Annotated in this window: 49 protein-coding genes and 1 pseudogene (1 of these 50 cut by a window edge); 15 read left to right on the top strand and 35 right to left on the bottom strand. The window is 69.2% G+C overall.

The annotated features are described in order from the left end of the window. Together H537_RS41890 and H537_RS0108790 are read left to right on the top strand one after the other, a co-directional pair. Positions 1-230 (top strand): formate dehydrogenase accessory sulfurtransferase FdhD (locus H537_RS41890; RefSeq protein ID WP_043458438.1); only part of this gene is annotated, 230 nt, incomplete at its 5' end. Position 231: 1 nt separating this feature from the next. Beyond that, complete coding sequence (locus tag H537_RS0108790) at positions 232-456, top strand: formate dehydrogenase subunit delta (protein ID WP_028997624.1); 225 nt, start codon at positions 232-234, stop codon at positions 454-456. Here H537_RS0108790 and H537_RS0108795 read toward each other — a convergent pair. The 5 genes from H537_RS0108795 to H537_RS41895 form a co-directional block, all read right to left on the bottom strand. After that, positions 453-782: a thiosulfate oxidation carrier complex protein SoxZ gene (locus H537_RS0108795; protein ID WP_028997625.1), complete on the bottom strand. Its 330-nt coding sequence runs from the start codon at positions 780-782 to the stop codon at positions 453-455. The two genes, H537_RS0108790 and H537_RS0108795, sit on opposite strands and share 4 nt — an antisense overlap. 9 nt (positions 783-791) lie before the next feature. Beyond that, positions 792-1,271, bottom strand: coding sequence for a thiosulfate oxidation carrier protein SoxY (locus H537_RS0108800; protein WP_028997626.1), 480 nt, complete (start codon positions 1,269-1,271; stop codon positions 792-794). 16 nt (positions 1,272-1,287) lie between these two features. Continuing rightward, a complete protein-coding gene (locus H537_RS0108805; RefSeq protein WP_028997627.1) occupies positions 1,288-2,625 on the bottom strand; it encodes an NAD(P)/FAD-dependent oxidoreductase in 1,338 nt (445 codons plus the stop codon). 72 nt (positions 2,626-2,697) lie between these two features. Beyond that, positions 2,698-3,978: an NAD(P)/FAD-dependent oxidoreductase gene (locus tag H537_RS0108810; RefSeq protein WP_028997628.1), complete on the bottom strand. Its 1,281-nt coding sequence runs from the start codon at positions 3,976-3,978 to the stop codon at positions 2,698-2,700. After that, complete coding sequence (locus H537_RS41895) at positions 3,975-4,277, bottom strand: c-type cytochrome (RefSeq protein WP_156901553.1); 303 nt, start codon at positions 4,275-4,277, stop codon at positions 3,975-3,977. The genes H537_RS0108810 and H537_RS41895 overlap by 4 nt, the downstream gene beginning before the upstream one ends. Before the next feature lie 415 nt (positions 4,278-4,692). On the opposite strand from H537_RS41895, the pseudogene H537_RS55480 reads away from it, so the two are divergent. The 3 genes and pseudogenes from H537_RS55480 to H537_RS0108825 all read left to right on the top strand — a co-directional run. Continuing rightward, positions 4,693-4,874: pseudogene (locus H537_RS55480) on the top strand (hypothetical protein); the annotation flags it as partial. Positions 4,875-5,034: 160 nt separating this feature from the next. Further along, positions 5,035-5,997 carry a Bug family tripartite tricarboxylate transporter substrate binding protein gene (locus tag H537_RS0108820; RefSeq protein ID WP_028997629.1) on the top strand — a complete coding sequence of 321 codons (963 nt, stop codon included), beginning with the start codon at positions 5,035-5,037 and terminating at the stop codon, positions 5,995-5,997. A 197-nt stretch (positions 5,998-6,194) separates the two neighbouring features. Then, positions 6,195-7,841: a tannase/feruloyl esterase family alpha/beta hydrolase gene (locus H537_RS0108825; RefSeq protein WP_028997630.1), complete on the top strand. Its 1,647-nt coding sequence runs from the start codon at positions 6,195-6,197 to the stop codon at positions 7,839-7,841. A gap of 9 nt (positions 7,842-7,850) precedes the next feature. Here H537_RS0108825 and H537_RS0108830 read toward each other — a convergent pair whose 3' ends face one another. From H537_RS0108830 to H537_RS0108840, 3 genes are all read right to left on the bottom strand, one after another. Next, positions 7,851-9,101, bottom strand: a complete 1,251-nt coding sequence (locus H537_RS0108830; protein ID WP_043458439.1) for an NAD(P)/FAD-dependent oxidoreductase — start codon at positions 9,099-9,101, stop codon at positions 7,851-7,853. 2 nt (positions 9,102-9,103) lie between these two features. Next, on the bottom strand, positions 9,104-9,427 hold the full coding sequence (locus H537_RS0108835; RefSeq protein ID WP_028997632.1) for a 2Fe-2S iron-sulfur cluster-binding protein: 324 nt from the start codon (positions 9,425-9,427) through the stop codon (positions 9,104-9,106). A 293-nt stretch (positions 9,428-9,720) separates the two neighbouring features. Next, entirely contained in the window at positions 9,721-10,896 is a 1,176-nt protein-coding gene (locus tag H537_RS0108840; protein WP_028997633.1) for a cytochrome P450, read from the bottom strand. Positions 10,897-11,015: 119 nt separating this feature from the next. Here H537_RS0108840 and H537_RS0108845 point away from each other — a divergent pair, with 119 nt between their 5' ends. After that, positions 11,016-11,948 (top strand): helix-turn-helix domain-containing protein, encoded by a 933-nt coding sequence (locus tag H537_RS0108845; RefSeq protein WP_043458440.1) that lies wholly within the window; start codon positions 11,016-11,018, stop codon positions 11,946-11,948. A gap of 255 nt (positions 11,949-12,203) precedes the next feature. After that, positions 12,204-13,391 carry an OpgC domain-containing protein gene (opgC, locus tag H537_RS0108850; protein ID WP_028997635.1) on the top strand — a complete coding sequence of 396 codons (1,188 nt, stop codon included), beginning with the start codon at positions 12,204-12,206 and terminating at the stop codon, positions 13,389-13,391. A 9-nt stretch (positions 13,392-13,400) separates the two neighbouring features. On the opposite strand, the gene H537_RS0108855 is transcribed toward opgC, so the two are convergent. Further along, positions 13,401-14,867, bottom strand: coding sequence for a GH1 family beta-glucosidase (locus H537_RS0108855; protein ID WP_043458441.1), 1,467 nt, complete (start codon positions 14,865-14,867; stop codon positions 13,401-13,403). 185 nt (positions 14,868-15,052) lie between these two features. On the opposite strand from H537_RS0108855, the gene H537_RS0108860 reads away from it, so the two are divergent. Beyond that, the gene (locus H537_RS0108860) at positions 15,053-16,759 is read left to right on the top strand and encodes a tannase/feruloyl esterase family alpha/beta hydrolase (RefSeq protein WP_043458442.1); all 1,707 of its coding nucleotides are present in this window, start codon (positions 15,053-15,055) and stop codon (positions 16,757-16,759) included. Between the two features lie 357 nt (positions 16,760-17,116). Beyond that, positions 17,117-18,157: a family 16 glycosylhydrolase gene (locus tag H537_RS49000; protein WP_169516970.1), complete on the top strand. Its 1,041-nt coding sequence runs from the start codon at positions 17,117-17,119 to the stop codon at positions 18,155-18,157. A 10-nt stretch (positions 18,158-18,167) separates the two neighbouring features. Here the strand turns inward: H537_RS49000 and H537_RS41905 are convergent, their stop codons facing one another. The 12 genes from H537_RS41905 to H537_RS0108930 form a co-directional block, all read right to left on the bottom strand. Then, positions 18,168-18,938, bottom strand: a complete 771-nt coding sequence (locus H537_RS41905) for a transglutaminase-like domain-containing protein (protein WP_238446637.1) — start codon at positions 18,936-18,938, stop codon at positions 18,168-18,170. Between the two features lie 10 nt (positions 18,939-18,948). Beyond that, entirely contained in the window at positions 18,949-20,187 is a 1,239-nt protein-coding gene (locus H537_RS0108875; protein ID WP_028997638.1) for a DUF1302 family protein, read from the bottom strand. A 3-nt stretch (positions 20,188-20,190) separates the two neighbouring features. Then, positions 20,191-23,352, bottom strand: coding sequence for an outer membrane lipoprotein-sorting protein (locus tag H537_RS41910; protein ID WP_051242203.1), 3,162 nt, complete (start codon positions 23,350-23,352; stop codon positions 20,191-20,193). Next, entirely contained in the window at positions 23,342-24,442 is a 1,101-nt protein-coding gene (locus H537_RS41915) for a flavin-containing monooxygenase (RefSeq protein WP_051242204.1), read from the bottom strand. The genes H537_RS41910 and H537_RS41915 overlap by 11 nt, the downstream gene beginning before the upstream one ends. A 1-nt stretch (position 24,443) precedes the next feature. After that, positions 24,444-24,764, bottom strand: a complete 321-nt coding sequence (locus H537_RS41920; RefSeq protein ID WP_169516971.1) for an acyl carrier protein — start codon at positions 24,762-24,764, stop codon at positions 24,444-24,446. Between the two features lie 64 nt (positions 24,765-24,828). Then, entirely contained in the window at positions 24,829-26,604 is a 1,776-nt protein-coding gene (locus H537_RS41925) for a fatty acyl-AMP ligase (protein ID WP_051242207.1), read from the bottom strand. Continuing rightward, positions 26,588-27,799: a cysteine desulfurase family protein gene (locus H537_RS41930; RefSeq protein ID WP_051242208.1), complete on the bottom strand. Its 1,212-nt coding sequence runs from the start codon at positions 27,797-27,799 to the stop codon at positions 26,588-26,590. The genes H537_RS41925 and H537_RS41930 overlap by 17 nt, the downstream gene beginning before the upstream one ends. A gap of 10 nt (positions 27,800-27,809) precedes the next feature. Beyond that, positions 27,810-28,175: an iron-sulfur cluster assembly scaffold protein gene (locus H537_RS0108905; protein ID WP_028997639.1), complete on the bottom strand. Its 366-nt coding sequence runs from the start codon at positions 28,173-28,175 to the stop codon at positions 27,810-27,812. Positions 28,176-28,197: 22 nt separating this feature from the next. After that, positions 28,198-29,376, bottom strand: coding sequence for a LuxE/PaaK family acyltransferase (locus H537_RS0108910; protein ID WP_028997640.1), 1,179 nt, complete (start codon positions 29,374-29,376; stop codon positions 28,198-28,200). 838 nt (positions 29,377-30,214) lie between these two features. Beyond that, positions 30,215-30,574, bottom strand: a complete 360-nt coding sequence (gene czcI, locus H537_RS0108920; protein WP_028997642.1) for a cation efflux protein, CzcI family — start codon at positions 30,572-30,574, stop codon at positions 30,215-30,217. A 115-nt stretch (positions 30,575-30,689) separates the two neighbouring features. Continuing rightward, positions 30,690-31,328 carry a response regulator transcription factor gene (locus H537_RS41935; protein ID WP_051242209.1) on the bottom strand — a complete coding sequence of 213 codons (639 nt, stop codon included), beginning with the start codon at positions 31,326-31,328 and terminating at the stop codon, positions 30,690-30,692. Then, complete coding sequence (locus H537_RS0108930) at positions 31,310-33,058, bottom strand: sensor histidine kinase (protein WP_028997643.1); 1,749 nt, start codon at positions 33,056-33,058, stop codon at positions 31,310-31,312. The genes H537_RS41935 and H537_RS0108930 overlap by 19 nt, the downstream gene beginning before the upstream one ends. Positions 33,059-33,275: 217 nt before the next feature. On the opposite strand from H537_RS0108930, the gene H537_RS0108935 reads away from it, so the two are divergent. Then, positions 33,276-34,247, top strand: coding sequence for a Bug family tripartite tricarboxylate transporter substrate binding protein (locus H537_RS0108935; protein WP_028997644.1), 972 nt, complete (start codon positions 33,276-33,278; stop codon positions 34,245-34,247). Positions 34,248-34,251: 4 nt separating this feature from the next. On the opposite strand, the gene H537_RS49005 is transcribed toward H537_RS0108935, so the two are convergent. From H537_RS49005 to H537_RS41970, 10 genes are read right to left on the bottom strand one after another with little or no spacing between them, the layout of a single operon-like run. Beyond that, positions 34,252-37,773 (bottom strand): CHASE domain-containing hybrid sensor histidine kinase/response regulator family protein, encoded by a 3,522-nt coding sequence (locus H537_RS49005; protein WP_051242211.1) that lies wholly within the window; start codon positions 37,771-37,773, stop codon positions 34,252-34,254. Positions 37,774-37,789: 16 nt separating this feature from the next. After that, complete coding sequence (locus H537_RS41945) at positions 37,790-39,358, bottom strand: DUF3131 domain-containing protein (RefSeq protein ID WP_084150536.1); 1,569 nt, start codon at positions 39,356-39,358, stop codon at positions 37,790-37,792. A gap of 43 nt (positions 39,359-39,401) precedes the next feature. After that, complete coding sequence (locus H537_RS0108950) at positions 39,402-40,718, bottom strand: DUF3131 domain-containing protein (protein WP_028997645.1); 1,317 nt, start codon at positions 40,716-40,718, stop codon at positions 39,402-39,404. A gap of 34 nt (positions 40,719-40,752) precedes the next feature. Continuing rightward, complete coding sequence (locus tag H537_RS41950) at positions 40,753-42,651, bottom strand: glycosyltransferase (protein ID WP_051242215.1); 1,899 nt, start codon at positions 42,649-42,651, stop codon at positions 40,753-40,755. Next, the gene (locus H537_RS41955) at positions 42,648-43,154 is read right to left on the bottom strand and encodes an ATP-binding protein (RefSeq protein ID WP_084150537.1); all 507 of its coding nucleotides are present in this window, start codon (positions 43,152-43,154) and stop codon (positions 42,648-42,650) included. The genes H537_RS41950 and H537_RS41955 overlap by 4 nt, the downstream gene beginning before the upstream one ends. A gap of 29 nt (positions 43,155-43,183) precedes the next feature. After that, complete coding sequence (locus tag H537_RS0108965) at positions 43,184-43,516, bottom strand: STAS domain-containing protein (RefSeq protein ID WP_028997646.1); 333 nt, start codon at positions 43,514-43,516, stop codon at positions 43,184-43,186. An 11-nt stretch (positions 43,517-43,527) separates the two neighbouring features. Further along, positions 43,528-44,787, bottom strand: a complete 1,260-nt coding sequence (locus H537_RS0108970; protein ID WP_051242219.1) for a PP2C family protein-serine/threonine phosphatase — start codon at positions 44,785-44,787, stop codon at positions 43,528-43,530. After that, positions 44,784-45,785, bottom strand: a complete 1,002-nt coding sequence (locus H537_RS41960; protein ID WP_156901556.1) for a hypothetical protein — start codon at positions 45,783-45,785, stop codon at positions 44,784-44,786. Before H537_RS41960 ends, H537_RS0108970 begins: the two co-directional genes overlap by 4 nt. A 55-nt stretch (positions 45,786-45,840) precedes the next feature. Continuing rightward, the gene (locus H537_RS41965) at positions 45,841-46,434 is read right to left on the bottom strand and encodes a GAF domain-containing protein (protein WP_238446638.1); all 594 of its coding nucleotides are present in this window, start codon (positions 46,432-46,434) and stop codon (positions 45,841-45,843) included. An 8-nt stretch (positions 46,435-46,442) separates the two neighbouring features. Continuing rightward, on the bottom strand, positions 46,443-47,324 hold the full coding sequence (locus H537_RS41970) for a LysR family transcriptional regulator (protein ID WP_043458444.1): 882 nt from the start codon (positions 47,322-47,324) through the stop codon (positions 46,443-46,445). Positions 47,325-47,403: 79 nt separating this feature from the next. Between H537_RS41970 and H537_RS0108990 the strand changes: the two genes are divergently transcribed. Beyond that, entirely contained in the window at positions 47,404-48,864 is a 1,461-nt protein-coding gene (locus H537_RS0108990) for an MFS transporter (protein ID WP_169516972.1), read from the top strand. A 343-nt stretch (positions 48,865-49,207) separates the two neighbouring features. Here the strand turns inward: H537_RS0108990 and H537_RS0108995 are convergent, their stop codons facing one another. Further along, entirely contained in the window at positions 49,208-49,651 is a 444-nt protein-coding gene (locus tag H537_RS0108995; RefSeq protein WP_028997649.1) for a universal stress protein, read from the bottom strand. 178 nt (positions 49,652-49,829) lie between these two features. Between H537_RS0108995 and H537_RS0109000 the strand changes: the two genes are divergently transcribed. Beyond that, positions 49,830-51,293, top strand: coding sequence for an amidase (locus tag H537_RS0109000; RefSeq protein WP_051242226.1), 1,464 nt, complete (start codon positions 49,830-49,832; stop codon positions 51,291-51,293). Between the two features lie 104 nt (positions 51,294-51,397). Further along, positions 51,398-52,666, top strand: a complete 1,269-nt coding sequence (locus tag H537_RS49010; protein WP_156901558.1) for an HD-GYP domain-containing protein — start codon at positions 51,398-51,400, stop codon at positions 52,664-52,666. Between the two features lie 68 nt (positions 52,667-52,734). On the opposite strand, the gene H537_RS52475 is transcribed toward H537_RS49010, so the two are convergent. The 3 genes from H537_RS52475 to H537_RS0109020 all read right to left on the bottom strand — a co-directional run bounded on the left by H537_RS52475 (position 52,735) and on the right by H537_RS0109020 (position 55,861). Then, a complete protein-coding gene (locus H537_RS52475; RefSeq protein ID WP_156901560.1) occupies positions 52,735-52,956 on the bottom strand; it encodes a hypothetical protein in 222 nt (73 codons plus the stop codon). Between the two features lie 166 nt (positions 52,957-53,122). Then, the gene (locus H537_RS0109015) at positions 53,123-55,240 is read right to left on the bottom strand and encodes a chemotaxis protein CheB (RefSeq protein ID WP_169516973.1); all 2,118 of its coding nucleotides are present in this window, start codon (positions 55,238-55,240) and stop codon (positions 53,123-53,125) included. Positions 55,241-55,483: 243 nt separating this feature from the next. Beyond that, the gene (locus H537_RS0109020; protein ID WP_028997652.1) at positions 55,484-55,861 is read right to left on the bottom strand and encodes a hypothetical protein; all 378 of its coding nucleotides are present in this window, start codon (positions 55,859-55,861) and stop codon (positions 55,484-55,486) included. Positions 55,862-56,028: 167 nt separating this feature from the next. On the opposite strand from H537_RS0109020, the gene H537_RS41980 reads away from it, so the two are divergent. Beyond that, on the top strand, positions 56,029-56,709 hold the full coding sequence (locus tag H537_RS41980) for an alpha/beta hydrolase (RefSeq protein WP_043458445.1): 681 nt from the start codon (positions 56,029-56,031) through the stop codon (positions 56,707-56,709). Positions 56,710-56,754: 45 nt separating this feature from the next. Next, positions 56,755-56,944, top strand: partial view of a helix-turn-helix domain-containing protein gene (locus H537_RS50750; RefSeq protein ID WP_084150540.1) — the 5' portion only. The gene runs 80 nt beyond the window's last position; only the first 190 of its 270 coding nucleotides appear in the window; the start codon lies at positions 56,755-56,757; its stop codon lies beyond the right edge, outside the window.

A 56,944-nucleotide genomic window follows, 5' to 3' on the forward strand; every position in this document is an offset into this window, starting at 1 on the left:
TCTGCATCACCAGCCGCGCCAGCTTCGAGATGGTGCAGAAGTGCGCCCGCGCCGGCGTCGCGGCGCTGGCGGCGGTGTCCGCGCCGACGGCACTGGCCGTGGAGACGGCCGCCGGCTGCGGCCTGCTGCTGATGGGCTTCGTGCGCGGCGAGGACCTGGTGGCCTACACCAGCGCCGACCGGCTCGGCTTGCAAGCGGCCGACGAGATTGATCTTTCAACCAAGAACTGACATGGACGTTCACAACCTCGTGCACATGGCCAACCGCATCGGCGACTTCTTCCAGGCCATGCCCGACCGCGAAGAGGCCATCGACGGCATCGCGCAGCACCTGCACAAGTTCTGGGAGCCGCGCATGCGCCGGCTGATGCTGGAGCACGTGGACCAGACCGGCACCGCCGCGCTGCATCCGCTGGTGGCGCAGGCCCTGGAACGCCGGCGCGAGGCGCTGCGCTAGGCCAGCGTGATCGCCTTGCGCGCCTCCTGCCTCGATGCCTGCTCATCGATCCAGGCCAGCACCAGCTCGCCGCTTTCGCGCGCGATGAACGTGAACTCGATGTAGGGGTTCTGGGCGATGCTGATCCCGGGCTCCCAGGCGAACAGCAGCGCCGGACCCAGCCGGGCTTCGAACGCCTTGACGATGTTGCGCGCACGCACCTGGCCCGTGGCGGGGTCGGTGCGCAGGCCGCTTTCCATCACGTGCTCGACCTGAGCCCGCACGCGGACCAGCTCTCCCTTGGCCGGCCGGGCATTGCTGACCCAGACCCGTGGCGGTGTTGCCATGGCGACCTCCTACATGCCGCAGCCGCTGCCGGCCACGGTGACGTCCTGCCTGGCCACCAGCACCCGGCCGTCGCTCATGCGGGCCAGGGCATGGATGGCCTGCGTCTGGCTCAGGCGCACCCGCACGGCCGCTTCCGCCGTGCCCTGGGTCGGCGTGAACTTGAAGCGGCAGACCAGCGGCGACGGATTCGCTTCCGCCAGCAGGACGATCTCCTCGCAGTGATGGCTGTCCGTGATGGGCAGCGTCACCCGCGCCTTGACGGGCACCGCGCTCGGGTTGTCGGCCAACGCAGGCACGTCCAGGTGCAGCCCCTCCTCCACCGGCGTGGCCCCGCCGAGGAACTCGCTCATCGCCCGCCTGAACTCGGCGGGATTCGGGGCCAGCGGGTCGGGCGGCACCGACTGGGATTGGGCCCGAGCCCAGCCTGCTGGCAGCGCCAGGGTCGTCCCCAGCGTGGCGCCCTGCGCGACAAAATCTCGTCGTCTCATCGAATGCACAACCGCTTCAGATGGCCAGGAAATCCTGGAATTTCTGCCGCGCCCAGGCGAAATCTTCCTTGACCATGTCTTCGTTCCTCACGTCCATGTCGATCTGGGTCTGGATGACCTTGCCGGTCGGATCGACCTCGTATTCGAACTTGACCGAGATTTCCTCCTGCGGCTCGGCATTGACCATCATGTAGCACAGGTTGTCGGGCAGCCGGGCGATGACCGGCTTGCCGGCCACGCGCTCGGCGATGTTCCGCGCCACGATCCTGCCCACGTAATTGGCGACATGGCCGCTCTTGGGATAGTGGCCGAACTGGTCCGAGATCGGGCCCATCAAGTCGCCGACGAAATAGACGCTGTCGTCGCCGTTCGCCTGGAACAGGCGCGGATGCATGTCGGCCCAGCCGGTGGGCTTGCCGCTGGCGTCCTTGCCGATCAGGCCGGCATGCCAAACCATGTCCGCAGCCTGGTGCGGCGGCATCAGGATCGCGTCATCGAACTTGAATTCCCCGGCGGCCGTCTTGATGCGCTTGTTGAACGGGTCCACCTCTTGCACCCGGGCATTGGGCACGTGCGTGATGATGTCCGGATACAGCTCCTGGAACGCCAATTGGTATCCCATGCTGATCGGCGCCACCCGGGGTTTCGGGTCGAGAATCAGGATCTTGCCGGGAATCTTGTTTTTCTTGATGTGCCAGGCGATCAGGCAGGCGCGCTCATACGGCGACGGCGGACAGCGGTGCGGCGGGGGCGGCAGGGTCATGACCAGCGTCCCACCCTTGAATTCCTTGACCTTGCGCTTGAGCGCGAACATCTCGGCATTGGGAATGTAGGCCGAGGGAAAATGCATGCGCGTGTGGTCGATGGCGCGCTGGTCGTTGCCGAACCAGGCCTCGTAATCGTTGCGGATGCCGCCCGACAAGATCAGGTAGTCGTATTCGACCAAGCCGTGGGCGGTACGCACCAGCTTGCGGTCGCGCTCGAAACCGGTGACCTCCGTCTGCAGCAGCTTGTAGCCGTAGGTATTGGCCGGCCGCAGCATGTCGTGGTTCAAGAAATCGGTGTTCACGACGTCGACGAGCCATTTGTTGCTCATCGGTCCCGACCAGAAGCTGGCATTGCGCTCCAGCAGCACCACGTCGGAATTCGGAATCAGCTCGCGCAGGTAGCGCGCCGCCGTGAGGCCACCCCAGCCCCCGCCGCAAATGACGATGCGCGGCTTGCTGCCTTCACGCGGCAGGATGCGCGACTGGGGCGTGATGACCGCCGGGGCGGCCTGTGCCAGGCCCGGCAGCGCCGCGGTACCGGCGAGCGCCACGGCGGGCGGGGTGATCAGGAAATTACGGCGTTTCAAGGTTGTTGCCCTCCACGAGGCGAATCTGTATTGAGGAATTTCGTTCGGTACGTTCCGTACGCTGCGCGGCGCTCAAGCGCCCCAGACATCGGCGCTGATGGCGGCATACCAGGCCGCGCCATACCGGGCCTCCGCGGCCCGGAAGGCGGCATTCGCGTCCAACGGGCTCACGCCGCCGGAATGGGGAATCTCGGCCATTTGCCCCTGCTCGGCGCGGTACACGCCCGCCACCGAAATGCCATAGCCGGGCCCGATGAGGCTGTAGCAGGTATTGGCATAGGAAGCGGCCGGCAATGGCTGGCCCGTCAATTCCGCGGCAATGGCCGCGGCGGCCATCTTGCCCTGGGTATTGGCCGCGAAGGCAGACTTGGGCATCGGCGCCGCGATGGTCGCGTCGCCCAAGGCGTAAATGCCGGGCACGCGCCGGGTCTCGAAGCTTTCCGCCTTGACGGGCACCCAGCCGCTGGCATCGGTCACGCCGGCGCGCTCGGCAATCCAACCGGCCTTCTGCGGCGGAATCACGTTGAGCACCGCGGCCTTGAGCACACGGCCGAAATTGGTCTCCACCTCCAGCGCCTTGGCGTACACGCGGACGACCTGCCCGTCGTCGGCCAGGCCGACCCATTCGATCATGTCGCCGTACAGCGCTTTCCAGCCCTGCTGGAACAGTGCTTTCTTGGAGAAATTGTCCTTGGCGTCGAGAAGCAGGATCTTGGAGCGCGGCTTGTGGTGCTTGAAGTAGTGGGCCACCATCGCCGCCCGCTCATAAGGGCCGGGCGGGCAACGGAAAGGATTGTCCGGAATCACCATGACGAAAGTGCCGCCGTTCTCCATCGCCTCCATTTGCCGCCGCAGCAACCGGGTTTGCGCACCGGCTTTCCAGGCATGGGGCGCCATTTCGGCCGCGGCCTCGTCATAGCCCTGCAGCGCATTCCAGCGCATGTCCACGCCGGGAGACAGAACCAGACGGTCCCAGGGCAATTTATGGCCCGTGGACAGAGTGATTTCCCGCCGGCTTGCATCCACGTCCACTGCTTGGGCATGGACGATTTCAATGCCTGCCGTCCGCAGGGTGTCAAAGCCATGCCCGATGCTGTCCCAGTCCCGCAACCCGGCCAGGTACAAATTGGAAAATGGGCAGGTGTAAAACCGCTGTACGGGTTCGACCAGCGTCACCTGCACCTGCGGTGCCCGCATTTTCAGGTAACGCGCCGCGGTGGCGCCGCCAAAACCGCCGCCCACGACCACGACCCGGGCGGAAGCCGCCTGGGCCCGCACGATGGCGGGCAGGCCCAGCGCCATGCTGCCGGCCGCAGCGCGGCCCAAAATCTTCCGACGCGAGACGCCGCTCATTTCGAATCGTCCCGGGCAAACCATTTCGCCAGCGCCGCGATCTGGGCCTCGTCATAGCCCTTCATCAACCGGGGCATGACCGTCGCATCGGGCGTGCTGCCTTCGCGGAAAGCCATGAGGCGGGCACGCAGGCGTTCCTCGCCCAAGCCGCGCAAACCAGGAATCGGGCCGGAAGACCGGCCGTCCGGGCCGTGGCAATTGGCGCATGTGCCCGCCAGGACCGATATCGATTCGACCGACAGGGCCGCGGCGAAGGCAGGCCCGGCAGCGGCCCAGCCCAAGCCGGCGAACGGGATCAAGAATCGGACGAGGAAGCGTGAAATATGCACGGTACAGCCGGAACATGAAGCGGCCGGGATTGTAGTCAGGCCGCACGGCCGCGCACGGTGTTTCACGCCTGTGCCCGACGCTTTTTCATTACCGTTGCGCGGTGCGCGCCGGGGCAGTTCGGAAGGCCGCTTGATCCGGGACGAAAACACGCCTGCCCACCCAATTGGATTTCAACACCTGCGAACGTCGCTTCAAGTCGTTTGCGCCGCTTCCACGACATTTTGTCGATCACCCTATGACAAATTTTCGCGCATCCCGTCAAATACTTATGCTGACCGTTGCAAATCATTAACCAGCGGCCAGCACTCAAATACTCCCGGAGTATTCATTCATATGACCACACTCCGCACCGCAAAAGCATGACGAGACGGACGGAGATATTTCATGGACATGAACCGGAGGCAGCTCTTCCGGACCAACGGGGCGGGGCTCATGGGCTCCGCCCTGGTGGCGATGGGTTTCTCGCCCACGCTTGCTCTGGTCGAAACCCGCCACTCGAACTCGCCCGCGCCACGGAAACCCGCAATACCTGCCCGTATCGCTCGGTGGGTTGCGGCATCCTGATGTAGGCGAAGGACGTCACGCCCCGACGGTGGCCAGTCTGGCCCCGACAGCTGGGGCTACGAGCTCGACGAGCCGGCCGCGGCGCTGTCGCACTCTGGGATGACAGACCTTGCGCCGATGGCGCCCCACACTGGGCCGCATCACGACAAGGAGACAACCGCCATGCGCCGCCGCCACCTGCTCCTGAGCCTGAGCCTCAGCGCCCTCGCCCTGCCCCCGCTGGCCGCCCACGCGCAAAGCCCGCTGAAACTCGTCGTCGGCTTCCCGCCCGGCACCGGCCCGGACGTGCTGGCGCGCACGCTGGGGCAGAAGCTGGGCGAGCTGATGAAGCAGCCGCTGGTGATCGACAACCGCGCCGGCGCCGGCGGTCAGATCGCCACCCAGGCCGTGGCCAAGAGCGCGCCCGATGGCAGCACCGTGCTGCTGGGCGAGGTCGGCTCCATCGCCATCGCGCCCGCGGCCTACAGCAAGCTGCCCTACGACCCGACGCGCGAGCTCGTGCCCGTGGCGGAAGTGGTGCGTTCGGACTTCATCCTGGTCGTGCCGGCCAGCTCGGCGGTCAAGGACGTCAAGGGCTTCATCGACGCGTCCAAGGCCAAGAAGGACCGCGTCAACTTCGCCACCTTCGGCGCCGGCACGCCGGGCCACTTCGGCGCGGAGCTGCTGGCCGAGCAGGCGCAGTTCAAGATCGAACCGGTGCACTACCGCGCCACGGGCGACGCCATCACGGCGCTGGTGTCCGGGGACGTGCAGGCCGCCTTCGTCTCCACGGCGCTGGCGGTGCCGCAGGTCAAGGGCGGCAAGCTGCGCGCGCTGGCGACCACCGCCGCGACGCGCTCGCCGCTGCTGCCGGAGGTACCCACCTTCAACGAAGCCGGCTGGCCCAAGGTGGACTTCTCGGCTTGGTTCACGCTGTTCGTGCCCACCGGCACGCCCGCCAACGTCATTGACCAGCTCGGCCGCCAGGCCGTGGCCGCGGTGCAGGCGCCCGACGTGCGCCAGAAGCTCGTGGAAGCCGGCTTCACCGTCACCGGCGCCTCGCGCGCGGACGCCGAGCGCACCGTGAAGGCCGAAACCCAGCGCTGGGCCGGCATCGTCAAGGCCAGCGGCTTCAAGGCGGACTGATCTCGATTCCGCGAAGTTTCCGGACTTTCCAACGCCGTTCGGGCTGAGCTTGCCGAAGCCCCGCGGTGACCACTGAGCGCCAGCCGTTCGACAGGGCTTGTCCTGAGCTCGTCGAAGGGCTCAGGGCGCACGGGAAAGTCTTGTCCGGTGATTTCGCGGTCCGTGAGTTTCTGAAGAAGTACCGAGGAGACAAAACCATGCAAGGGAACAAGACCCTGGTCGCCGCCGCCTGCGCGGCCGTGCTGTCCGCCTGCGGCGGCGGCAACGACGCACCGGCCCCCGCCGCACCGCCCGCGGAGACGCCGCTGGCGCTGGACTGCGCCCGCATCGCCGAGCAGGCGTTGCCCGGCACGGCGCTCACGCTCACCACGGCCACCGTGGCCGCCGGCACCGTGATCAGCGCGAACACGCTGCCCGAGCACTGCGTGGTCACCGGCAAGCTGAACCCGCGCACGGGCGCGGACGGCAAGCCCTACTACATCGGCTTCGAGCTGCGCCTGCCCAAGACCTGGAACGGCCGCTTCATGTTCCAGGGCGGCGGCGGCAACGACGGCGCGATCCGCCCCGCGCTGGGTGCGCTCGCGGGCGGCAGCTCCCTCGTCGGGCTGCAGACCGGCGCGCTCGCCAAGGGCTTCGCGGTGGTCAGCACCGACGCCGGCCACCAGGGCACCGACGCCACCTTCGGCCTGGACCCGCAGGCGCGCGTGGACCACGCCTACAACAGCTACGAGAAGGTGACGGTGATCGCCAAGGAGCTGATCGCCCGCGCCTACGGCCGCGCGCCGGACCGCTCCTACTTCGTCGGCTGCTCCGGCGGCGGGCGCCAGGCCATGCTGTTCCCGCAGCGCTTCCCCAGCTACTTCGACGGCATCGCCGCCAATGCGCCGGCCATCAAGGTGTCCAAGGAGGCGACGATGGCCTCGGTGTGGAGCACCATCGGCTACCAGGCCATCGCCCCGGGCGGCATCCTCAGCCAGGCGCTGTCGGACGCGGACCTGAAGCTCGTCGCCAACGCCGTGGCGCAGCGCTGCGACGGCCTGGACGGCGCGGTGGACGGCATCGTCGGCGCCAACCCGTCGGCCTGCAATTTCGACCCCGTGGTGCTGCAGTGCAGCGGCAACGTCAAGACCGACAGCTGCCTCACGACCGAGCAGATCGGCGCGCTCAAGCGCGACTTCGGCGGCCCGCGCAACTCGGCCGGCCAGCAGCTCTACGCCACTTGGCCCTGGGACACCGGCATCGCCGGCCCGGACTGGCGCAACTGGCGCCTGGGCAGCTCCAACACCACGACGGCCAACTCGCGCAACGTCACGCTCATCGCCGCCGACGCGCTGCGGCTGGAGTTCCTCACGCCGCCCGACCCGACCTTCAACTTCATGGCGTTCAACTTTGACACCGATCCGGCGCGGCTGGATGCCTATGCGAGCATCTACAGCACCACGTCCACCGACGTGGGCGCGTACAAGGGCCGCGGCGGCAAGATGCTGATCGTGCACGGCACCAGCGACCCGATCTTCTCGGCCAACGACTCCATCGACTACTACGAGCGCCTGGCCGCAGCCAATGGCGGCGCGGCCGCCACGCAGGACTTCGCGCGGCTGTTCCTGGTGCCGGGCATGAACCACTGCGCCAACTCGGGCGGCCCGGCCACCGACCTCTACGACTCGCTCACGCCGCTGGTGGAGTGGGTGGAAAAGGGCACGGCGCCGGATCGCATCGTCGCCAAGGCTTCGGCCACCGCGCCCTGGCCCGGCCGCACCCGCCCGCTGTGCCCGTACCCGAAGATCGCCAAGTACAACGGGTCGGGCAGCGTGGAGGACGCGGCGAATTTCCGCTGCGAGTGAGGCGACGTTTCAGCGAGCCAGCAACGACGCCAGGTCGAACCCGGCGTCGGCCACCTGCTCCGGCGCCGGCGACACGCCCGCCTCCAGCAGCTTGCGCGCCAGCAGGTGCACCTTGGCGTCGTTGACCGAATCGACCGCCACCAGCCGCCCGGCGCGGTAGTGGAAGACCGAGAAGGCCGCGCCGCCCAGCTCGCCGCGCAGCGCCCAGGCGTCGGCGCCGCCGGACAGGCCCGCCATCTGCAGCTTGCGCTCGTACTGGTCGGACCAGAACCAAGGCGTGGCGGTGAAAGGCCGCTCCTGCCCCAGCAGCGCCGCGGCGGCCGACTTGGCCTGCTCCGTGGCGTTGTGCACCGACTCCAGCCGCAGCAGGCTGCCGTCGGCCAGGCGCCGCGCGGTGTTGTCGCCGGCGGCGACGATGAGCGGGTCCGAAGTGCGCGCGCAGGCGTCCACGACGATGCCCTGCTCGCACGCCAGCCCGGCCGCGCGCGCCAGTGCGTCGTTGGCGCTCACGCCCACGCCCAGCACCACCAGCCCGCAAGGCAGCCGCCGGCCATCGACCAGCTGCACCGCCACGGCCTCGCCGCCCTCGGCCACGATGTGCTCGATGCGCGACTGCAGCACCAGCTCCACGCCATGGCCGCGGTGCAGATCGGCAAACCAGTCCGACAGCATCGGCGCCAGCACGCGGCCCAGCAGCCGGGGACCGGCCTCCAGCACCGTGACCGACAAACCTTTCTTGCGCGCCGTGGCCGCCACTTCCAGCCCGATGAAGCCGCCGCCGATCACCACCACCGGCAACTGCTTCTCGGCGCAACGCGCCAGCGCGGCGGCCATGCGGCTGGCGTCGTCGCGTGAGCGCAGTGGCAGCACGTTGGAGGCGTCCGCACCCGGCAGCGCCAGCGTGCGCGGCGCCGCGCCGGTGGCCAGCACCAGGCCGGCATAGGGCAGCGAGCTGCCGTCGGCCAGCCGCACCTGCCGCGCTTCGCGGTCGATGGCGACGGCCCGCGTGCCGGTGCGCAGCGTGATGCCCTTCTTTGCCAGCATCTCCGGCACGCGCAGCATCAGCTGGGCCTCGCCGATCTCGCCCGCCAGCCAGCCCTTGGACAGCGGCGGGCGGTGGTACGGCCCATGCGGCTCGTCACCCAGCAGCGTGATCGGCCCGGCGTGGCCGCCGCTGCGCAGCGCCTCGGCCGCGAGCGTGCCGGCCTGCCCGGCGCCGATGATTACCACGGGACCGTCGGCGGCGAGGGGGGCAGCCATGCTCACTCCTGGCACTCGGGCAGCGTCACGGTGGCGCCGTCCAGCGCGGCGCTGGCCTTGATCTGGCAGGCCAGGCGGCTGTTGGCGCGGCGTTCGGCGGCGACGTTCTCCAGCATGCCGAGCTCGTTGTCCTGCGGCGGGGGCAGCAGCGACATCAGCCGGTCATCGACGTAGCAGTGGCAGGTGGCGCAGGCACAGGAGCCGCCGCACTCGCCCAGCATGCCGTCCACGCCGTTGGCGCTGGCGGCCTGCATCAGGCTCCAGCCCTCGGGCACGTCCAGCGGGACCGTGTTGCCGGAAGGTTCTACGAAGGTGATCTGGGGCATGGGGGTTCTCTTTCTGAGGGATTGATTGGTGGCCGTTGGCCGTGAGCTGGGCCGCTTCGCCGACCGATTCGTCATCCCCGCGCAGGCTGGGATCCAGGCGGTCCCACGCCAGAGCGAAGCACGGGCGCAGCGAACGAGAGCACGAGGGTTACCGGTGTGCCGCCCAATCGGCTTGCGGCCGGCTTGGGGTCCGCCCGGATTACCGCCTTCGCGGGAATGACGAAGTGGAGAGCCTGCGTCGCAGCCTCCGGACAGCACGTTGGAACGTGCCGTGCCGGCTTCGCGCAGCCGCTCTACAGCGCTGCCAGCTCCAGCACCAGCGGGCTGCGGAAGGTGGACGACGGCATCCAGGGCAGTTGCTCATGCACCCGCTTGTAGTCAGGCACGACTTTGTGGAACTCGTCGAAGGCGATCTTCACCGACAGCCGCGCGATGGCCGTGCCCAGGCACGCATGCACGCCGCCGCCGAAGCCCAGGTGGCCGCGCGGCTTGCGCGTGATGTCGTACACGTCCGGGTTGGGGTACTGGCGCTCGTCGCGGTTGCCCGAGCCGTAGGCCAGGCAGACGAAGTCGCCGGCGCGCATGGTCTGTCCGTGCAACGCCACGTCCTTGGTCAGCCGGCGCTTGAAGCGCTGCGCGGAGGTGTTGAAGCGCAGCGACTCCTCGATGGCGTCGGGCAGCAGCGACGGATCGGCCACCACGGCGCGGCGCGCCTCGCGGTGGTCGGCCAGGTTGAGCGCGAACATCATCATGAAGCCGCCCAGCGACTCCACGCCCGCCATGATCAACGTGGTGGTGGTCAGCAGCACCTCGTCCTCGGTAAGGCGGTCACCGTCGATCTCGGCCTGCGCGAAGTTGGAGATCAGGTCGTTGCGCGGCTGTGCGCGGCGCTGCGCGATCACCTCGCTGGCGTAGCGCTTCATCCACTCAAAAGCCGCCAGGTGCTGTGGCCCCTTGGTGCGCGTCACCGGGTCGCTCTGCACCATCAGCACCGCGTTCTCGCGCACCGTCTGCTCGTCCACGGTGGCCTCGTCGCCCGTGGGCAGGCCCAGCGCAGCCATCAGCACGCGCACGGTGAACTTGGCCGAGAAGTCCTTGAAGTCGAAGCTGGCCTTGCCCTGCAGCTCCTGCGCCGCCTCGCGGGCAATGGCGCGGATCGGCTCGGCCAGGCTCTCCAGGTTGCGCTTCATGAAGGCGTGCTGGATCAGGCCGCGCAGGCGGTCGTGGCGCGGGGGATCGCTGGTGCCCAGGGTGGAGCCGGCACGGCCGGGCAGCTCGGTCATGAGGTTGCCGCTGGCCGAGGAGTAGGTCTGCCAGTCCTGCCCGGCGGTCACGATGTCGGCGTAGCGCGAGAGCACCCACATCTGCGCTTCCTCGCTCCAGAAGCACGGGAACTCGTCGCGCAGCCGCTGGTAGGCAGGGAACGGGTCGGCGTCTATGGCCGGCGAGTAGGGATCGAAGCGGAACATCGTCTGTCTCCTCGGTGAGTTCGTTTGATCTGGGACAGGCGAATTGTTGGCGGCCCTGCGGCCCGGGCGCGTGGACGAAGTACCGTGATGGCTTGCACTTTTGACGTGTCTTGCCGCCCATGACCGCCGCCTTGCCCAGCCCGCGCCGCCCGGCCCGCAGCCGATCCTCGGCGCTGCCCGCCTTCGCGCTCTACGGCGAGGCCGGCGCACCCAGCGCCCCGCTGCTGCACGTCGAATCCATCCACTCGCGCAGCCGGCTCTACGACTGGGAGATCGACGCCCACGTGCATCAGGGTTTGCACCAAGTGCTGTGGCTGCGCGAGGGGACGGTGGAGGCCAGCTTGGACGAATCCCGCATCACCGGCGAAGGACCGATGGCGCTGGTCATCCCGCCCAACGTGGCGCATGCCTTCCGTTTCTCGCGCAACTGCGACGGGTACGTCTTCACCGTCAACGCCACGCTGCTGGCCGAGGGCGAGGCCGCCGGCGTAGGCAACGCGCTGCAGACGCTGTTCGCCGCGCCGCGCGCGCTGGCACCGGCGGCCGACGCGCCGGAGCTGCCGCGGCTGCAGGCGCTGTTCGATGCGCTGTACGCCGAGCACGAGGCCAGCAGCGACGACAGCCCGGTGCCGCGCTGGCTGGCGCGCGCGCTGGTGTGGCGCCTGGCGCAGTTGGGCCGGCGCGATGGACAGCCCCCGCGGCGCGACGCCGCGGCGGCGCAGCCGTCGCTCTACACGCGCTGGGTGGTGCTGATGGAGTCGCACTACCGCGAGCACTGGCCGGTGTCGCGCTACGCCGAGCGCTTGGGCCTGTCCACCGAACGGCTCAACCGCATGGTGCGCGCCGAGACCGGGCACAACGCGCAGGCGCTGCTGCACGCGCGGCTGGCGCGCGAGGCCTGCCGGCGCCTGGTGCACGTGGCCGCGCCAGTGTCGCGCCTGGCCTTCGAGCTGGGTTTCGAGGACCCGGCCTACTTCTGCCGCTTCTTCAAGCGCCAGACCGGGCTCTCGCCCACCGACTACAGGCGCCAGGCACAGCAGGCCGCCGGCTGAGCGCTGACCACGACGCCGCTGCGATCTTGAGCGGGCGTACGGGAACTCCGCTTGCCCAATGTGCCCTACACCAGTGATGCCCGCATGTGCATACGCGCACGGATGCCATCACCGGAACCACATTCAACACTCCGAGCCGGGGCCGGCGTACGCACCGCGCTGTCCGGGCCCGGTGAGCGGGGGCAGGCAGTGGATCGAGCGCCTACAGCGTTGCACAGCGCATCGAGTCCGGCGACACATTGGCACTACCCGGACATGCGGGGCGGGCGCGACCTGCGTTTCGACTTCCTGCGCGGCCTGGCCATCCTGTCGCTGGTGACGGCCCACTTTGAGGCCTTCAACTGGAGCAACTTCATCTTCTGGGAGCGGCTGGGCATCGTCACCGGCGCGGAGATGTTTGTCATGGCCGCGGGGCTGGTGCTAGGGCAGATCTTCCGTTACGCGCTGGACCGCGAGCAAGGCATGGAACTGGTCTCGCAGCGGCTACTGCGGCGGGCCTTCGAGTTGTACCGGGCCCAGGTCGGCCTGGTGCTGATCGTGATGGCGGTGGGCGCCCTCGGCTGGTTCGACATGAGCGCGGTAACTACCTTCACCGACCGCTTCGCCGGAAAAACGTACCCGCTCATGCCTGAGCCCGGCAGCCCCTGGCATGTGCAGGTGGGCCAGGTGCTGCTGCTGCAGCGCACGCCGCACCAGATCCAGATTCTCAGCCTCTACGTGATGCTGATGCTGGCCTCGCCGCTGTTCGTCTGGCTGCTCAAGACGCGTCTGCTGGGCGTGTATTTCGTGCTTTCGTGGGCGGTTTACTTCGCTGGGTGGCTCTCGCCCGTGGACTACCGGCTGCTGAACATGCAGTTCGAGTACGCGTTCCCGCTGCCGAACTGGCAGCTGCTCTACACGCACGCGCTGCTGGTGGGCTTCTACCGCCGCGAGATTGCCGCCTGGCTGGCGCACGGCCAGCGCCGGCGCATCGCAACGGGGCTGTGCGTCTACCTTGCGCTGGTTTTCTTCGTATTAGCCCAGGCCACGGCCAACCCGTCGTTCCCGGCCTGGTCACGCCTGGACATCATGGCGCCGCAGACCTACCAGGGGCTGTACGACCTGTATTTCGGCAAGAACCGGCTGGGACCGGGACGCCTGCTCAATGCCGCGATGCTGTTCGCCGCGCTGTACGCGCTGCTCACCTGGTACTGGGTGCCTCTGAACCGCCTGCTGGGCTGGCTGCTGATTCCGTTGGGCGAAGCCAGCCTCTACGTGTTTCTGCTGCACGTGCCCCTGCTCTTCCTCGTGGACCAGCTGCCCGGCTACTTCGACGGCGTCGCCACCTTCGAGGCCAGCTGGCCTGCAATGATCTGGGTCAATACCGTGCTCTACGTCGCCATCATCCTGACGCTGTGGGCCCTGGTTCGGGGCAAGGTGCTGTTCTCGGTCATCCCGCGGTAGGCCGGCGTGTCACACCACCCGGCGGTGCCGGATCACCGCGCCGTACTGCTCGGCCGACAGCTTGGGCGTGCGGCGCTGCGTGTCGAAGTCCACATGCACGAGCCCGAAGCGCTGCGTGCTCAACCCGTCGGCCCATTCGAAGTTGTCCATCAGCGACCAATGGAAGTAGCTGCGCACCGGCATGCCCTCGGCCGTGGCACGTTGCAGCTGCTGCAGGTAATGGCGCGTGTAGGCGATGCGGTCCACGTCCAGCAGTTCGCCGGCGGCATTGGGCGTGTCCTTGGTGCCGCAACCGTTCTCGGTGACATGGATGTGGCGCACGTTCCAGATACTGGAGAGGTGCCGCACCGCCCAGTACAGCCCCTCTGGCCCCATGCGCAGCCACGAGGACTGCGGAAACTTCGGGTAGGTCTCGGGCAGCGGAATCACCTCGTAGCCCGAGTCGCCGTGGATGGCGCGCACGTAGAAGAACGGCGCATAGACGTTGGCGCCGAAGAAGTCCAGCGGCGCGCCAATGGTGCGCATGTCGCCTTCGAGCACGCGCGGCGCGTTCGCGCCCTGCTGCTCCAGCCAGCGCGCCGGGTAGCGGCCCTCCAGCATCGCCGTGGTGTAGCCGCCGTTGACGTCGCGCATGGCGGCCTGCGACGCCGCCACATGCTCCGGCGTCTCGACCACCGGCACGCAGGTCATGATGTTCTCAGCCGGGCCCACCAGTGTGCCGCGGCGCCCACGGGCGCGGATGGCTTGCACCGCCAGCCCATGCGCCAGCAGCGCGTGGTGGCGCACCTGGTTCACGCGCGCGGGCGGCAGCTGCAGCCCCGGGGCATGGATGCCTATCTGGTGCCCCAGCTCGACGAAGGTGAAGAACTCGTTGATAGTGAAAAAATGCTTCACCCGGTCCGACAAGGCGGCGGCCACGTGGCCGGCGTAGTCGGCGAAGGCGTGTGCGGTCTCGCGCCCTTCCCAGCCGCCGAAGCGGTCCTGCAGCGCCTGCGGCAGGTCCCAGTGGAACAAGGTCGCGTAGGGTTGAATGCCGGCCGCGAGCAGACCGTCCACCAGCCGGCTGTAGAAGTCCAGTCCTCGCTGGTTGGGCCGCCCCGTCCCGTCGGGAAAGATGCGCGGCCACGAGATCGAGAACCGGTACGCCTGCAACCCCAAGCGCTTCATCAGCTCGATGTCCTCGCGCCAGCGGTGGTAGTGATCGCAAGCCACGTCGCCGGTGCTGCCGTCCACGATCTTGCCGGGCGTGTGTGCGAAGGTGTCCCAGATGGAAGGCCCCTTGCCGTCGGCCTTGGGCGCGCCCTCGATCTGGTAGGAGGAGGTCGCGGCGCCCCACAGGAAGTCCGGCGGGAATTCCCCGGTGCTTTCCACGCCGGCTGCTGCAGCCGGCGCCACGGGCGCGAGGCCGGTGGCCGCCACGGCCGCCGCCTGGGCCCTAGCCAGTTGAAACAGGGTACGGCGCGACAGTCCGGTCATGCGCAATCTCTCCGTCATGCAGGCAGGGCCGGTGCGGCCTCAACGTCCAGGGTGCTGCTGGCCCATCGGGAGCGGCCAGGGGCACCATCATCGGGCACCCCCGTTGGCACGCTCGATGCTATGCACGCGCGCATCCTGCGTCCTCGAAGCGTTGGCTCGACATGTATCTCACCAAGGCTCGTTCCATGAAGCTCCCGGGTGTGGCCTACGCCAGCAATTTCCTGGCCTTGCGGCGCTGCCTGCCCTGCGCGGCCCTGCTCAGCGGCTTGCTGGCCGGCTGTGGCGTGCCCGGGTCAGGCCCCACACCCGGCGCTACACCGGACAAGCCCGCTCAGCCTCTGGCGGAGGCCGGTGGGTGCCCGCGCCTGGCAGGCATCACGCTGGCACCTCAGGACGTGGGCGTGCTGCGCACGCACGGCTCCACGATAACGAACGCGGCGTCGGTGACGGCCCAGGAGCCCGGTGTGGGTCCCTTCGAATACTGCGCCGTGCAGGGCCTGATCCTGCCGCTCGATTCCCAGGCGCCGCCGATCCACTTCCAGCTCAACCTGCCAGCGCGCTGGAACGGCAAGGCGCTGCACATGGGAGGCAGCGGCTACAACGGCACGGTGGTCACCGGCACCGGACCAATCAACATGGCGCTGTTCACTACGCCGCTGGCGCGGGGCTACGCCACTTTCGGCTCGGACTCCGGCCATCCCGCCACGGCGGCCGGCGCGGACTTCGCGCGCAACGAGGAGGCGCTGCTCAACTTCGCCTGGCAGCACCTGAAGAAGACGCATGACGTGGCGCTGCACCTGCTCCAGCGCTACTACGGCCAGCCGCCGCAGCGGATGTATTTCGCCGGCGCCTCGACCGGCGGGCGCGAAGCCTTCACTGCGATCCAGCGCTTTCCGCTGGACTACGACGGCATCGTTGCCACGGCGCCGGCACTCAACTTCGCCGGCATGCGGCTCATGGGCGTGAAGCTGGGACAGGCCGCCTATCGTGTGCCGGGCGGCTTCCTGCCGCCGCCCAAGCAGCAACTGGTGCGCGACACCGGCGTGCGCGTGTGTGACACGCTCGACGGTCTGACCGACGGCATCGTCGCGGCCGTCGATGCCTGCCGCGCCCGTGCGCCGGAGCTGATGCGCCGGCTGCGCTGCCCCGGCGGCCGTGACACCGGGCCGCAATGCCTGTCCGACGCGCAGCTCGCCACCGTGCGGCTGCTGCACGAGGGTTTCACCTTGCCCTGGGGCATGGCGTACGGACAGACCGGCTATGACGGCTACAACGTGCTGGAAGGCACCGATTTTTCCGGCCTGCTGGGCCTGGGCCAGTCGCCCACGCCGGCGTCCCCGCCCACGATCGTCGCCAACGGCTATCTCTATACACAGGGCGACGCGTACCTGAAGTACTTCATCGCCCGCAACCCGAGCTTTGACTCGCTGCGCTTCGACTTTGCCAACCCGGGGCCGCTGCAAGCCCGCATCAACGAGCTGTCGGCAGTGGTGGGCGCCATCGACCCGGAGTTGCGGCCCTTTGCCGAGCGCGGCGGCAAGATAATCCTGGCGCAGGGCTTGGCCGACGAGGTGGTAAGCCCAAACCAGGCCATCGGCTACTACCGCTGGCAGGTGTCGCAGCGCGGCCAGACGGCCGTGGACAGCTACCTGCGCTTTTACACGGTACCCGGCTTCCAGCATGGCGGCGGCGCGTTCATCCCCTTCTGGGACTTGTTGGGCGTGCTCGACCGCTGGGTCGAACGGGGCCCGGCGCCGGAGGTGCTGGTCGCCACCGACGTGTCCCCGGGCAACTCGGGCCGCCAGCGGCCCATCTGCCGCTGGCCCCTCATCGCCCGCTACAAGGGCAGCGGCGATCCCAATTCTGCTGCCAGCTTCAATTGCAGCCCCTGAGCCGTGCCGGCCAGCTTGGCTGGGGCCTAGCGCAGATTCGCCCGTGCGTCACGGCACTTACGCAATTCAGGCCGGATGCGTTCAGTAATTCACGCCGTCGGCCAACCTGTCGTTGCAAGACTTATCTGCCCCGCCCGTCCACCGATAAGCGGCGTGAACAAGTCTCGCTCTCGGCGGGGCGCGCATGAACAATTACACGCCGCGGCAGCCTGGTCTGCCCGCGGGTGGCAAACCGGATCGGGAAAAGCCATGTTGAGGGTCACAGGGGTTTTGGTGGCCAGCATGCTGGTTCTTAGCGCTTGCGGGGGTGGCGGAACATCAGGCAATGACGCTCAGGAGTTTCAGGTGGCCGCCGCCATGAACCAGCAAGCTGCACGGCCAACGGAAACGGCCCGTGCCCTGCCGGTCAGCACGACCTCGTTCACGGACGAACTGCTGGCGTTCGACAGCGCGCGCTGGCAGGCAGCGCAGTGGAACAACGGCGGCTATTTCCTCAACGGCTGGCATCCCAACCAGCTGGCTTTCGCCGACGGCCGCATGCGCATCACGCTGGAGGCGGACCAGCTGGGCCTCACCGGCAAGAGCTGCGTCTCGGGCGAATACCGCACGCTGCTGAGCTACGGCTACGGCCTCTACAAGGCGCGGCTGATCGCCTCCAGCACGCCCGGCACCATCACGGCCTTCTTCACCTACAGCGGGCCGGCCGAGGGCACGCAGCATGACGAGATCGACGTCGAGATCAAAGGCGACGACCCGACGAAGCTGCAGCTGAACTACTGGAGCAACGACGTCGAGCACCCCACGGTGATCAACCTGGGCTTCGACGCCTCGGCCGCCTACCACGAGTACGCCTTCCGCTGGACGGCCGACCGGCTGCAGTGGTTCGTGGATGGCGTGCTCGTGCACGAGGAGAACGGCAGCCGCGGCCCGCTGCCGCAGGTGGCCGGCCGAATCATGCTCAACCACTGGGGCACCACCGGCACCAACGGCTGGAGCACCGACTACCAGGTGACGGCCACGCCCAGCGTCGCCACCGTGGAGCGGGTGACCTTCACCTCGGAAAGCGACCTGGCCTCGCCCATGGCGCCCGTGTCCGTGGGCTCGCTGGCCGGCAGCGCCTACTGGGGCAGCACCAAGAACTGGCGCGCCGTCGCCACCATCGGCGTGCGCAACGGCAGCGGCGCCGCCGTGGCCGGTGCAGTGGTCAGCGGCAACTTCAGCGGCGCCAGCACCCAGAGCTGCACCACGGACGGCAGCGGCGCCTGCAGCATCACCAGCACCGCCATCGGCAAGGCCGTGACCAGCACCACCTTCAGCGTCAGCGGCATCACCGGCGCCAACATGAGCTACGCGGCGGGCGGCAACGCCGCGGGCTCGGTGCTGATCCGGCAGCCCTGAGGCGCTGACATCAAGCCGTGCACGACGGCGGCGTCGGCGTGCCGGCGGCCCGCCCTTCGGCACGGATGCGCGCGACGTGGCGGTTGAGCCGCCGGTACAGGTACTTCCGGTACAGCCAGCCCTTGACGCCCTTCAGGTTCGTGCCGTGCTCGGCATAGACTTCGTCCGGGCAGTCGTAGACGCCCAGGTCCCGCACGATGCCCTCGCGCTGGATGAAGGTGTCGCCGCCCGTCCATTGCACTTGCGGGTGCTGCAGGTCCGGAGTGGCCACGGCGAAGCCCATGAACGGGCGGCAGCCGTTGGCGAACCGGTGCTGCACCGCGTGCAGGTAGTCCATGTCCAGGATCTGGCCCTCCAGCGTGATCCAGCGCCCGCCCACCCAGGCCTCGACCCAGGCGTGCAGGATCTCCCGCGGCGCCAGGTGGTAGACCAGCGGCGTCATGGCACCGCGCTGCAGGCGCTTGTCGATGGTGAAGGCGTGGATGCGGCAGGGAATGCCCACCGCGCGCAGCAGCGCCATCAGCAGGGTGGACTTGGTGTTGCAGTGGCCCAGCCCCTCGCGCAGCACGGCCGAGGCGGGCATGTCGTCGGCCAGCGCGTTGTAGCCGAAGGCAATCTCGTCCCGGCAGAACTCGTAGACCGCCTGCGCTGCCGCGTCGTGCGACGGCAAGCGGTCCCAGCCCCGCGAGGTGACCAGCGTGCGGAGAGCGGGCGATTCAAAGTCCAGCATTGGGGTCGGGCGCAACAGCCCGGACATCGAGCCGTCAGGCGACGCGTCCATGCGGATCCTCCTAGAAAATGAACGACAGCTCGGTGAACACGAGGTCGTTGCGCTTGCGGTTGCCGAAGAAGGACTGGCGCGGTCCCGTGAAGTGGTCGGCGCCGGCGCTCCAGCGCAGCGCATCGCTGATGGCGTAGTAGACGCGGGGCCGCAGCACCGCGCTGCCCTGCGTGAAGTCGGTGATGGCTGACAGCTCCAGCTTCAGCCGCTCGTTGAGCATGCGCCTGGACAGCCGCAGCGACAGGCCCCACTCGTTGCGGCCAAATTCCGAGTTGAGGCGGTCCAGGCCCTGCGCAACCATCTGCTGCGTGCCCTGCAACCCCGCCGGGTCCACATAGCCGGTGCGGTGGATGCCGAAGAGCTGCACGTTGAGATTGGTCTCGTCCAGCACGTCGCGGTCGGCGCCCAGGACGATGCGGCTCACCTCGCGGCGGCTCGTGGCGCAGCCCGTGCAGTCCGGGCGGAACTGGCCGTGCGCCATCTCCGTGCGCAGCGTCCAGGGGCCCGCGGCGGTGGCCGTGTCCAGGCCCAGCACGCGCGCGCGCTCGTAGCGGCCCTGGAACACGAAGCCGCCCAGGGCCTGGGGCTGCACCGCATAGCGGGCGGAGCGCTCGTAGCCTTCGAAGTAGGACACGGACCAGTCGATGTCGCCGACGTGGTCGAGCTTGAGCGCCCACTCGCCGCGGCCCGGCTCCGTGGCCGGCACCAGGTTCGGCGGCCACAGGCCGGTGGGCATGCGGTGGGCCGTGAAGCGGGCCCACACGGCCGTGGCGGAGAAGGCCTCGTTGAAGTCGTGGCGCAGCCGCACGGCGTCAATGCCCAGGCGCTGCTCCTCGTCCTCGGCCACCAGCGCGGTGAAGTCGCGCGGCGAGAGGTTGTCGGTCGGGTTGATGCGGTCGGCGCGGCCCCAGGCCAGGACCTGCCGGCCCACGCGCAGCGACCAGTCGCCCGATTCCCACTCGACGTAGCCCTCGCGCAGCCGGCTGTCGAAGGCACGGGCATCGCCGGACAGGTTCTGGCCGGCACGCCCGCTGAACACGGTGCGCAGGCCCTGCGCCACGGGCTGCCGCCAGCTCAGGCCGCAGGCCAGCAGGCCGTTGCCGTCACGCTCGTCGAGGTTGCGGTTGGAGCTCCAGTACCCGGCGCGGCACTCGCCGGTGGGCGCCTGGAGCGTCGAAGGCTGCGCCCCCGCCGTGCCCAGCGTGAGCGCCAGGGCCAGCGGCAGCCCTGCATGCAGAACACCTCGCATCGATCACCAATCCTCTTTTTCGAGGGATCGGTTGGTGAAGAGGTCGTCGGACACGGGCGTGTTGGCTTCCAGCCGGTCCACCTTGATCAGCGTCGTGTGCCCGGTCTGGTGGTTGGCCACGCGCACGCTCATGGCCTGCCACTTGCGGGCCTTGGCGTCCACGAGCTTGATGTCGCCGTTGTCCACCGTCTTGAGCAGCGCGCCGGCCGGGTCGTGGACTTCCGTCTTGACGGGCACGAAGCTGTCCGCCGCCACCCAGCTCACGCGCTTGGAGTAGCCGGAATCCGCCGCCACCTCCGCCGTCCTGGGCAGGGACTCGACGACATACGTTGCCACGCCGTTGAGGTTCTGCTGGCGCAGCAGGCGGTGGCTCCAGTCGGCGGGCTTGTGGCCGATGAGGTCGCCGTAGGAAAGGTCGGTGCCGACGAAGCTGCTCTTCTTGTTGTTGCTGGCCAGCCGGCGCGCCTTCTTCAGCGCCGGCAGGTAGACCCAGATGTCGTCCTCCTTGGCCGTGTTCTCCACGATCAGCGTCGTGGTGTTGCGCACGTCGCTGGGCGAGAGGAAGCGGATGACCCGGCGGTAGGTGCTGCCGTCGGCCTGCTGCTTGGTCGCCCCGTAGGTCTTGCGCACGCGCTCCTGGCCCGAGGCGGCCACGAGGGTGAAGGTGGCCTCGCTCACCGAGCTGCTCAGCCGCGTCGACTGGTAGCTGCGCTCCATGATCTCCTCGGCCTTGAGCTCATCCGCGCGGGAGGACTTCGGTGCCAGCCCCAGCCCCGTTGCCAGCAGCAGCCCTGCGGCCACCGAGCCCGCGCCGGTGCGCAGCGACGGCGCGGACCGGGCCGTGAGGAACGCCGGAGGGAAGGCCTTCATCAAGGCAGGCACCAGCACCAGCGCGGTGGCCGCGCTCACGATCATCGACAGCACGATCAGGACTCCAAACCAGATGTGGACGTAGAAGTTGAAGGACAGCATCAGCACCGAGTAGCCGCCCGCGATGGCCGAGGCCACGTAGACCACTGCCTTGCCCGCCGTGCGCATGGTTTCGCGCAGCGCCGCGTCGAAGTCGCCCAGGCGGCGCAGCTCCTCGCGCATGCGGTAGAGCAGGTAGATCGCGTAGTCGGCACCCAGGCCGATGGCCATGGCCGAGCTCACCGAGTTGGGCGTGTTCAGCGGAATGCCCGTGAGCCCCATCACGCCGAAGTTGACCAGCACGGTGACCATCAGCGGGACCACGAGGTAGAGGCCGGCCAGCGCCGAGCGGAACACCACCATGCCGGCCAGGAACACCACGCCGATCATCTGCGCGATGTTGAGCACCTTGCCGCGCACCAGCGTCTCGCTCAGCGCCGAGGCCTGCGGCACGCTGCCACCGATCAGGATGCTCACGCCCGCGGGCAGCTTGGGCTCCACCTGCTCGCGGATCCGCTTCACGACGGCCTGCGCGTACTTGCTGCTGTCGTTCTTCATCCAGACCGTGAGGTTGGCGTTGCGGTACTCGTAGTCGATGTAGGCGTCGAAGTCGGTGGGCTGGCCGGACATCGAGTACAGCAGCAGGTACTGGGAGATCAGCTCCGCCGTGGGCGGAATGGCATCGAAGCCGGCCTGGCCGCCGTTCATCGAGCGGTGCATCTGCTTGAGCAGGTCCACGATGGACATCGTCTTGCCCACGTCGGGCAGCGTCTCGATGAAGCGCTGCGTCTGCTCGATGAGCGCCAGCAGCGCCGGGTCCTTCATGCGGTCGGCGTCCGCGCCCTGGAACACCACGTAGAGGGTGTTGGTGCCGGCCAGCTTCTCGTTGAGGAAGCGGTCCTGCTGGCGCACCTCCAGGCCCTCGCCGAAGTAGCTCTTGGTCGAGTTCTCCTGGTTGATGAACAGCAGGCCCAGCGAGGACACCGCGGCCAGCAGCAGGTACGCCAGCAGGATGCGGCCACGCCGCGCGATGACCAGGTTGGCCAGCGCCTCGGACAGCCGGTCCCACAGGCTGCGCCTGGCCTGCGCGCCCTGCGCCGCCTTGGGCACCGGCGGCTTCAGGAAGCTGCGCAGCGCCGGGATGAAGCTCAGCTCGATCACCAGCGCGCTGACGATGCCCAGGCCCGTGAACAGGCCGAAGGTGCGGATGGTGGCGACGTCGAAGAACAGCAGCGAGAAGAAGCCCAGCGTCGCCACGAAGCCCGCGGTAATCATCACCGGCGCGACGCGGGACAGCGACGCGACGATGGCCCGGTCGTTGCGCTGCGCCGCGGCCAGGCCCGGAAACTCGGCGCTGATGCGGTCGTACTCCTCGTAGTAGCGCTTGAGGATCTGCACGGCATGCCCGGCCGCCACCGCCAGGATGAGGATCGGCGTGGTGGCGTTGAAGGCGTCCATCGGCACCTTGGACAAGCCCATGATGCCCAGGCTCCAGACCACGGCCAGCAAGGCCGTCACCAGCGGCAGCACCAGGCCCTGCAGGGTGCGGAAGGCCTCGAAGTGGATGAGGCCGATCAGCACCAGCGCGATCGGGAACAGGATCGCCATGCGCTGCGCGAAGCGCTCGACGTTGGCGAAGAAAACGGGCGAGCCGCTGGAGGTGATCTGCACCTGCGCCGTGGCCTGCGCGTCCGCCACGGCCTGGACCTTGTCCATGATGGCGCGGAAGCCGCCCTGCCCGGCCTGGATGGCGAAGGAGACGGCGGCCACGCGGCCGTCCGCCGACACCAGGATGTTCTGGTAGACCGGGTTGCGCTCCAGGTGCCGCTGCAGCGCCTGCACCGAAGCCTCAGTCACGGGCACCGGCAGCATCGGCTCGACCTGCATCTCGTCGCCCTTGCCGTCGATGGAGCGGGCCCGCTCGGCGCTCACGCTCATGACGGTGTGGCGCTTGACCCCGGGCACGTCCGACACCGCCCGCGTCAGCGCCTCCACCACGCCCAGCACCTCGGGCCTGAACACGTCGCCGCCGTCGCGGGCGCTCACGCCCAGCACCACCACGTGCTTGGAGCCGAACAGCGACTCCGCGGTGTTGGTGCCGACCACGTTGGGGTGGTCCTTGGGCAGCATCGTGTTCGGATCGATGACGATCTTCAGGTGCTTGATCTGCAGCGCGAAGAACGCCGTCAGCAAGGCAACGCCCAGCGCCACCCACAGGCGGCGCCGCACGATCAGCTCGGCCAGCTTATTGAACATGGGGAACGACCTCGGCCGGGGCTGCGGAGGGCTGGGCCTGGTGGCGGCGGCAGTGGTCCAGCACCTGGCGCACCACCATCTTCGCATCGCGCTGCGCGCCCAGCACCAGCTCCGAGGCGCGGCAGCTCAGCCACTTGCGGCCGAGCACGAACAGCCCGGGCTCCGGCGTGCGGCCCCGGCTGCCCGCGTAGGACAGGCCCGGCTGGATGGCGGGCAGGTCGATCCAGTCGGTGCGCTCGGCGTAGCCCACGCACCAGACGACGGCATCCACCGCCTCGCGCACGCCGTCGCTGAACAGGAGGCCGGTGCCGTCGGCATCCACCGCTTCGGCGCGCAGCTGCACGCCGGCTTGCGCCAGCCGCAGGTCGTTGTCGGCGGCGGCCGGAATGGGGTCGCGCCGGCGCATGATCCGGGCGACCGTGGAATCGGTGTCGGCGAACAGCACGCCCACGCCCTTGAGCCACCAGAAGATGTCCTGGCCCAGCACCCGGTTGGGCACGAGCTTGCGGACGCGTCCGCGGGCCAGCAGCACCCGGTGCGCCGCGGCCAGCTCGCGCGCGATCTGTCGCCCGCTGGCCCCGTCACCGACCACGGCCACGCGGCTGCCAGCCGGGAAGTGGCTGGCGTCGGTGTAGCCCTGCGCCGTCACCTGCGCCACCGCGGGAGACAGCTTCCCGGCATAGGCCGGCACGACGGGCTGCTGGTTGGAACCCGTTGCGTTGATGACGGTACGGGCCCGGATCACGTCCCCGTTGGACAGGCGCGCCACGAAGCCGCCCTCGGCCCGGCTCAGCCGGGTGACGCGGGCCTGCAGCGTGAGCCGCAGGCCGCGCGTCGACGCGAAGCGCTCCACGTGGTCCGCGAACTCGGTGGCGGAAGGAAAGCCGCCCGGATCGCCGTTCATGCGGAAGTCGCCCAGCCCGCAGAACTGCCGCGAGGTGAACAGCCGCAGGTTCTTCGGCCGCCGGCGCCAGATGTCGCCCGCCCGGGCGCTCTCGTCGACGACGCGGTAATCCAGGCCCGCCTTGTGCAGCATCTCGGCAGCCAGCAGGCCGCAGTGGCCTCCTCCGACGATCAGGCAGTCGATCACGTCAGACCTCCAGGACCTTCTTCAGGTCCAGCGCCTCGCCCGTGAGCTGGGACCACACGTACTGCGACAGGGCGCCGACCGTCACGAAGTCGTAGGCCGCGGTGGCGTCCAGGGCGATGCCGAACTCCTCGTCCAGCGCCGACAGCAGGTTGACGCGCGCCAGCGAGTCGAGCCCGATGTAGTCGAAGGACATGTCGTCGCCGATGGCCTCCTTGAAGTCCACCTGGTTCTCCCGCAGCAGCTGCGTGAGGCGTTGGCGGATGCGTTCGCTGACGTCGGCCACGCTGGTGGCGGCGGCGCTCGGGTTCATGAGGGCGGACATGGTCTGGACTCCGGAAAGGTTCATGGGGATGCGCTGAAAGCTCGCGGGCGGCCGGGCAGCAGGATCAGCTCAAGGCGGGCGCCGGTTGCGGCGATGCGTCGGCGGCGAGGTCGGGGGCCAGCACCTCGGCCATCAGCGCCTGCAGCTCGCCGTCGCGGTACAGGCGTGCGCAGGCCAGCCGCTGCGTCTTGCCGCTGGAAGTGCGTGGAATGGCGCCATGGCGCAGCAGCAGGATGTCGGCCAGCTGCAGCTCGTGCGCCTGGGTCACGGCATGGCGCGCGGCGGCCAGGATCCGCGCGGCGTCCTCCTGCGCCACGGCGGCGCGGCGCCGGGGCAGCTCCAGCAGGGCCACGACCTTCTCCTCGCCGTCCATCTCCAGCGAGAAGACGGCGCAGGGCCCGTCGGCATCCGCCTCGACCGCGCGGCTCAGCGTCTGCTCGATGTCGTTGGGGTAGTAGTTGCGCCCGCGCACGATCATGAGCTCCTTGGCCCGGCCCGTGACGTAGACGCCGCCGCCCTGCACGAAGCCCAGGTCGCCGGTGCGCAGGTACGGGCCGCGGCCGTCCGCGGTGCGGGCCGCGAAGGTCTTCTCGGTGGCTTCGGGGTTGTTCCAGTAGCCCTGGGCCACGCTGGGCCCGCGCACCCAGATCTCGCCGACGGCGCCGGCCGGCAGCGCGTTGCCGTCGGCATCGACGATCGCCACCTCGTGCTGCGGCACGGCCGCGCCGCAGCACACGCAGTCCTGCCCGCCCTCGCCCGCCGAGGGCTGCGCCTGGTCGCGGGTGAGCGCGTCGCGGTCCAGGCGAAGCACGGAACTGGCATCAGGCGCCACGGCGCCCGAGACGATCAGCGTCGCCTCGGCCAGTCCGTAGCAGGGCCGCACCACGCCGGCAGCCAGCCCGGCCGCGGCGAAGCGGGCCCGGAAGCGCTGCACCGTCTCCGCGTTCACGGGCTCGGCGCCGCAGAACACGCTGCGCAGCGCCGACAGGTCCAGGGCCACGTCCTGGCCCTCGGCGGCCTTCAGGCACATCCGCAGCGCGAAGTTGGGCGCCGCCGAGGTCTGGGCACGGAAGCGGCTGAGCGCCTGGAGCCAGCGCAGCGGCCGCTGGATGAAGTGCAGCGGCGACATGAAGGCGTAGTGCCCGCCCAGCGCGATGGGCTGCAGCGTCGTGCCGATGAGCCCCATGTCGTGGAACTGGGGCAGCCAGCCCGCGCACTCCACGAACTCCGGCATCGCCACCGAGCGCTGGATGGCGCGCTCGTTGGCAACCAGTTGCGCGTGCGTGACCATCACGCCCTTGGGCGCACCGGTCGAGCCCGAGGTGTATTGCAGGAAGGCCAGGCTCGACGCCTCGACGGCATCGGCGCCACGCTCCCATGCAGGAGCGCCGGCGGCGTCCTCCTCGGCCTCCACCCGCACCGCCGCATCCACGCCGGCAGCCTGCAGCCCGGTGCCCACCGAGGCCTTGAGGCCGGCCGTGGTCAGCACGCGGCGCGTGCCGCTGTCCTGGATGATCAGCCGCAGCCGGGCGAAGTGCTGCGGATTGCGCGCCAGGTTGGCCGGCACGGCAATGGCGCCGGCATGCAGGCAGGCGAAGAAGGCCACGATGAATTCGAGCCCGGACGGAAACAGCAGCAGCACCGCCTGGCCGCTGCAGCCCGTGGCCGCCAAGTGGCCGGCGAGCTGGCGCGAGCGGCGGTCCAGCTCGGCATAGCTCAGCACGCGGTCGTCGCGCTCGCCGTTGGCAATGAAGGTGTACGCGCGCGCCTCGGGCTGCAGGCGGGTGTAGTGCTCCAGGCAGTCCAGCAGCGTGGCGGCGTGGTCAAGAGGCAAGGGCATGCGGCTTCTCCGTCTGCGGATGCGCGATGCGCTGCAGCAGCGCCACGCCATTGGCCACGGCCTCCACGAAGCGCTCCAGGTCGGCCTGCTCGGTGTAGCGCCCGATGCTCACGCGCATCGTGGCCTTGATCTGCTCCTCGCCCAGGCCCATGCCGCGCAGCACGTGCGAGAGCGAGACCGACTTGTTGTTGCTGCACGCCGAGCCCAGCGACACCTGGATGCCGTGCAGGTGGTCGAGCATCGCGGCCAGGGCCTCGGCACGGATGCCGTCCACGCGGATGCTCAGCGTGTTGGGCGCCTGCTCGTGCGCGTGCAGCGGGCCGTTGAAGGCGATGCCCGGCACGCGCGCGGCCAGCATCGCGCGCAGCTGCGCCTGGTAGGCCTGAAGCCGCGCCAGCAGCGCCGGCAGCTCGGCATGGGTGGCCTGCGCCGCGGCCCCCATGGCGGCGATGGCGGCCGTGGCCTCCGTGCCGCCACGCTGGCCGCGCTCCTGGCCGCCGCCGTGGATCAGCGGCTCCACCTTCGCGCCGGCGCGCACGTACAGCGCGCCCACGCCCTTGGGGCCGTAGAACTTGTGGCCGGCCAGGGCGAGGCTGTCCATGCCCAGCGCGGCCACGTCCACCTGCACCTTGCCGACCGCCTGCACGGCATCGACGTGGAAATGGATGCCGCGCTCGCGCAAGGCCTGCGCGATGGCGCCCACCGGCTGCACCGTGCCGACCTCGTTGTTGACGAGCATGACCGACACCAGCCGCGTGTGCGGGCGCAGGCTCCGCAGCACCGACTCCAGCGTGATGCGGCCCTCGCCGTCCGGCGCCAGGCGCGTCACCTCGAAGCCGAAGACGCGCTCCAGGTAGGCGGCCACCTCCAGCACCGAGGCATGCTCGATCTCGGACACCACGATGTGCGCCGGCCCCGCGGCGCGGCCCAGGCCCCCGCTCGCGGTCAGGGCGCCCTTGATGGCCCAGTTGTTCGCCTCGGTGCCGCCGGAGGTGAAGAAAAGGTCCTCGGGCCGCGCGCCGATGAGCCGCGCCACCTGCTCCCGCGCCTCGCGCAGCCGCACCATCGGCGCCTTGGCCAGCCCGTAGCGGCTCGATGGGTTGCCGAAGTCATCGATCGCGGCGTGGAAGGTCTCGATGGCCTCGCGGCACACCGGTGTCGTGGCGTTGTAGTCGAAATAGCCTCGGGTGCTCATGGCGGCTCCTTCAGCGTGGCTGCGCCAGCGAGGCCTGCAGCCGCTCGAACAGCGAGCGCAGCATTTCCAGGCAGTGGTGCTGCGAAGGCTCCAGCTCGCCCAGCATCGAATCGACCTCGGCGCCGGGAATAGCCAGCAACTCGGTGAATGGCCGGCCATGGACGTGCGAGCAGAAAACATTGCCCGCCGCCAGCGACGTGGCGCAGCCCCAGGCCTGGTAGCGCGCCGCGCTCACCCGGCCGTCCTCCATTTGCAGCTGCACCTTGATACGGTCGCCGCAAACCGGGTTTCCCAACTCGATCACCTCGCTGGCCTCGGGAATTTCTCCCACGAAAACCGGCTCGGTGAAATTCTTGACGATGATGTCGTTGAACATCGGTCCTCCTGGCGCGCGGGCTTCAGTTCACGACCGGACACACGGCTTCGGCGTCCGATTCGTCCATTTTTCGCTCCAGATTGACCGCGCAGCAGCCAAACTCCAGGGACGACGGCGCGCGCATGATGTATTCCATGCGCTGGCCGGCTCGGCCTGAAGGGCTGGCACCGGGCAGCAGCGTGACGATATCCTCCGTCAGGATCATGCCCGGCGTTGCAAGCGCCAGCGGGTCCAGAATGGCGAGCACGCCCTTCTCGCCCAGGGGCACCTCCCGGCTGAGGTCGTTCATATCCCGCACCGAGAAATGCACGTAGGGCGAAACGTGCTTGACCTGGTGCTCGTCGTCGATGGCCACCACGTTGGATTCGACCAGCGCGTAAATGTCGCGCACGCCGCTGGGCGGCACGCCGAGATATTCCTCGCACATGAGGTTGAACTCGCGCCGCGAAATCATCTGGCCCGTGAAGCGTTTCCAGCCGCCCAGGGTGATGACCATGCTGCCGCGGTCCAGCCTGATTTTCTGGCCCGTCTGCTTGATGAACTGCAGCAGGCGGTAAATCAGGAACGGCGGGCCGATGATGTGGCGCGTGAACTTGTTTTCCCACTGCGTGAGCTGGGCCAGCGCCTCCTCGGGCACGAAGCGCTCCTGCCTGACCATGAAGCGGTGCGTGTCCAGCAGGCCGGCGAGCATGTTCAGCGCCTTGATCATGCCCATCTCCGGGATCTCCTCCGTCGAGGGGCACACGTACAGCCCTGCGCCCTTGGAGATGCCCAGGAACTCGCGGTACATGGCGTAGATCGCCATCACCGCGTTGTCCACCGTCTGCGAGCAGCGGCGGGAGATACTGGGCACGCCGCTGGTGCCGGTGCTGCGCATCTCGTGCTCGATGGCGTTCAGCGGCTTGGACAGCAGCTCGTGGCTGCTGGCCGACTTGAACTTGGCGATGGGCACCAACGGAATGCGCACCAGGTCGTCGAAACCCTTGATGTCGTCCGGATGCACGCCCTTGGCAACGCAGGCCTCGCGGTAGTAAGCATTGCGTTCGTAGTGGAAGCGGAAACTGTCCGCGATCAGGTCTGCCTTGAGTGCATTCAATGTTTCCTCGGGCAGGCGATACATCTCGTGCACCGAGGAGACGACGGCCGTCAAGGGATTAAGCCCGGCGCGGCGAATCGCTGCCACCACTTCACTCATGCTCATGAATCCTCCGTTACGTCACAAGTGGCCCGCGCAGGAAAATACCTGCTGGAAAACCGGCCCACTCCATGATTCGAATACAGCAGCCACAACCCTCGACCAACAAACCCTCATGCAAGCATCGGGCGTCATCAATTCGACGCGCAGGCGCACCACCGGCTCGTGAAAATCACGCGCAGGCACGCCTACCACACCGGGGAATAACTGCAGACCCGGCCAGCACAAATGTTGCAAGAAGACACATGCCTATCCCGGGTGATGCGTTCGACATCTCCCGGGCAAGACTGGCATGGAAACGAGACGTTGCTTACTGCAACTGCGATTTGATTCTATGCAAAGAACAAACGCGTATCAACAACTTTGTTGCGCCGCACCATCGAAACCCATCGAGCCGCACCGCCGTAGGGCACAAACCATTTACGGTTGTCTTGACGGGTAATTTCTTAGTTTCCTAAATTGTGACCCGTCGAGAATGGCCTCGCTTTCAAGGAAGCAAAGCCGCTGTGCGTGGCGCAGCCAAGCACGTTCCCCGCGTGTTTGCATCGCGCGGAGAGTGCTTTGACTTCAGCGTGGCGGATGAATATCAGGTCAGGTGATGGTGGGCTGCATATTCCAGGGCGACGCGCGCGAGCACGCCGCCAGCGCCGCGTCGCCGCGGCCGGCAGGGGATGTACCTCCGCAGACCTCAGCGGCCAGGCAGGGGACGGTCAGGCACGCCGCCGGCAACGGCGGCGGCCGGCTTTCTCGCATCGACGGCTCCAAGGTTGATCAGCTCAACGACGAGGTGCGGCGAGGCGTTGGGCCGTAGCGGGGAAGGAGGCGTACGAACGCGCTCGCCGGATCAGGCGGCAAGGCGTCGGTCGGGGCGCTCGGGCAGCGCGGGGATGTGCGAGCCGTGCAGCATGGGCTGCAGCGCCACGCGCGGAGGCAACATGGGCGGCGCCATGGCGGGCGCGCCGCTCAGCAGCGTCTGCGCATGTCCGAGATGGCAGGTGCCGCAATCGTCGTCCAGCGCCAGGGGAGCTTTCTCGGCGTTCTCGTCCTGAGCGTCAGCGCCGTCGTTGTGGTGCTCGTGATCGTGATGCCCGAAATGCGCGGCATTGGCCGGGCCCTGCTCATGCTGGCAATAGCCCGCCACCGCAGCCCACGACAGCTGCAGTGGAAGCACGGTCATGAGGAAGACGAGAAGCCAGCGGCGCATGGCCGGGATTCTAGCGACGGCATGCGTGCATCGTCCGCTATAAAGATCGATTCGCGCGCAACTGCATCCTGCTCAACCAGTGCAGCGCGCCCGTTGACGCACCGCGCGCAAGCGCTCAGGGCGAACCCGCCATCGGGTCCGCCGCGAGCGGCGCATCAACCAGCCAGGCGTGCCGCTCCAGCCAGCGGCCCAGCACGTTGTCGTTGGACATGCCCAGCTTGGCGAACAGGTGCGCGCGATGCGTCTCCACCGAGCGCGGGCTGCACGGCGGCTGCAGCAGCCGCGCGATTTCCTTGTTCGGCGTGCCCCGCGCCACGTGAACTGCCACCTCGCGCTCCCGGGGCGTGAGCGACTCCCACAACACCAGCGCTTCCGCTCGGCCGGCGGCCTCTTCCAGCGCGCCGGGCAGCTTGGCTAGCAGCGCTTCCGAATCCGGCTTGACCACCCAGTCGTAAGCGCCCCGCCGCACCGCGTTCAGCGCCGTCGGGATGTCGCCATGGCCGGAGAGGAACAGCACCACCAGCGGGCTGTGTGTCGCCTTGAGCCGGGCAAAGACCTCCAAGCCGCTCAGCCCGCCCAGCCGCAGGTCCAGCACCAGCACGCCGCTGCGGCGCATGTCCACCGCGTCCAGGAAGGCTTCGCCGGATTCGAAGCCCTGGACCGCGAATCCGGTGGACATCAGCATCAGCAGCAGCGAGCGCCGCACGGCCTCGTCGTCATCGACGACATACAGATTCAGTGAGCTTCTTTGCATGGTCCCTGGGGAAGCCTCAGCGTGAACAACGCGCCGCCTTGAGCGGGCGACGAGAACGAGAGATGGCCACCATGGCTCTCGGCGATGGAGCGGCAGATTTTCAGGCCCACGCCCAAGCCATCGGGCTTGGTGCTGAAGAAGGGCTCGAAGAGCCGGGGTGCCACCTCGGCCGGAATGCCCGGTCCCGTGTCCTGGACTTCGACCACGATGTCCTGCCCCTCGGCCCGCGCGCGGACCGTGATGCGCTTCGAATCCTCCTTCACGTCCTTCATCGCCTGCAGGGCATTCATGAGCAGGTTCAGCAGCAGCTGTTCCAGCAACAGGCGGTCGCCTTGGACCGGTGGCAATGGCGAGCGAACGTCCAGCTCGACCCCGGAATTGAGCCGCTGGATTTCCGGCCGAAGCAGCGCCAGCACCGACGCGATGAGGTCCGGCATTTCGCAGGCCTCCTGCCCCCGGGTGCGCTGGCGCACGAAACCCCGCATGCGGGCCACGATGTCCGCGGCACGGCGCGCCTGGAGCTGAATTTCCTTGAGGGTTTCCTGCAGCAGGTCGCGGGCGCCCTGGTCCGAAAAACGCTGCGCCGCCACAGCAAAACTGGAAAGCGCCATCAGCGGCTGGCCCAATTCATGGGCGAGCGTCGAAGCCAATTCACCCAAACTGGCCAATCGGGCGGCATGCTGCAGTTGCGCCTCCTGGTTTCTCTCGCGCTGCTCGGCCCGGCGGCGCTCACGCAGCCGCCAATACAGCAAGCTCACCAAAAGCAGCAGCACCGCCAGCCCGCTCAATGCCTGCGCTGCCCGCCGGGCCTGGACCACTTCCGACAGGTCGGCCATCACGCTGAGCGTCCAGCCCAGGCGGGAAATATCGGTTTCCGCCACCAGGAAACTGCGCTTGGCACCCAATACCTCCGCCTGCACGCGATAAGGCAAGGCCGAAGCCTGGTTCGAGGGCACATTCCCAGCCCAGGGCAGCAAGGGATACTCGCGGTGCTCCATGCCGTATTGATGATGCCTGCTCAGCCAGGTGACATCTTCACTGCTTAACGGCTTGCGGCTGTTGTAGACCCATTTGGGCACCGAGCTCATGAACACAATACCCCGGGCATCTGACAAGACCACCGGGTCCGGCGCATGGGCCCACGCGGATTGAACCGCGTCCAGCCCGACTTTCACTACCATCACGCCCAAGATGTTTTCCACACTGCGCACGGGCTCGGCGATGAACAGCCCGGGCACACCGGTGGTCATGCCCACGCCGTAGAAAAGGCTGCGCTCTCCGGCAAGGGCTTGCTCGAAATAGGGCCGGTTGCGGTAATTCTGTCCCACGAAACTCTCGCTGCCGCGCCAGTTGCTTGCGGCCAAGGTCAGGCCCTGCCGGTCCAGCAGATACAGCGCCGACGAACCCACCACGCGGTTCAATTCTTCGAGGTAAGCATTGACAGCCGACGTAAAACCCGGGTCCCGCGGGTTTTGCAGCAGCGTGCGCACGGCGGGATGGCGGGCACTGGCCAAGGGCAGGAAATCGAACCGCTCGGCCGTGGCCCGCAATCCCAGCGCATGCGTCTCCAGGGCATGGTGCAGCGCCTGCGTCTTCAGCCCCATCTCGCGCCGCTCCGTCCATTCGCCGACGCCCAGCAGAAGCGCCGCCAGCAGGGTCGCGGCCAATCCCCACAGCACAAAACGGGATACGTGGCTGCTTGAGGGGCGTGCGGTGAACATGCGCGGCATGGCCGTATTTTCATGCAGGAGGATTCTGGACAGCGGCCATACCGGCGGGCGCGACGCTGTCGATGGGCGCAAAACCCTGCGTATTTCTACGCAGAGTCCTGTGCGGACTCGAACCGATGCCGCCATTTCCCGCGCCGCCCACAATTCCAGCCGTTTTGAGCTCCGGCAGCGCCAGCCGGGGTTTGCGTTTACAGGCGCAATAAGCAAGGAGACTGTCATGACCGCATGGAACCGCCGCACCGCATTGATCGCCCTGGGATGGGCCGTTTGCTCGCTGGCCCAGGCCCAGGAATGGCCGACGAAACCCGTGACGGTCGTGGTGCCGTGGCCGCCGGGCGGCCCGTCGGATACCGTGGCCCGCCCGATGAGCAAGGGTTTGACCGATGCGCTGGGTAAATCCTTCGTCGTGGACAACCGCGGCGGCGCCGGCGGCAATATCGGCTCGGCCGCGGTCGCCAAGGGAGCGCCGGACGGCAGCATGCTGCTGATCACTTCCAGCGCGCCGATCGTGATCAACCAGCACGTCTACAAGAAAATGCCTTTCGAGGCACAAAAGGATTTGGCTCCGGTCACGAACCTGCTGCGCGTGCCGCTGGTGCTGGCCATCAATCCTTCCATTCCGGCCAAGAACCTGAAGGAACTGATCACCCATATCCAGGCCCAGGGCGGCAAATTCCAATATGCCTCCTCGGGCAACGGCACGCCGCAGCACATGACCGGCGAGCTGTTCAAGATGACCGCCAAGCTGGACATGACGCACGTGCCCTATAAAGGCTCGGCCACGGCCATCAACGACGTGCTGGCCGGCCATGCGCCCATGATGTTCGACAGCACGGTGGCGATTCTTCCGCACATCAAGGCCGGCAAGTTGAAGGCCATTGCCGTGACCGGCGCCAAGCGCTCGGAACAATTGCCCGACGTGCCGACCTTCGCGGAAGCGGGGCTGCCCGGTGTCGAATCCTATGCGTGGTATGGCCTGCTCGCGCCCGGCAATACGCCCAAGGAACTGGTCGCCAAGATCAACGCCGAGGCCATCAAGGTCATGAAGGGCCCGGAATACCAGCGCGTGTTGAAGGAAACGGGCTCTGAATTCGTCGGCGACACGCCGGAGAATTTCGCGGCCTTCATCAAGGCGGAATCGGAGAAATGGGGCAAGGTCGCGAAGGCGACGGGCGCGACGGTGGATTGATCTTTCAATCCTCCCCTAAATCCTGACGCAGCCGCGCCTCCAGCGCCTCCAGCCCTTGGCACAGCCGGTCCACCAGGGGCCCGACGCGCTCCTGGGTCTGCGCCATGCAGGCCTGCTCCAGCTCGGCGGCCAGCTCACTGACCGCCGCCGCGCCCACGGTGGCGCTGCTGCCCTTGAGGCCATGCGCCACCCGGCCCAGCTGGCCCAGGTCCGACGCCGACAGCGCGTTGTGCAGCGCCTGCCGCTCGCTCCCGGCGTGGTCCGCGAACATCAGCGCCACCTCGTCGAACAGCTCGTCGTCGCCGCCCAGCAGTTCCACCGCCCGGGCGCGGTCGTACAGCGAGAGGTACGCGCTTTTGCCCTGCGCCGGTGTGGCGTCGGCATCGGCGTCGCCTGACAGCGCGCCGGGCGCCGCGACGCCCTCGTCCCGCCGCCGCGCGTGCTCCTGGACGGCGCGGTACAGCTCCAGCTTGGAGATCGGCTTGCTCAGGTAGCCGTCCATGCCGGCCGCCAGGCAGCGCTCGCGGTCGCCGACCATGGCATGCGCCGTCATCGCCACGATGGGCGTGTGCCGCCCCAGCGGCTGCTCGTGGGCGCGGATGGCGGACGTGGCCTCGAAGCCGCCCATCAGCGGCATCTGCACGTCCATCAGGACCAGGTCGAAGTCCTCGGCCTGCGCCAGCCGCACCGCGTCCTGCCCGTTGGCAACCACCTGCACCTGGTGGCCCATGCCTTCGAGCAGCCGCACCGCCAGCTTCTGGTTGATGACGTTGTCCTCCGCCAGCAGCACGCTGAAGTGCCCCTCGGCACCGCCCACGCTGCCCGCCGCGGCGGCATCCGGCGGGTGCAGCGCGCTGTGGGCGAAGCCCTCCACCGCCGTCATCGCGTCGAAGAGCACCGAGGGCACCCCGGGCCACGCCACGGCGGTTTCGAACAGGCGGCGCTGTGCTTGCGGCAGCGGCTCGTCCTCCAGCAGGATCACCGGGCGCTCGTGCACGGCCGTGTCGCACAGCCGCGGCAGCAGCCGGGCCAGGTGTTCCGCGGGCTGCCGTGGCAGGGTCGAGGCCCGCACCAGCACGCTCTGGATGGCCCGGTGGTGCCGCGCCGGCGACTCCAGCAGCCGCACCGCTTCGGGCAGCTCGGCCACGAACACAGGCTTGAGCTGCCATTGCGCCAGCGTCGCTTCCAGGCCGCTGTCTTGCACGGCGCCCGCGTCGAGCACCAGCACCCGCGGCATGGGCTGCGTGCCGTCGGCCTGCAGCAGCTCGTCCTCCGCGCTGCTCTGCAGGCCGAGCCGGGCCGTGAAGTGGAAGGTGCTGCCCTTGTCCGGCTCGCTCTCGGCCCACAGCTCGCCGCCCATCAGGCCCACCAAGCGGCGGCAGATCGCCAGGCCGAGCCCGGTGCCGCCGAAGCGGCGCGTGGTCGAGGCATCGGCCTGCGTGAAGGGCTCGAACACAGCCTCCAGCTTGTCCGGCGGGATGCCCACGCCGGTGTCGCGCACGCGGAAGTGCAGCTGGCAGCCATCGCCGCTGTTCGCCTCGGGCCGGCGCGAGACGATCAGCGTCACGCCCCCGTGCAGCGTGAACTTCACGGCGTTGCTCAGCAGGTTCAGCAGCACCTGGCGCAGCCGGTGCGGATCGCCCATCACGCGGCGCGGCACGTCGCGTGCGATGACCCACTCCAGCGTCAGGCTCTTCTCGCGCGCGCGCTCGGCCAGCGTGCGCACCGTGCCGATCACCTGCTCGTGCAGGTCGAAGCCGACGTGCTCGAAGTCCAGGTGGCCGGCCTCGATCTTGGAGAAGTCCAGGATGTCGTTGATGAGCGACAGCAGCGACTGCGCCGAGTCGTTCACCACGCTCAGCAGCTCGCGCTGGTCGTCGTCGAGGTCGCTTTCCATCACGAGGTTGGCCATGCCGATGATGGCGTTCATCGGCGTGCGGATCTCGTGGCTCATGTTGGCCAGGAACTGGCTCTTGGCGACGTTGGCCCCCTCGGCCCGCTCGTGCGCCTCGCGCAGCGCCACCTGGGTGCGCTCCAGCTCGCGGATCGTCTCGTGCAGCCGCTGCTGCGCCAGCTTGGACGCGGTGATGTCGGAGGCGATCGCCATCAGCCCCTTGACCGGCCCGCCCTGCTCCATCAGCGGCTGGATCTCCACGTCGGCCCAGCAGTTCTCGTCCTGCCGGTTGCGCAGGCACAGCTCGCCGCGCCAGGGCGTACCCTGCCACAGCGCCTCGCGCATGCGCTCCAGCTGCGCGGGTTCGACGCCGGCAAGGCGCAGCATCTCGTCGGGCGCCATGCCCAGCACCGCCTCGCGGCGGTAGCCGAAGATGCGCTGGAAACCTTCGTTGACCCAGTCGACGCGGCGCTGGCCGTCGATGATGACCACGGCGTTGGAGGTGTGCTGCACCACCTTGGCCAGCCGGTCCAGGTCGGCCGTCATCTCGCGCGCGCGCCGCTCGGCCCGCGCCCGCCCCATGGCCAGCAGCCATACCGACAGCGCTAGCAGCAGGCTCATCGCCGTGCCGCCCAGGCCGAGCGCGGCGGGCAGGCGTGGGTTGATGCCGGCGTCGAAAGCCTGCGTGCCGTGAATCTGCAGCGTGAGCGTGTGCCCGCCGATCTCCAGCTCGCGCGTGGCCAAGAGCCCGCGTTGCGAGGCGAGCATGCGGGGCGCCTCGGACGCGGCGAAAGCGAACACCCGCTGCGCCGTCTGCGTGGTGGCACCGTCGAACATCTCGATATCCATCTGCCGCTCGGTGAGCTCGTCCAGCCCGGCCATGAGCTGCTGCACCACCACAGGCGCCACGGCCAGCCCCGAAAGCGCTGCCATGCGCTCCTCGGCCGTGTTCAGCGGCGCGCCGGGCCGGTAGATCGGCGCCATGAACATGAAGCTGGCGCGGCGCTGCTCGTCCTGCCGCAGCGTGATGCGCGAGGTCAGCGCCGGCAACCCCGTGCGCGCCGCGCGCTCAATGGCCTCGCGGCGCACCGTTTCCGAGCCCAGGTCAAAGCCCAGCGCGTGGCGGTTAATCTCCATCGGTTCGATGTAGCGCAACACGAACAGGTCGCCGGCCGGGTTGTCGGTATAGACCTCGAACTCGGCATCGGCCTCGGCCTGTGCGGACGTGATGAACTGGCCCAGCTGCTCGCGCGGCACGCGCTGCACGTAGCCCAGGCCCCGCACCGACGGGAAGTTGCGCGGCAGGTCTCGCGCCTGCACGTAGCTGCGGAAGGTCTGGCGGTCGATGTCCGGCATGGCTACGCTCACGCTGCGCAGCCCGTCCACGGCATACAAGGGCTGCTGGAAGCGCAGCTGGATGTCCCGCTCCACACGCTCGACCAGGCGCTTGAAGCGGGCCTCGGTGGCCGCGGCGATGGAGCGCTCCAGCAGCACGACGCCGGCGCCGGTGAGTGTCAGGCTGGCCGCCAGAACGCACATCGGCAGCAGCCAGGTCGAACGTACACCTTGGCGCTGGCCTTTCCCAGCCGGCGGCTTGTCGGTCACCGATGCGCCCTGCGCTTCGTCGTTCATGCTCCGGTCGCCGGCCTCAGCGGCCCGGCATCACGCGCCACGTGGTGGAGTACGGGTAGTTGGTGTTGGCGCAGGAGCCGCAGCGCCCGCACGAGGGCTGGCGCACGCCTTCCACCGCGCGGTTGTCGCGCCAGGCACGGCCCGGGTCCAGGCTGCGCGGCGCGCCCACCTTGTAAATGCTCTGCGCCTCGCGCTTGAAGCGTGGGCGGCCCTTCTCGTTGCCCGCGAAGGGGTCGGCCCCGCCCGCCTCCCACAGGCCGCCGTCATCGTTCGAACCCCACTTCAGCAACTTGCCCTGCACCTTGTAGAGCAGCGCTTCCAGCATGATCCCGTTGTTGTTGGCGGTCTGCGTCTTGATCGGGCCGGCGCCGTTCTCGTACAAGCCCTCGAAGTAGCCTTTCTTCGGGTCGTAGGCCGTGGAGATGGCGTCAAAGAGCCGGTCGGTGTAGGGGGTCGGCCACAGCACCCACATGCCCAGCGCCGCTTTGAGCGAGACGGCCGCGGCGTCCGGCTTGAACTGGCCGGTGTCGGTGATGGTGTTCCAGGCGAAGCCGTCGGAGAAGACGGTGTCGTAGACGAAATACGGCGCCCGGTCGAGCTGGTGCTCGGTGCGTGCGGTCAGGATGCCGGTGGTGCGCCAGCGCCCCTCCTGCGCCAGGTACACCCGGTGGCCGAAGTCGGCCATCCAGCACTGCGAGTGGTAGCGGTCGTCGCTGCCGCGGTCCAGCGCCTGGTCCCAGTTGAGCTCCAGCGCGTCGAGCACGTAGCTCTCGGCCACCACGTAGTTGTGCTGGTTGGTGGTGCGCGGGTCGCGCGTGTCGTAGGGAACGGCTTGGCCGTACACCGTTACCGTGTCAAAGGGCTCGGGCGCCAGCGCCTGCGAGGCGTCGAAGCCCCAGAGCTCGAAGCCTTTGGCGGCGTACTCTTCGTAGCCCAGGCGCCCTTCCTGCACGTACTGCACCTGCTTGTTGTTGTCGAGCATGGCGCCGTAGAGCGTGCCGCCCCAGTCGACCACCTTGCGGAAGTCCAGACGCAGCACGAAGCGGTCGATGATGTTCGCATGCTCCGGGCGCCGCTCCTTGATGATCCTGAGCCAGATGAGCAGCCGCCCCATGTCGATGGCCGAGAAGCCGATCTCGCCGGGCTTGTTGGTGTAATCCACCTTGACCGCGGTCTGGGTGTGATACACCTTGTTGGGCTGCTCGTTGCGGAACAGCTCCATCTTTTGCAGCGTGCCCATGAGCGCCGTGAAGCGCGCGTCGAAGCGGTTCTTGTCGATCAGCCCAAGCTCATGCGCCGCCAGCAGCCCCGCGATGTAGGAAGCGGTGTCCCACATCGTCGTCGAGGGGTAGTCCTGCACCGCGTTAACGAAGCCGGTCGCGGGCTGGTAATTGTTCTCGAAGTACGTCCAGGCGCGCCGGGCCATCTCCAGCTCGCGCTCGGTCAACGCTCCGTGGCGCGGCGCGGGCATGCTGGCCGGCGCGCTGGCGCAGTCGGTAAGCACGCTGGCGCAGCCCAGCAGCGAGGCCATGGCCACCGCAGCCAGCGCGGTGCGGCCCAGCCGGGCCATCAGGCGTCGTTTCATTATCTCTCCTTGAATGCCGGCGTCGGCTTCGCGTGGCGCGTCATCAACGCACGCGCACCAGCGGGCCGCCCTGGATGTAGGCCAGGCTCTCCAGCACCACCGCGTTGGTGTTGGCCGTCAGCGCCTTGTTGGGCTGGCCCGTGCGCTCGTACTGGCCTGCATACCAGCCGCGCTGCGGCTCGTTGAGCGCGGCCACGCCGGCCACCAAGCGCCGGGTGTAGTCGTTGTCCACCAGTGCATACCAGCCGAAGGCCGCCTTCACGCTGAGCGTGCGCAGTGCCGACAGGTCCTCGCCCTTGTCCGAGAGCGTGAACCAGTTGCGGCCGTTGGCGTGCACCGTGTTGTAGGCAAAGTAAGGCTTCTGGTCGAGGTGGTCCTCGGTCACGGCCGTGAGCTGCCCGGTCTTCTCGAAGCGCCGCTGCTGCGCCTGCAGCACCCGCCAGGCCAGCTCGCCGGAGTCGCGGTCCCAGCCCAGCTCCAGCCCGTCGAGAAGGTAGGGCTCGCTGAGCACGTAGTTGTGCGCGCCACTTTCTCCCACGGTACGCCGGTCATGCCCCACTCGCACGCCGTCCACGTCCTGCCACGCCAGCTGCTGCGTGTAGCTGAACGCGCGCGGCGCGTGCAGGCCGACGAGGGCGAGGGTCTTGGCCGCGTACTGCTCGTAGCCAAGGCGCCCCTCCTGCACCAGCTCGACCCGGCCCTGCTGGTCCAGCCGCGCGCCCATGAATTCGCCCTCGGCGCGCAGCGCCGACAGGTCCCAATGGGCCACCAGAGCGCGCACCGCCTCGGTGTGCTGCGGGTACTGCCACACCAACACCTCCAGCGGCACCATCAGCCGTGCCACGTCGATGGCGGACCAGCCGATGCCTCGCTCTGAGGGCTGGTTGGCGTAGTCCGTCATCTGCAGCGTGCTGGCGTTGTAGGCCTTGTTGGGCAGCTTGCCGTCGAACAGCGGCAGCTTGCGCAGCGACTCCAGCGCGCGCGCTATGCGCGCGTCGAACTCCCGCGCCTCGATCAGCTCCAGGCGCCGTGCCGAGATCACGGCCAGAAGGTAGGAACCGGTGTCCCACATCGTGGCCGAGGGGTACTTCTCAACGGAGAAGGCCAGCCCGGTGGCGGGGTCCACGTTCGGGCCGAAGTAGGCCCAGGCGACCTGCGCCCACTGGCGCTCCTGCTCGGTGAGCGGACGGGGGCTGTTGCGCACCGCCTTCGCGTCGATCTGGCGCTCGGGCAGCTCGGCGGCCGCGGACAGCCGGCCGCTGTGCCGCTCCATCCAGATCACGGCGCCGAACGCCACCAGCAGGGCCAGGATCGTGATCAGGTAACTGCGCGCATGGACCAGGTTGCGTCTGAAACTCAACTCGTACTCCTTGTTCTGGTTGTGGTGAGAGACGTCAGAAACCGTGCACCGGCGCGCCGGGCTGCCGCCCGGAGGCAGCATCGTCGGGCTGCGTGGGCTCGTCCTCGGGCTTCCACAGCGCCGCGCGGATCATCGGCAGCATGGCAGCGATGTTGTAGAGGCTCCAGACCGAGATGACGATGAGCACCGGCAGCTCCTCGTCCGCACCGAAGGCGAACACGCGCAGCGCCGCCACGGCCAGGCCCAGCACGGTGAGCGCCACGATCGCGATCTGCGGCCACACCATGTGCAGAAAGTTGCCCTCCTGCCGGTTCTTGGGCGTCACTGGGAACTTGATCTTCTCGCCCTTGAGCACTGTCCACAGCGCGCGCAGGTTGATCGAGAAGAACGACAGGTACGAGGCCTTGCCCTCCCACGCCGCCACGCCCCAGGTGCCGAACATGAACGCCACCTCGTTGAGGATCACGAAGGGCAGGAAGTGCAGGTAGAACTCCATCGAGTACGCGCGCAGCGGCGAGATGCCGGTGAACAGCGTGACGATGGGCGCCAGCAGGAACACCAGGTTCCACAGCCCGCCGAAGTAGGACCAGAAGGTGCTCAGGTACATCAGCCGCTGGCGCAGCGACATGCGGCCCTTGAACAGCGGGTTGTCGCGCAGCGCGATGTCCAGCGTGCCGCCGGCGTACTTGAAGCGCTGCGTGGCCCAGGCCAGCAGGTCCTGCGGCGAGAGCATCTTGGACTCGACCTGCGGGTGCAGTACCGACTTCCAGCGCTGGTCCGGGTCGTTGTGCAGCACGATGGAGGTGTAGATGTCCTCCGAGACGTGGAACTTGTAGGGCGTGAATTCCGTTTCGATCGCGAGCTGGCCGCGCACGGCGTCCTCGAAGTCGCGCTTGATGCCGGCGTCGCGGATGTCCTTCGAGAGCTTGCCCACCTGCTGCTCGACGGCCGTGCCGTAGGCGCGCAGCGCGGCCTGCATCACCGCCTCGCGGCGGTGGATCGACGCGGCGCCGCAGCAGAAGGCAGCGTTGGCCGGGTTGCGCCGGCGCAGGATCACGTCGTAGAACATCTTGGGATCGTTGGCGAAAGGGTCACGCCCAATGGGCACCTCGCCCACGACGCGCTCCACCGCGCGCCCGATCCAGCGCCCGGGCGTGCCCATGTAGCGCGCCAGCCAGTCCGGCAGCGGCCGGCCCTGCGGGATGTCGTAGAACCACTGCGGCGTCTGCACCCAGGCCATGTGCGGGTCGCGGAAGTAGCCCAGCGTGTGCTCCAGGTAGGTCGGGAACAGCCGCGTGTCGGCATCGCAGATGACGATGAAGTCGCCGCTGGTCTGCTCCATCGCGTTGCGCAGATTGCCTGCCTTGAAGCCAGCGTTGTTGCTGCGCGTGATGTAGTTGACGCCTTCTTCCTCGGCCACCTGGCGCATCAGCGCGCGGCGCCCGTCATCGAGCACGTGGATGCACAGGTTGACGCCGTTCGGCCTGCGCAGCGCCTTGGCGTCGAGGATGGACAGCCGCACCAGTTCCTCGTCCTCGTTGTAGGTGGCGATGAACACGTCCACCGCCACCGGGCGGTCCTCGTCCAGTGGCTCGGCCAGGCAGTCGTTGATGCCCTGCGGCGGCGGCTGCAGTGCCGGGTCGCGCGTGCTCCAGAGGTTGATCGCGAACAGGATCAGGCCGACGTAGGCCAGCGTCTCGGCCAGCACCAGCGGCAGCGCCAGCCACAACGCATCCGGGTTGAGCGAGCCGCTCCAGCGCCACCAGATGTAGCGGGCCCCGAAGGCCAGCGCCAGCACCACGAAGAACTGCCACAGCGACTCGATCAGCGGCGAGTACGGCAGCGGCGGCGGCGGGCGGCGGTCCTCGAAGGCCTCGAAGTAGAAGCGCTCTTTGCCGGGCTGGGGTTCTGCTTGTCGTTGTACAGTGCTCAAGGTCTGGCCTCGTCGTCATGCGGCGGGATAAACTTGGTCAGCACCAGCAGGTTGCCCCGCGGGCCGGCACGGTAGTCCACCCGGTCGAAAGACGCCCGCAGCAGGGCAAGGCCCATGCCGCCTTCGGGCAGGGTGTCGAGCGCCAGCGGGTCGAAATCGAAGGGATCGTCGGCGCCGGGCTGCAGCGCCGCATCGGGAATGGGATGGCCGTGGTCGAACAGGCGCAGACACCAGCAGCCGGGCTGCTCGGTCCACACCAGTTGCACGCTCGCATCCGGCGCGTCCGGCTCATAGCCGTGGCGCGCTATATTGGACAACGCCTCGGCCAGGCCCAGGTCGATCTGCGCGGCCACAGCCTCGTTGCCGCGCTGCGCCGCCAGTGCCGCCACTTCGGTGCACACCCGCGACACCTCCTCCAGCCGCGCCGCGATCTCGGCACGGTAGAGCACGCTCGCGCCGTCCGGCGCTTCGGCGTTCGTCGGGTCCTGCGGCAAGGGATTCATTGCCGGCTCAACCTGCGCATGCACCGGGCTCAGGCCGCGAGGGCCGCGTCCACGGAGTCGTGCATCGGGAACACGCGGTCCAGCCGCGTGAGCTTGAACACGCTCTGCACAGCGGCACTGGCGCCCGCGACGGCGATGCCGCCGCGCCCGCCCATGCTCTTGAGCACGGACACCAGCACGCCCAGCCCGCTGGAGTCGATCATCTTCACGGCCTGCAGGTCCAGCACGAGGCGGGCGGTGGGCGTGTCCTTGAGCACATCGAGCAGCGCGGTGCGGAAAGCGGCGGCCTGCGCCGCGTCCAGGCGCGGCGCCTGCACCGTGGCGACCAAGGCCTGCTCGCGCTGCTGAACATCGATCTTCATGTTGTGGTTCCTCATGCAACCGCCGGCGTCGCGCCGGCGCTACCGACATGCTCGATCACCAGCATCGAGATGTCGTCCTGGAAGTCGGCCGGCTCTCCATGGCCGGACCAGTGGCGTATTTCGCCTTCGAAGGCGCGCACCATGTCGGTCGCCGTCAGCGAGGCTGTGCGGGACAGGAAAGCCATGAGCCTCTCCAGCCCATAGTGCTCGCCCTGCGAGTTCGCGCACTCGGTCACGCCATCGGTGTAGCAGCACAGCCGCGCACCCGGCGGCAGCGTCAGCTCGATGTCGGCATAGGTGGCGGACTCGAACATGCCCACCGGCAAGTCGCCGTCCTCCACCGCGTGTACCTGGCCGTCCGGGTGCACCACCACCGGTAGCGTGTGGCCGGCGCGCACCAGCCGCACGCGGCCGCTGTGCTGGTCCAGCAGCCCGAAGATGCAGGTCAGGTAGCTGGTGCCGATGCCCGCCTCCAGCAGCCGCGCGTTGAGCATCTGCACCACGGCGGAGGGCGAAGACTCCGGAGAGCCCGGCGGCGCGGCGCGCGCGCCCTGCACGATGCCGCCGGAGAACTGCGGGCTGAGCATCTGCGTCACGATCATGGCGACCATCGCCGAGGCCACGCCATGGCCGGCGACGTCGAAGTTGTAGAACGCCAGGTGCCGCGCGTCGAAGCGGAAGCAGTTGAGCGCGTCACCCGAGACGAAGCGCGAGGGCAGGAACAGCCACGCGAAGCGCGTGCGCGCATCGTCGAAGCTCTCCTGCGGCAGCAGGCTCTTCTGGAAGGCACCGGCAGCGTCCACGTCGCGCTGGATCTGCTGGTAGGCCACCTGCAGCTCGCGGTTGCGCGCCTCCAGCCCCGCCTGCAGCGACAGCAGCCGCTGCCCGGTGCGCAGCCGCACCGCCAACTCGTCGAAGTCGACCGGCTTGCGCAGGAAGTCGTCGGCGCCCGCGGCCAGGCCTTCGATCATGTCCTCGCGTTTGTCGCGCGAGGACATGAGGATGAAGTAGACGTAGCGCGCCCCGGTCCGGGCACGCAGGGCGCGGCACAGCGCCACGCCGTCCATACCCTGCATGATCCAGTCGCTCACGACCAGATCGACCTCCTCGCGGTCAATGCGCGCCAGCGCCTCCTCGCCGCTGGCGGCCTCCACCACCTGGTGGCCCAGCTTCGTGAGGGCGCGGTGCACCACGAGGCGCTGCATGGCCTGGTCGTCGACCACCATCACGCGCAAGGCGTTGTCGCGCCGCGGCGCGGAAGCAAGGCTCAAAGATCGATGTTCCACGTGATCGCGATGGAGATGCTGCCGTCCCTGAAACGGCCGGTGCCTGGCGCCCTGTCGCGCCACGGAAAGCGGTTGCCGGAGTAATTGGCGTACTGCACCACCAGCCCGCCGCTGCGCCAGTCGGCGTAGCCGAAGCTGTAGGTGAAGTCCGGATCCCAGGGCTGCTGCTGGCGCCGGACCGGGTAGCCCGAGAGGTCAAGCGCGGCGAACCAGCGCTCCCGGACCACGTAGCGGCAGCCGAAGCCGACCGATTTCTTGCCGGGCTGGCCGGCGCCCAACTTCTCGTCGGCATAGCGGTGGGTGTAGCGGATCGAGGTGCCGCAGCCGATCTTGTCGGTCTCGCCCATGGGCAGCCAGCCGCGCGCCCAGGGCGTCAGTGGAAACTTGTAACCCAGCGCCCAGGTGCCCTCCTCAAAGCGCGTGACCCGCTCGTTGCGCGAGCGGTCCGGATTGAAGCGGTTGCCGCCGTCGTTACTGTAGACGAGGCTGAAGGTGTAGGGACGCCAGTCCTCAAAGCCGAAGGCGTAGGTGAAGTCTGGGTTCCACGGCCGCTGCTCGGAAGGCTCCACGTAGCGCAGCAGGTTCGCGCGCACGAACCAGCCTTCCAGCGGCATGTAGCGCAGCCCCAGCTGAAACGTCGGCGAGCTAGGCACCTCGCCCTGGGACTGGACGCCGAGCGCGGAAAAGCCGTTGGCCTTCAGCGGCGCGTCCAGCCCCAGCCGCACGCTGAAGGCGTGCGGCGCCGTGCCGTTGAACAGCTGGTGCCAGGGCAGTGCAAAGGAGCGCTCCAGCCCTTCGCGCCAGTGGGTCGGCTCGCCCGGGCCAGGAACCGGCGCCGGCGGCGCACCGAGGTGCGGGTTGTAGAACTCCGCAGACGCCGCCTGGGCCACCGCCAAGCTGGGCAGCGCCAGCGTGATCCCCAGAACCGCCTTCGGCCACGAGCCGTGGAACACCTGGCCTGACCGGACCTTTGCCATCCTCATGCGCGCATCCCTCTACTACGGCAAATGGGCGTGTGCGGCCCAGGTCGATCGTGCATCAAACGTCGTGCCTGCCGTCGGTAGGCGGCTTGTCTTCAAGCAGGCGCACGACCCGCTTGGCGAGCAGGCGCAGCGATTGCACCTGCCAAGCCTCCAGCGAGCGCGGCTGCAGGTCGTTGACGCACAGCGTGCCCATGGGCAAGCCGTCCACCACCAGCGGCGCACCGGCATAGAAGCGGATGTGCGGCGGCCCGATCACCAGCGGATGGTCGGCAAATCGGGCGTCGAGTTGCATGTCGGGCACGACCGTCACGTCGTCGGGCGTGTGGATGGCGAAGCTGCAAAAACCGTCATCGCGGTTGACCTCGCACACGTTCAGGCCCACGCGCGCCTTGAACCACAGACGGTCGGCATCGACGAGGCTGATGAGGGCGATGGGCGCATCACAGACCTGAGACGCCAGTAGCACGAGTCGGTCGTAGCTGTCTTCGGGCCCGGTGTCCAGGATGGCGAGCCGCGCCAACGCCTCAAGCCTGTCCTGTTCTTGAGGATGAGGAGGTGGCTTCTGCATTGGCCCGGATTGTGAGTTGATACAGGTCAGAATCGGGCAGCAACCCAAACCGCTTGGGGCGCAAAAGCGTTCATTTCCCACGCCCTGGTTCACCGCAGCAGGAAGCGGTCCACGGCCTCCATGAACACGCGCGTACGCGCCGGCACCAAGCCCCGGCCCGGCAGCTGCGCATAGACCTTGAGCGGGTGCGGCACGTGGTCGGGCAGCAGCGGCTGCAGCGCGCCGGCCTCCACCTCGCGGCGGCAGTAGGTGGCGGCGAGCATGGCCGCGCCATGCCCGGCCAGCGCGGCCTGCAGCCGCAGCGCGGCGTTGTTGGTGCGCAACGGACCGTGGGGCTGGAACTCGTGCGTGCGGCCGTCGGGACCCTGGAAGCGCCACCAGGCTTCGCCCGGCATGGACAGGCAGGGCCAGCGCTGCAGCGCCTCCACGTCCCGTGGCAGGCCGTGCCGGCCCACCAGCACAGGCGCGGCGTACAGCCCCCGCGCCACGCTGTAGACCCGGCGCACCACGCGCAGCGAGTCCGGCAGCGCGTCGGCGCTGGTGAAGAACACCACGTCGTAGCCCGCGCCGGTGTCGTCCACGTCCGGCGTGCGCACCTCCAGCTCGATCTCCAGCGCCGGATGCCGCGCCAGCACGTCGTTCACCACCTCGCCCAGCTGCAGCGCGCCGAACTCGTAGGGCGTGGCGATGCGCAGCACCCCGCGCGCCTCGTCGCGCGCGTCGCCGGCGTCGGCCGCCACCGCATCGAGCCGCTCGAACAGCGGCGCGAGCTGCGCCAGCAGCCGGCTGCCCTGCTCCGTGAGCGCCAGCCGCCGCGTGCTGCGCTCCAGCAGCCGCTGACCTAGCGCCTGCTCCAGCCGCGCCACCGCGTGGCTCAGCGAACTCTTGGGCCAGCCCAGTTGTTCCGCCGCGCGGGTGAAGCTGCCGCTGCGGGCCACGGCCGTGAAGGCATACCAGTCATTCCAGTTCATGGCCTATTGTTCGACTGATTGCACGCTGCGTTCAACACGGGCACTTTATCCAAGGGATAGGACAATGCAGCATGGCGGGATGTCTGCTTCCCCGTCCTCTCCCGTGGCGCCGGCGCCGCGTGCGCCGCTGCTGGCCGCCTATCCGCACTTGCGCGCCTGGCGCGTGTACGCCTTTGGCGCCGTGCTGGGCCTGGTGGCCTCGCTGGACATCGTGGGGGCCATCCTGATCGCGATGGCCGGACCGCGGGTGCAGCAGGGCCTGGGCGCCGGGCCGCAGGAGTTCCTGTGGGCCTTCTCGGCCTATGCCGCGGCCGCCGTGGTGGCCAACCTGGTGCTGGTGCAACTGGCGGGCCGGGTGAGCTACCGCCGCTTCACGCTGGCGAGCCTGGTGGTGTTCACAGCCGGGGCGCTGGGCTGCGCGGCGGCTTCGACGCTGCCAGAGCTGGCGCTGGCGCGGCTGGTGCAGGGGCTGGGCGGCGGGGGCCTGTTCGCGGCGGCGCGCATCCTGGCGCAGTACGCCTCGCAGCCGCGCGAGCGGCTGTCGCTGTTCTGGGGCTTCGGGCTGGCGAATTTCACGCTGGTGGCGCTGGCGCCGTGGCTGACGGCGGTGCTGGTGACGCAACACGGCTGGCCACTGCTGTTCCTGCTGCAGGCGGGGCTCGCCGTGGCGCTGCTGCCGCTGGTGCTGTGGCTGTACCCGCGCACCGAGCCGCTGCCGCCGCGCCCCATGGGCCGGCTGGACTGGCCGGGCGTGGCCGCCTTTGCCGCCGGGGCGCTGCTGCTGGTGCACGCGCTGGAGCAGCTGCGCTACGCCACGCGGGCGCAAGGGCCCGTGCTGGCGGCCTACGCGGTGGTGGGGCTGGCGCTGCTGGCCGTGGTGATGCACCGCTTCAGCCAGCATCCCGATCCCTGGCTCAACCCGCGCCGGCTCGCCAGCCGCCGCTACCTGGCGGGGCTGGTCTTCTACGGCGTCTTCTACCTCGTCAGCGGCGCGTGGAACTACGCGGTGCCGGCGTTCATGGTGGAGGGGCTGGACTACACGCTGGCCGAGGCCGGCGCGCTGCTGTCGCTGGGCGGCGTGGTGACGCTGGCGTCGGTGGTGGCGTTCCACCTCGCGCTGCCGCGCCTCATGCGCAAGCGCCGCTACATCGCGCTGGGTTACGTGGGGCTGGCGGCGTCCTTCGCGCTGATGGCCCTGGCCGCGCGCCCGGACGCCTCGGCGGCGCTGGTGCCGTCGGCCGTGCTGCTGCAGGGCGCGATGCCGGTGCTGGCGCTGCTGCAGGTGGCGATGATGACCTTCGTGGAGATGCCCACCGAGGACTTCGCGCACGCCTATGCCTTCAAGAGCATCGTGCGCGAGATCGTGAACGCGCTGGGCGCGGGGCTGACGGTGCTGCAGCTGCACCACGGCGGCGAGGCCGCGGGCGCCGCGCTGCAGGGCGTGGCGCTGCGTTCGGCCGCCGGGGAGCTGCTGGCGGGCCTGGCCCTGGCCTGCCTGCTGGTGGCGGCGATCGCGCCGGCGCAGCGCGCCCTCAAGTGACGGTCAACGGGCCGGTGCCTGCGCAACCCGGCTAAAAAAGGCCGGACGTCGGACGGGAGTCGGGTTGCCTCACCAACTACTTCGTCATTCCCGCGAAGGCGGGAATTCAGGCGGCCCCACGTCAGCCCGAAGCCCGGGCGCCGCGAACCAGGACTCAAGCCCCGGTATTCACCCCGGTCTGCTGGAAGCGGCTTGGGGGCCGCCTGGACTCCCGCCTTCGCGGGAGTGACGAATCAGGGGGGCGAACCGGCTCGGCTGACGAGATGCCGAGGGCGGGAATATGCCCTGGACACCCGCGCGCCTTCATGACGAGGCCTGGTTCACGGCCTGCCGTAAACCGGAATCAGTGCAGCACCAGCACCGGCAGCTTGCTGCGCGAGATGACGTGCTTGGTGTGCGAGCCGAACAGGAACTCGCCCACCGGGCCGCGGCCATGCGTGACCATGACAATCATGTCGGCGCCGACCTTCTCGGCCTCGTCGGCAATGGTGTCGTCCACCGCGTCGGAGGCGACGAAGTGGCCGTTGAACTCCACGCCGACAGCGGTTGCGCGCTCCTCGAACTGGCGCAGCAGCGCCTGTGCATGCTCCTGGTTGCGCTTGTCATGGCTGCGCATGCGCTCGGCATAGGCCACGGCATCGGGCGTCACCGCCGAGAACCCGACGTCGGGCTCGACCACGAAACCGGTGATGCGCGCGCCCAGTTGCGAGGCCAGCGCGATGCTGCCCTCCATCGCACGGTGGGACAGCTCGGAACCATCGACGGGAACGAAGAGATGCTTGTACATGGCAGGGCCTTTCAGTGTGCCGTCAGCTTAGGCAGGAGCCTGCCACTCAAGCTTGACCAAGCTCAAGGTGAAACCCCGACCGCGAGATGTGTTCCCGCCGCCGGCGCATGCAACGCCTGCGGCGGCCCCTGCCGCGCCAAGGCGCCACACTGCGTGGAAAGAATCCAGAGGAGCCGCCATGAGCACCGCAACCACCGCCGACCCGTCCACCGCCGGCATCGTCGAGCTCGACGCGCTATCGCTGTCGCATGCCATCGCCGCGCGCCGCATCTCCTGCCGCGAGGTGATGCAGGCCTACCTGGCGCAGATCGGGCGCCTGAACCCGCGCGTGAACGCGCTGGTGTCGCTGCAACCCGAGGAGGCGCTGCTGCGCCAGGCCGACGAGCGCGATGCGCAGCTTGCACGCGGCGAGCGTTTGGGCTGGCTGCACGGCTTTCCGCAGGCGCCCAAGGATCTGGCCGCCACCGCCGGCATCCCCACCACCATGGGCTCGCTCACACTCGGGAACAACGTGCCCCGGGTGGACGCACTGGTCGTGGAGCGCGCGCGCCGCGCCGGCGCCATTCTCGTCGGCAAGAGCAACACGCCCGAGTTCGGGCTGGGATCGAACACCTTCAACCGCGTCTTCGGCCTCACCCGCAACGCCTTCGACCCCGGCCGCAGCGCCGGCGGCAGCAGCGGCGGCGCGGCGGTGGCGCTGGCCCTGCGCATGCTGCCGGTGGCCGACGGCAGCGACATGATGGGTTCGCTGCGCAACCCCGCGGCCTGGAACAGCGTTGTCGGCTTCCGCCCCTCGCTGGGCCGCGTGCCGATGCTGCCCGCGCGCGACGTCTTCTTCCAGCAACTCAGCACCGAGGGGCCCATGGCGCGCAGCGTGGCCGAGGCGGCGATGCTGCTGTCGGTGCAGGCCGGCTTCGACGCGCGCTGCCCGCAGTCCATCGCCGAGGACCCGCGGCGCTTCGCCGGCTCGCTCCAGCGCGACTTCAAGGGCGCGCGCATCGGCTGGCTCGGCGACCTGGGCGGGCACCTCGCCACCGAGCCCGGGCTGCTGCCGCTGTGCGAACGGGCGCTGCGGCATTTCGAGGCCATCGGCTGCACGGTGGAGCCCGCGCTGCCCGACTTCCCGCTGGAGCGGCTGTGGCGCTGCTGGTTGAGCCTGCGGCAGTTCATCGTCTCGGGGTTGTGCGGCGAAATCGTCGCCAGCGACAAGCTGCGCGCGCTGGTGAAGCCGGAGCTGGTGTGGGAGGTCGAGCAGGGCTGGAAGCTGCCGGCCACCGTGCTGTGGAAGGCCACGGTGGCGCGCACCGACTGGACGGTGGCGCTGCAAGCGCTGTTCGCGCGCTTCGACTTCCTGGTGCTGCCGGCGGCGCAGGTCTTTCCCTTCGACGCCGACCTGGACTGGCCCAAGTCCATCGCCGGGCGGGCGATGGACACCTACCACCGCTGGATGGAGGTCGTGATCGGCCCGACCCTGGCCGGCTTGCCGGTGGCGGCCGTGCCCGGGGAATTGAGCGCCGAAGGCCTGCCTACAGGGCTGCAGATCGTGGGCCCGGCGCAGCAGGACTTCGCCACGCTGCAGATGGCCCATGCCTACGAGCAGGCCAGCCAGTACACGCGGCGGCGCTCGCCGCTGCTGGGCTGAAACGCGACCAGGCTCCGGGTTCCGTGAGATCCGTCACGGAGCCGGGCAGCCGCTGCGCCTGCCCGCGCCGGCACGCCCGCCGTGTGGCCTTCAGCAGTTACATCATGGAACCGTCGTACCCGCTGGCTGCGGCCTCGGGCCGCGGAAAGACCGACATGAAGCTGTTGCCCCTGAGCGCAGATCAACTCCTGGCACATTCGTCCCTGCCGTTCTCGGTCTACACCGCGGACGGCGTGAAGCTCCTGTCCGCCCACACGCGCCTGGACGACCCTCACGTGCGCAGCCAGCTGCGCCGCATGGGTGCCGTCTACACGCACGCCGCCGAGCACGAGGAATGGCTGCGCAGCGCGGAGCATGAATGGGAGAGCGTGCTGCACGGCCGGCCGCCGGCACCGCTCCTGGCCCGGGTCGGGCCCCGGCCGGCGGCGGGCGCCGAGCCCGCGCCGCCCGGGGAGGAATGGGAGCAGGCCATCCTGCTGCTGGACCACGTGATGCTGAACGCCGGCACCGACAGCGCCTGGCTGGCCCGCGTGCTGGAGATCCACGCCCACGCTCGCGCCCTGATTGCGCACCACGAGGACGAAGCGCTGTTCCACCTGCTCTACACCGGCAGCTTCCGCTGCTCCTTCTACAGCGCCCGGCAAGCGCTGCGCTGCATGCTCATCGCCGGCGAGGCGGCGCGGGCGCTGGGGTGGGACGCGGTACGCGTGGCGCAGCTGGAAAAGGCCGCGCTGACCATGAACGTGGCCGTGTGGCGGCTGCAGGACCAGCTCGCGCAGTACGCGGGCGGCATCGAGTCGGCCGAGGACCGCGCACGCATCGAGCGCCACCCGGCCGACGGGGCACGGATGCTGCTGGACCATGGCGTGATGGAGACGGTGTGGCTCGAAGCCGTGTGGCTGCACCACGATGCCGCGCTGGCCGCCCGGCCGCTGTCCAGCCTGGCGCCGGGGCAGCAGGCGGGGCTGCTGCTGCACCGGGTGGACAGCTACAGCGCCATGCTCAGCCGCCGCGCGCGCGCACAGCCGCTGTCCTCGCTGCAGGTGGCGCAGCAGGCCTGCCTGGGCCCGGACGGCCTGCCCGATCCGCTCGGATCCGTGCTGCTCAAGGCCATCGGGCTGTATCCGCCGGGCACCTTCGTGGCCCTGGCCAGCAACGAGAACGGCGTGGTGCTGGAGCGCGGCGAGCACGCCAACACGCCGGTCGTGGCGGCGCTGACCAACCGCGAGGGCTTGGCGATGTCCGAGCCGCGCCTGCGCTACACCTCGCACAAGGAGTCCGCCGTGCGCACCGCGCTGCCCTTCGGCAAGGTGCTGGTCGATCCGCCGCTGGACAAGCTCCGGGCGCTGCGCGCCTTCCTGCATTCGCCTTGAAATCACCCGCCCTGAAATGCCGAAGGCCCACCGAGGTGGGCCTTTTCAGTTTCAGGAAGCTCATTTGATCAGTGCGGCATGATTTCCCTGCATTCCGCCGGCGGGTTGGTGGCCAGGCAGGCGCCGAAATCCGCGATCTTGTCGTCCGACTGCGCATAGATCTGGCTTCCGGAGGCCAGCAAGCCCATGACCATGAACAGCGCGTAAACGTGGGACTTGAGAGTTTTCAGCATTTCCTTGCTCCTTTTGCCGGTACGGGCCAATCCCTGCGCGGCGCCTCGGGGTTCCATGGCGCCGGCCATTTCCGAAGAAGTTGAGGAGATTTTCCCGGCCGTGCCCGCCCGGCGCCAGCACACGGGTGCCCGTGCGCCGGAAGGAGGAGCGCCCTTGCCCTTGTAGGCCGGTTCCGACAGGAACGGGCCGTCCGGACCGGCCCGGCGCTTCAGGCGCGGCGCATCAAGCCTTTTCGCTCGCCACGGGCAGCCGCCACAGCACCGTCGTGCCCTGGCCTGGCTGCGAGTCGATGGCGAAGGTGCCGCCCAGGGCCTCGATGCGCTCCTGCATGCCCAGCAGGCCCCAGTTGCTGCGCCCGGCCACGGGCGTGGTGGCGTCGGTGGCGTCGAAGCCCACGCCGTCGTCCTCGATGCTGCCCACCAGCAGCCCGCGCCGGCGCTCCAGGCTCAGGCTCACGCGCGAGGCGCTGGCGTACTTCGCGACGTTGTTCAGCGCCTCTTGCACCACGCGGAAGGTGGCTGTCTCCACCGAGGGCGTGAGCCGGCCGTGGTCCAGGCCGTGCAGCTCCAGGTCGGTGCTCACGCCGGTGAGCTCGCTCCAGGTCTGCACGTAGGCCGAAACGCCCTCGCCCAGCCCGCAGTCCTCCAGCGCCGTGGGGCGCAGGATGAACACGATGCGGTCCAGCTCCCGGTCCAGCTCCTGGATCAGCCCCTGCAGCCGGTGCAGCCGCTCGCGCGCCGCCACGTCGTCGGGCGACTGGCGCAGCGCGCTCAGCGCCAGCGCCACCGAGGACAGGTACTGCCCCAGCCCGTCGTGCAGCTCGCGCGCGATGCGCCGGCGCTCCTCGTCCTGCACCGACTCCAGGTGGATCAGCAGCTGCCGCAGCGCCGCCGTGCGCTCGGCCACGCGCTGCGCCAGCAGCTCGCTGGCATGGCGCTGCTCGGTGACGTCGCGCATGACGCCGATCATGCGCACCGCCTCGCCCTGGTCGTCGTAATAGAAATGGCCCTTGGCCGAGAACCAGCGCAGCTGGCCATCCGGGGGAAGGATGCGGAACTCGTGCCGGTAGGGCCGGCGCTGCGCGCGCGCCTCCCGCACCGCCGCCACGGCGGCCTCGCGGTCCTGCGGATGCACGCGCGCCAGCCAGGCCTCGTAGCCGGGCTCGACTTCGCCCACGCGGTAGCCCTGCATGCGGTAGTGCTCGCGCGACCACAGCACCTGGCCCGTGCGCAGGTCCCAGTCCCAGGTGGCGAGCTCGCCCACGTCCAGCGCCAGGCGCAGCCGCCGCGCGTTCTCGCGCAGCTGCTGCTCCAGCTGCCGGCGCTGCGTGGTGTCGCGCGAGACGCCGACCACCAGCTCGACGCTGCCGTCCTCGGCCAGCACCGGGCCCCAGACGAAGTCGAAGTAGGCGCCCGAGCCGGCGGGGTTGATGAAGAAGACCTCGTCCTCGATGGTCCGCCCGGTGTCGAAGATGGCGTCCAGGTGCGCATCGAGCCGCCGCGCCAGCTCGGCGGGATAGCGCAAGTCGGTGAAGGTGTGTCCAAGCAGCCGGGCCTGGGGTCCGAACAGGTCCTGCATGGCCTGGTTGACGTACACGAAGCGGTGCTCGCGGTCGAAGGCGTACACGAAGTCCGGGATCGAGCCGAGCATCGCCTCCAGCAGCCGCGAGCGGGCGGCGGGCGAGGCGATGGCCGCCAGCCCGCCCACGCTGCGCGTGCTGCCCGCGGGCCGCGGGCGCGACTCGGGCCGGGGTCGGCCGGCGGCGATCTCGCCCACCACGTGGCCGATGTCGCTCAGCGGCAGCACTTGGTCCGTGGCGCCGGCCGCGATGGCCGCGCTCGGCAGGTCGGGCTGGGTGGTGGTGGCGGGGTCCTGTACCAGTACCCGGCCGCCGGCCTGGTGCAGCCGCCGCGCGCCGTTGGCGCCGTCGTGGTCCGGGCCGCCCAGCAGCACGGCGATGGCCAGCGGGCCGAAGCCGCGGGCGACGGATTCCAGCAATCGGTCCAGGGGCCGCTCCGGCGCGCCCTCCTCGTCCGGCGCGAGCACGAAGCGCCCGTCCGGCCGCAGCTCCACGGCGCTGCCCGGCGGGCAGACCAGCAGCCGTCCCGGGGCCAGCGTGGAGCTGGCGGTGACCCACTCCACCGGCCGCGGCCGGCACGCGCCGTAGGCCTGCAGCGCCCGAGAGCCGGGGTCCAGCGGCTGCATCACGACGATGGGCAGCGCGAAGTCGCGCGGCAGCGCGCGCAGCACGTCCAGCACCGCCGCCTCTCCCTGCAACGAGGCGCACAGCACCAGGAGGTCGAAGGCGCCTGCATCACGGTGCGTCGTCTGGGCATTCACGGCGGCCTCCTGCATCAACTGCCTATTGCTTCCGGACGTGCGGACGATGGGCGCCCGCGCCCGGCCGCCGCGTCGCGGCAGGCCGGAACGGCCTCGGTCCGGCAAGCTGCCGGAAGGATGCCACCGCGCCTGGCACGCCACGCGTGCAGTCCGCCTCGGTTTTGGCCGAACTTTCCAGCATGCACCGGGCGCCGCCGCGCCGGTGTGCATTCCGTCTCGGAAACGGAGGGATTCGGCGGCAGCTCAGCGGGATTGCTGGGTGGTGCGCGGCGTGGCGCCCGGTTCCAGGCCGAGGGCCGGCGAGCCGCCGGTGCCGCCGCCGGCCGGCACGGCACTGGCGGGCGTGCCGGCGGCGTCGGCAGCGCGGGCGGTGTCCGCGGGCGCGTTGCCGTTGCGGGCCGCGCGCATCTCGCGACCCGCGCGCGCCGCGCCGGGCGGTGTTTCGCGGGTGCCGCTCATGCCGCCATCAACGGTACCGGTGGAGCCGGAGCCCGAGCCCATGAAGCCGGGGCCGGGGTTGCCGCTGCCCGGCATGCCGCCCGCCTGGGCCTGCGCCACGCCGGCGGCGATGGCAAGGGAAACGGCGGCCAGCGCCTGCAGTGACTTCAGTGATGTCCTCATGCGGTGCTCCTCTTCAGCCCGGGCCCGGCCGGCGGATGCTGGCCCACGCGGGCCGGTGACCTGGGGATGCACTTCGGTTGGCAAGGGTGGTGCCCGATGCAGCGGCGCTGTCCGATTCGCGGCGCGCCCAGCCTCGCCTCCGGCATGTGCCCTGCTGCGGCGGGTGAATGAGCCTCACCCTGCCGTCCCGGCTGCTGTCCCGTCCCGTTCCCACGCCGCCCCTGGCGCACCACGCGCGGCCAGGGCTGCACGAGCTCGACGTGGGCGCCGGACGTCCGGCCCTAGTGCACGTGCCGGCGGCCTGGATGCCGGGCCGGCCCGCGGCCTGCGCGGTGATGCTGCACGGCTCCAGCGGCAACCCGCGCCAGGGCCTGACGCTGCTGGAGCCGCACGCCGCCGCGGCCGGGCTGATCGTCGCGGCGCCCCCGTCCTCCGACTACACCTGGGACCGCATCCTGGGCAGCTTCGGCCCGGACGTGGCAGCCATCGACCGCCTGCTGGGCTGGATCTTCGAGCGCTACGAGGTGGCGCCGCAGCGGCTGGCGCTGGGTGGCTTCTCGGACGGTGCCTCGTATGCGCTGTCGCTGGGGCTGGACCACGGCGAGCTGTTCCCGCGGCTGATCGCGCTGGCGCCGGGCTTCGCGGCGCCGGTGGGTCCGCGCGGCCGGCCGCGCATCTTCATCGCCCACGGCAAGGCTGACCGCGTGCTGCCCGTTGCCCGCTGCAGCCGCCGCGTGGTGCCGATGCTCCAGGGGGCCGGCTACGAGGTGCGCTACCTGGAGTTCGACGGCGGGCACGAGGTGCCGCCGGAAGTGGCGAGGGAGGCGGTGGCAGAGGTGACGGCCTGAGGCGGGAAAAGGGGTCGGGCACCACCGAATGGTGACAATTACCGGATGGCACAAGGCAAGAGAATTTCCACCGACATCGCCCCCGAGGCGCTTCAAACCATCCGCGAATTGGGCGCGGCAGCCAAGCAGGCCCGCATCGCCGCCGGTGAAGGACAAGCCGCCGCAGCGGAACGCCTGGGCGTGCACGTGCAGACGATCGGACGGATCGAATCAGGCGAGCCGGGCGTGGCGGTAG

The sequence above is a fragment of the Azohydromonas australica DSM 1124 genome, from assembly GCF_000430725.1.
Classification (GTDB): Bacteria; Pseudomonadota; Gammaproteobacteria; order Burkholderiales; family Burkholderiaceae_C; genus Azohydromonas; species Azohydromonas australica.

Excerpts from the sequence above, each read along its gene's own strand:
- H537_RS0108790 (WP_028997624.1), top strand. The coding sequence starts at position 232 with ATGGACGTTCACAACCTCGTGCACATGGCCAACCGCATCGGCGACTTC.
- H537_RS0108795 (WP_028997625.1), bottom strand. The coding sequence starts at position 782 with ATGGCAACACCGCCACGGGTCTGGGTCAGCAATGCCCGGCCGGCCAAG.
- H537_RS0108800 (WP_028997626.1), bottom strand. The coding sequence starts at position 1,271 with ATGAGACGACGAGATTTTGTCGCGCAGGGCGCCACGCTGGGGACGACC.
- H537_RS0108810 (WP_028997628.1), bottom strand. The coding sequence starts at position 3,978 with ATGAGCGGCGTCTCGCGTCGGAAGATTTTGGGCCGCGCTGCGGCCGGC.
- H537_RS0108820 (WP_028997629.1), top strand. The coding sequence starts at position 5,035 with ATGCGCCGCCGCCACCTGCTCCTGAGCCTGAGCCTCAGCGCCCTCGCC.
- H537_RS0108825 (WP_028997630.1), top strand. The coding sequence starts at position 6,195 with ATGCAAGGGAACAAGACCCTGGTCGCCGCCGCCTGCGCGGCCGTGCTG.
- H537_RS0108830 (WP_043458439.1), bottom strand. The coding sequence starts at position 9,101 with ATGGCTGCCCCCCTCGCCGCCGACGGTCCCGTGGTAATCATCGGCGCC.
- H537_RS0108835 (WP_028997632.1), bottom strand. The coding sequence starts at position 9,427 with ATGCCCCAGATCACCTTCGTAGAACCTTCCGGCAACACGGTCCCGCTG.
- H537_RS0108840 (WP_028997633.1), bottom strand. The coding sequence starts at position 10,896 with ATGTTCCGCTTCGATCCCTACTCGCCGGCCATAGACGCCGACCCGTTC.
- H537_RS0108845 (WP_043458440.1), top strand. The coding sequence starts at position 11,016 with ATGACCGCCGCCTTGCCCAGCCCGCGCCGCCCGGCCCGCAGCCGATCC.
- opgC (WP_028997635.1), top strand. The coding sequence starts at position 12,204 with ATGCGGGGCGGGCGCGACCTGCGTTTCGACTTCCTGCGCGGCCTGGCC.
- H537_RS0108855 (WP_043458441.1), bottom strand. The coding sequence starts at position 14,867 with ATGACCGGACTGTCGCGCCGTACCCTGTTTCAACTGGCTAGGGCCCAG.
- H537_RS0108860 (WP_043458442.1), top strand. The coding sequence starts at position 15,053 with ATGAAGCTCCCGGGTGTGGCCTACGCCAGCAATTTCCTGGCCTTGCGG.
- H537_RS49000 (WP_169516970.1), top strand. The coding sequence starts at position 17,117 with ATGAACCAGCAAGCTGCACGGCCAACGGAAACGGCCCGTGCCCTGCCG.
- H537_RS41905 (WP_238446637.1), bottom strand. The coding sequence starts at position 18,938 with ATGGACGCGTCGCCTGACGGCTCGATGTCCGGGCTGTTGCGCCCGACC.
- H537_RS0108875 (WP_028997638.1), bottom strand. The coding sequence starts at position 20,187 with ATGCGAGGTGTTCTGCATGCAGGGCTGCCGCTGGCCCTGGCGCTCACG.
- H537_RS41910 (WP_051242203.1), bottom strand. The coding sequence starts at position 23,352 with ATGTTCAATAAGCTGGCCGAGCTGATCGTGCGGCGCCGCCTGTGGGTG.
- H537_RS41920 (WP_169516971.1), bottom strand. The coding sequence starts at position 24,764 with ATGTCCGCCCTCATGAACCCGAGCGCCGCCGCCACCAGCGTGGCCGAC.
- H537_RS41925 (WP_051242207.1), bottom strand. The coding sequence starts at position 26,604 with ATGCCCTTGCCTCTTGACCACGCCGCCACGCTGCTGGACTGCCTGGAG.
- H537_RS41930 (WP_051242208.1), bottom strand. The coding sequence starts at position 27,799 with ATGAGCACCCGAGGCTATTTCGACTACAACGCCACGACACCGGTGTGC.
- H537_RS0108905 (WP_028997639.1), bottom strand. The coding sequence starts at position 28,175 with ATGTTCAACGACATCATCGTCAAGAATTTCACCGAGCCGGTTTTCGTG.
- H537_RS0108910 (WP_028997640.1), bottom strand. The coding sequence starts at position 29,376 with ATGAGCATGAGTGAAGTGGTGGCAGCGATTCGCCGCGCCGGGCTTAAT.
- czcI (WP_028997642.1), bottom strand. The coding sequence starts at position 30,574 with ATGCGCCGCTGGCTTCTCGTCTTCCTCATGACCGTGCTTCCACTGCAG.
- H537_RS41935 (WP_051242209.1), bottom strand. The coding sequence starts at position 31,328 with ATGCAAAGAAGCTCACTGAATCTGTATGTCGTCGATGACGACGAGGCC.
- H537_RS0108930 (WP_028997643.1), bottom strand. The coding sequence starts at position 33,058 with ATGCCGCGCATGTTCACCGCACGCCCCTCAAGCAGCCACGTATCCCGT.
- H537_RS0108935 (WP_028997644.1), top strand. The coding sequence starts at position 33,276 with ATGACCGCATGGAACCGCCGCACCGCATTGATCGCCCTGGGATGGGCC.
- H537_RS49005 (WP_051242211.1), bottom strand. The coding sequence starts at position 37,773 with ATGAACGACGAAGCGCAGGGCGCATCGGTGACCGACAAGCCGCCGGCT.
- H537_RS41945 (WP_084150536.1), bottom strand. The coding sequence starts at position 39,358 with ATGAAACGACGCCTGATGGCCCGGCTGGGCCGCACCGCGCTGGCTGCG.
- H537_RS41955 (WP_084150537.1), bottom strand. The coding sequence starts at position 43,154 with ATGAATCCCTTGCCGCAGGACCCGACGAACGCCGAAGCGCCGGACGGC.
- H537_RS0108965 (WP_028997646.1), bottom strand. The coding sequence starts at position 43,516 with ATGAAGATCGATGTTCAGCAGCGCGAGCAGGCCTTGGTCGCCACGGTG.
- H537_RS41960 (WP_156901556.1), bottom strand. The coding sequence starts at position 45,785 with ATGAGGATGGCAAAGGTCCGGTCAGGCCAGGTGTTCCACGGCTCGTGG.
- H537_RS41970 (WP_043458444.1), bottom strand. The coding sequence starts at position 47,324 with ATGAACTGGAATGACTGGTATGCCTTCACGGCCGTGGCCCGCAGCGGC.
- H537_RS0108990 (WP_169516972.1), top strand. The coding sequence starts at position 47,404 with ATGTCTGCTTCCCCGTCCTCTCCCGTGGCGCCGGCGCCGCGTGCGCCG.
- H537_RS0108995 (WP_028997649.1), bottom strand. The coding sequence starts at position 49,651 with ATGTACAAGCATCTCTTCGTTCCCGTCGATGGTTCCGAGCTGTCCCAC.
- H537_RS0109000 (WP_051242226.1), top strand. The coding sequence starts at position 49,830 with ATGAGCACCGCAACCACCGCCGACCCGTCCACCGCCGGCATCGTCGAG.
- H537_RS49010 (WP_156901558.1), top strand. The coding sequence starts at position 51,398 with ATGGAACCGTCGTACCCGCTGGCTGCGGCCTCGGGCCGCGGAAAGACC.
- H537_RS52475 (WP_156901560.1), bottom strand. The coding sequence starts at position 52,956 with ATGGAACCCCGAGGCGCCGCGCAGGGATTGGCCCGTACCGGCAAAAGG.
- H537_RS0109020 (WP_028997652.1), bottom strand. The coding sequence starts at position 55,861 with ATGAGGACATCACTGAAGTCACTGCAGGCGCTGGCCGCCGTTTCCCTT.
- H537_RS41980 (WP_043458445.1), top strand. The coding sequence starts at position 56,029 with ATGAGCCTCACCCTGCCGTCCCGGCTGCTGTCCCGTCCCGTTCCCACG.